The sequence below is a fragment of the Ciceribacter lividus genome (genome assembly GCF_003337715.1).
GTDB classification, from domain to species: Bacteria; Pseudomonadota; Alphaproteobacteria; order Rhizobiales; family Rhizobiaceae; genus Allorhizobium; species Allorhizobium lividum.
In genome coordinates this window covers 113,895-171,565 of the sequence record NZ_QPIX01000004.1, presented here as the reverse complement: position 1 = coordinate 171,565, position 57,671 = coordinate 113,895, and the positions used below count along the sequence as shown (strand labels likewise).

General features: G+C 61.2%; 38 protein-coding genes (2 of these 38 cut by a window edge). 17 read left to right on the top strand and 21 right to left on the bottom strand.

From position 1 onward, the window contains the following. Positions 1–500 carry the 3' portion of a Bax inhibitor-1/YccA family protein gene (locus tag DFR48_RS09115; protein ID WP_114362841.1) on the top strand. Its footprint begins 241 nt before the window's first position, so 500 of the gene's 741 nt are visible here — the last part of the coding sequence; the start codon falls outside the window, past its left edge; its stop codon occupies positions 498–500. 86 nt (positions 501–586) lie between these two features. Here the strand turns inward: DFR48_RS09115 and DFR48_RS09110 are convergent, their stop codons facing one another. Further along, a complete protein-coding gene (locus DFR48_RS09110; RefSeq protein WP_245415561.1) occupies positions 587–1,762 on the bottom strand; it encodes a capsule biosynthesis protein in 1,176 nt (391 codons plus the stop codon). Positions 1,763–1,988: 226 nt separating this feature from the next. Between DFR48_RS09110 and DFR48_RS09105 the strand changes: the two genes are divergently transcribed. Further along, positions 1,989–3,287 carry a capsule biosynthesis protein gene (locus DFR48_RS09105; RefSeq protein WP_114363007.1) on the top strand — a complete coding sequence of 433 codons (1,299 nt, stop codon included), beginning with the start codon at positions 1,989–1,991 and terminating at the stop codon, positions 3,285–3,287. Here the strand turns inward: DFR48_RS09105 and DFR48_RS09100 are convergent. From DFR48_RS09100 to DFR48_RS09070, 7 genes are all read right to left on the bottom strand, one after another. Further along, positions 3,274–4,071 carry an SDR family oxidoreductase gene (locus DFR48_RS09100; RefSeq protein ID WP_114362839.1) on the bottom strand — a complete coding sequence of 266 codons (798 nt, stop codon included), beginning with the start codon at positions 4,069–4,071 and terminating at the stop codon, positions 3,274–3,276. The two genes, DFR48_RS09105 and DFR48_RS09100, sit on opposite strands and share 14 nt — an antisense overlap. A gap of 48 nt (positions 4,072–4,119) precedes the next feature. Beyond that, positions 4,120–5,499, bottom strand: a complete 1,380-nt coding sequence (locus tag DFR48_RS09095) for an aminotransferase class I/II-fold pyridoxal phosphate-dependent enzyme (RefSeq protein WP_114362838.1) — start codon at positions 5,497–5,499, stop codon at positions 4,120–4,122. Positions 5,500–5,540: 41 nt separating this feature from the next. Further along, positions 5,541–13,058: a type I polyketide synthase gene (locus DFR48_RS09090; RefSeq protein ID WP_114362837.1), complete on the bottom strand. Its 7,518-nt coding sequence runs from the start codon at positions 13,056–13,058 to the stop codon at positions 5,541–5,543. Positions 13,059–13,320: 262 nt separating this feature from the next. Beyond that, positions 13,321–13,893 carry a CarD family transcriptional regulator gene (locus tag DFR48_RS09085; RefSeq protein WP_112686364.1) on the bottom strand — a complete coding sequence of 191 codons (573 nt, stop codon included), beginning with the start codon at positions 13,891–13,893 and terminating at the stop codon, positions 13,321–13,323. Between the two features lie 387 nt (positions 13,894–14,280). After that, positions 14,281–14,619, bottom strand: coding sequence for a ferredoxin FdxA (gene fdxA, locus DFR48_RS09080; RefSeq protein ID WP_112686362.1), 339 nt, complete (start codon positions 14,617–14,619; stop codon positions 14,281–14,283). Between the two features lie 198 nt (positions 14,620–14,817). Beyond that, the gene (locus DFR48_RS09075) at positions 14,818–15,234 is read right to left on the bottom strand and encodes an RNA-binding S4 domain-containing protein (protein ID WP_114362836.1); all 417 of its coding nucleotides are present in this window, start codon (positions 15,232–15,234) and stop codon (positions 14,818–14,820) included. 4 nt (positions 15,235–15,238) lie between these two features. After that, positions 15,239–18,190, bottom strand: coding sequence for a helicase-related protein (locus DFR48_RS09070; RefSeq protein WP_114362835.1), 2,952 nt, complete (start codon positions 18,188–18,190; stop codon positions 15,239–15,241). A 312-nt stretch (positions 18,191–18,502) separates the two neighbouring features. Here DFR48_RS09070 and DFR48_RS09065 point away from each other — a divergent pair, with 312 nt between their 5' ends. Together DFR48_RS09065 and DFR48_RS09060 are read left to right on the top strand one after the other, a co-directional pair. Beyond that, positions 18,503–18,658, top strand: coding sequence for a DUF3309 family protein (locus tag DFR48_RS09065; protein ID WP_114362834.1), 156 nt, complete (start codon positions 18,503–18,505; stop codon positions 18,656–18,658). A 34-nt stretch (positions 18,659–18,692) separates the two neighbouring features. After that, the gene (locus DFR48_RS09060) at positions 18,693–18,944 is read left to right on the top strand and encodes a glycine zipper domain-containing protein (protein WP_114362833.1); all 252 of its coding nucleotides are present in this window, start codon (positions 18,693–18,695) and stop codon (positions 18,942–18,944) included. A 291-nt stretch (positions 18,945–19,235) separates the two neighbouring features. On the opposite strand, the gene phbB is transcribed toward DFR48_RS09060, so the two are convergent. Beyond that, positions 19,236–19,961 carry a beta-ketoacyl-ACP reductase gene (phbB, locus tag DFR48_RS09055; RefSeq protein WP_114362832.1) on the bottom strand — a complete coding sequence of 242 codons (726 nt, stop codon included), beginning with the start codon at positions 19,959–19,961 and terminating at the stop codon, positions 19,236–19,238. A gap of 123 nt (positions 19,962–20,084) precedes the next feature. Beyond that, on the bottom strand, positions 20,085–21,266 hold the full coding sequence (locus DFR48_RS09050; RefSeq protein WP_114362831.1) for an acetyl-CoA C-acetyltransferase: 1,182 nt from the start codon (positions 21,264–21,266) through the stop codon (positions 20,085–20,087). A 238-nt stretch (positions 21,267–21,504) separates the two neighbouring features. Here DFR48_RS09050 and phaR point away from each other — a divergent pair, with 238 nt between their 5' ends. Beyond that, a complete protein-coding gene (gene phaR / locus DFR48_RS09045) occupies positions 21,505–22,080 on the top strand; it encodes a polyhydroxyalkanoate synthesis repressor PhaR (protein ID WP_114363006.1) in 576 nt (191 codons plus the stop codon). A gap of 32 nt (positions 22,081–22,112) precedes the next feature. On the opposite strand, the gene DFR48_RS09040 is transcribed toward phaR, so the two are convergent. The 4 genes from DFR48_RS09040 to mtgA all read right to left on the bottom strand — a co-directional run bounded on the left by DFR48_RS09040 (position 22,113) and on the right by mtgA (position 24,438). Next, positions 22,113–22,520, bottom strand: coding sequence for a hypothetical protein (locus tag DFR48_RS09040; protein WP_114363005.1), 408 nt, complete (start codon positions 22,518–22,520; stop codon positions 22,113–22,115). A 141-nt stretch (positions 22,521–22,661) separates the two neighbouring features. Then, entirely contained in the window at positions 22,662–22,847 is a 186-nt protein-coding gene (rpmF, locus tag DFR48_RS09035) for a 50S ribosomal protein L32 (RefSeq protein ID WP_112686348.1), read from the bottom strand. 162 nt (positions 22,848–23,009) lie between these two features. After that, on the bottom strand, positions 23,010–23,657 hold the full coding sequence (locus tag DFR48_RS09030) for a glutathione S-transferase family protein (RefSeq protein ID WP_114362830.1): 648 nt from the start codon (positions 23,655–23,657) through the stop codon (positions 23,010–23,012). 76 nt (positions 23,658–23,733) lie between these two features. Continuing rightward, on the bottom strand, positions 23,734–24,438 hold the full coding sequence (gene mtgA, locus DFR48_RS09025; protein WP_114362829.1) for a monofunctional biosynthetic peptidoglycan transglycosylase: 705 nt from the start codon (positions 24,436–24,438) through the stop codon (positions 23,734–23,736). Positions 24,439–24,607: 169 nt separating this feature from the next. Between mtgA and DFR48_RS09020 the strand changes: the two genes are divergently transcribed. The 3 genes from DFR48_RS09020 to DFR48_RS09010 all read left to right on the top strand — a co-directional run bounded on the left by DFR48_RS09020 (position 24,608) and on the right by DFR48_RS09010 (position 27,308). Continuing rightward, on the top strand, positions 24,608–25,522 hold the full coding sequence (locus DFR48_RS09020) for a polyprenyl synthetase family protein (protein ID WP_114362828.1): 915 nt from the start codon (positions 24,608–24,610) through the stop codon (positions 25,520–25,522). 1 nt (position 25,523) lies between these two features. Further along, positions 25,524–26,579, top strand: a complete 1,056-nt coding sequence (gene hisC, locus DFR48_RS09015; protein ID WP_114362827.1) for a histidinol-phosphate transaminase — start codon at positions 25,524–25,526, stop codon at positions 26,577–26,579. A gap of 87 nt (positions 26,580–26,666) precedes the next feature. Continuing rightward, complete coding sequence (locus tag DFR48_RS09010; protein ID WP_114362826.1) at positions 26,667–27,308, top strand: LysE family translocator; 642 nt, start codon at positions 26,667–26,669, stop codon at positions 27,306–27,308. A 64-nt stretch (positions 27,309–27,372) separates the two neighbouring features. Here DFR48_RS09010 and DFR48_RS09005 read toward each other — a convergent pair whose 3' ends face one another. Then, positions 27,373–28,038, bottom strand: a complete 666-nt coding sequence (locus tag DFR48_RS09005; protein WP_114363004.1) for a YiaD family glycine zipper/OmpA-like lipoprotein — start codon at positions 28,036–28,038, stop codon at positions 27,373–27,375. Positions 28,039–28,119: 81 nt separating this feature from the next. Continuing rightward, complete coding sequence (ispG, locus tag DFR48_RS09000) at positions 28,120–29,370, bottom strand: flavodoxin-dependent (E)-4-hydroxy-3-methylbut-2-enyl-diphosphate synthase (RefSeq protein WP_114362825.1); 1,251 nt, start codon at positions 29,368–29,370, stop codon at positions 28,120–28,122. A 218-nt stretch (positions 29,371–29,588) separates the two neighbouring features. On the opposite strand from ispG, the gene DFR48_RS08995 reads away from it, so the two are divergent. Together DFR48_RS08995 and DFR48_RS08990 are read left to right on the top strand one after the other, a co-directional pair. After that, complete coding sequence (locus tag DFR48_RS08995) at positions 29,589–30,050, top strand: (2Fe-2S)-binding protein (RefSeq protein ID WP_114362824.1); 462 nt, start codon at positions 29,589–29,591, stop codon at positions 30,048–30,050. Next, positions 30,047–32,323, top strand: coding sequence for a xanthine dehydrogenase family protein molybdopterin-binding subunit (locus tag DFR48_RS08990; protein ID WP_114362823.1), 2,277 nt, complete (start codon positions 30,047–30,049; stop codon positions 32,321–32,323). Before DFR48_RS08995 ends, DFR48_RS08990 begins: the two co-directional genes overlap by 4 nt. Positions 32,324–32,333: 10 nt before the next feature. Here DFR48_RS08990 and DFR48_RS08985 read toward each other — a convergent pair whose 3' ends face one another. After that, positions 32,334–33,506: an MFS transporter gene (locus DFR48_RS08985; protein ID WP_114363003.1), complete on the bottom strand. Its 1,173-nt coding sequence runs from the start codon at positions 33,504–33,506 to the stop codon at positions 32,334–32,336. Positions 33,507–33,764: 258 nt separating this feature from the next. On the opposite strand from DFR48_RS08985, the gene DFR48_RS08980 reads away from it, so the two are divergent. From DFR48_RS08980 to DFR48_RS08970, 3 genes are read left to right on the top strand one after another with little or no spacing between them, the layout of a single operon-like run. Next, positions 33,765–33,965 (top strand): YgaP family membrane protein, encoded by a 201-nt coding sequence (locus DFR48_RS08980; RefSeq protein ID WP_114362822.1) that lies wholly within the window; start codon positions 33,765–33,767, stop codon positions 33,963–33,965. Between the two features lie 25 nt (positions 33,966–33,990). Further along, positions 33,991–34,971 carry an efflux RND transporter periplasmic adaptor subunit gene (locus tag DFR48_RS08975; RefSeq protein WP_114362821.1) on the top strand — a complete coding sequence of 327 codons (981 nt, stop codon included), beginning with the start codon at positions 33,991–33,993 and terminating at the stop codon, positions 34,969–34,971. Beyond that, the gene (locus tag DFR48_RS08970) at positions 34,968–38,168 is read left to right on the top strand and encodes an efflux RND transporter permease subunit (protein WP_114362820.1); all 3,201 of its coding nucleotides are present in this window, start codon (positions 34,968–34,970) and stop codon (positions 38,166–38,168) included. The genes DFR48_RS08975 and DFR48_RS08970 overlap by 4 nt, the downstream gene beginning before the upstream one ends. 83 nt (positions 38,169–38,251) lie before the next feature. On the opposite strand, the gene DFR48_RS08965 is transcribed toward DFR48_RS08970, so the two are convergent. Further along, complete coding sequence (locus tag DFR48_RS08965; RefSeq protein ID WP_210205977.1) at positions 38,252–39,415, bottom strand: M20 aminoacylase family protein; 1,164 nt, start codon at positions 39,413–39,415, stop codon at positions 38,252–38,254. 182 nt (positions 39,416–39,597) lie between these two features. On the opposite strand from DFR48_RS08965, the gene DFR48_RS08960 reads away from it, so the two are divergent. Both DFR48_RS08960 and DFR48_RS08955 read left to right on the top strand, forming a co-directional pair. Continuing rightward, the gene (locus DFR48_RS08960; RefSeq protein WP_114362819.1) at positions 39,598–40,299 is read left to right on the top strand and encodes a TetR family transcriptional regulator C-terminal domain-containing protein; all 702 of its coding nucleotides are present in this window, start codon (positions 39,598–39,600) and stop codon (positions 40,297–40,299) included. A 274-nt stretch (positions 40,300–40,573) separates the two neighbouring features. Beyond that, positions 40,574–49,075, top strand: coding sequence for a glycoside hydrolase family 94 protein (locus DFR48_RS08955; protein WP_114362818.1), 8,502 nt, complete (start codon positions 40,574–40,576; stop codon positions 49,073–49,075). Between the two features lie 95 nt (positions 49,076–49,170). Here DFR48_RS08955 and pyc read toward each other — a convergent pair whose 3' ends face one another. Together pyc and DFR48_RS08945 are read right to left on the bottom strand one after the other, a co-directional pair. Beyond that, positions 49,171–52,632, bottom strand: a complete 3,462-nt coding sequence (gene pyc, locus DFR48_RS08950) for a pyruvate carboxylase (RefSeq protein ID WP_114362817.1) — start codon at positions 52,630–52,632, stop codon at positions 49,171–49,173. Positions 52,633–52,743: 111 nt separating this feature from the next. Next, the gene (locus DFR48_RS08945; RefSeq protein WP_114362816.1) at positions 52,744–53,484 is read right to left on the bottom strand and encodes a LuxR family transcriptional regulator; all 741 of its coding nucleotides are present in this window, start codon (positions 53,482–53,484) and stop codon (positions 52,744–52,746) included. A 331-nt stretch (positions 53,485–53,815) separates the two neighbouring features. Between DFR48_RS08945 and DFR48_RS08940 the strand changes: the two genes are divergently transcribed. Both DFR48_RS08940 and DFR48_RS08935 read left to right on the top strand, forming a co-directional pair. Further along, positions 53,816–55,555, top strand: a complete 1,740-nt coding sequence (locus DFR48_RS08940) for a glucan ABC transporter ATP-binding protein/ permease (RefSeq protein WP_114362815.1) — start codon at positions 53,816–53,818, stop codon at positions 55,553–55,555. Between the two features lie 61 nt (positions 55,556–55,616). After that, positions 55,617–56,384, top strand: a complete 768-nt coding sequence (locus tag DFR48_RS08935; protein ID WP_114362814.1) for an SDR family oxidoreductase — start codon at positions 55,617–55,619, stop codon at positions 56,382–56,384. A gap of 36 nt (positions 56,385–56,420) precedes the next feature. Here DFR48_RS08935 and DFR48_RS08930 read toward each other — a convergent pair whose 3' ends face one another. Further along, on the bottom strand, positions 56,421–57,671 hold the 3' portion of the coding sequence (locus tag DFR48_RS08930) for an IlvD/Edd family dehydratase (protein WP_114362813.1). Its footprint extends 534 nt past the window's final position; only the last 1,251 of its 1,785 coding nucleotides appear in the window; its start codon lies beyond the right edge, outside the window; its stop codon occupies positions 56,421–56,423.

The window sequence follows — 57,671 nt, the reverse complement described above, 5'->3', positions numbered from 1 at the left end:
TCGCGCTTGTCTTCTTCATGAGCTTCCGCATTCATGCGATGAGCGTCGCGGCCGCACAGCTTACCTTCTGGATCTACGCCGCCCTTATGGGCCTGTCGCTGTCCTCGATCTTTCTGATCTACACCGGACAGAGCATCGTACAGACCTTCTTCGTGACGGCCGCATCTTTCGGCGCACTGTCGCTCTATGGCTACACGACCAAGCGTAATCTCTCCGCGATGGGTTCGTTCCTGATCATGGGGCTGTTCGGCCTCATCATCGCGAGCCTCGTGAACCTGTTCCTGGCCTCCTCGGCTCTCGACTTCGCGATCTCGGTCATCGGCGTGCTGATTTTTGCAGGCCTCACCGCTTGGGACACGCAGCGGATCAAGGAATCCTATTACGAAGCCGACAGCAGCGATGCCGCAGGCCGCAAGGCGATCATGGGCGCGCTGCAGCTCTACCTCGATTTCGTCAACCTGTTCCTGTTCCTGCTGCGCTTCCTCGGTAACCGCGAGTAACGGCGGGTATAGGCTGTAACAGACAAAACCCGCTGGTTGCGCCAGCGGGTTTTTCATTGTCGAACGATGTCGGCCTCAGGACCACCTTACCGCGGCGGCGATGCTTTTGGTGAGCCAATACGAGGCGCCGGGTCGATCAAGGCGCCCGGCTCGTTGACCCTGGCTTCGGTTATCCGCTGCACGATCTCAGCCGCTCCGATGTGCCGGCCTTCCTTGTTGTAGAAGCTTCCCTTGACCTGAATTGTAGCGGCCAAGGCGGCTATGAAATCGTGAAGAAGCTGCTCGTCGACCGGTTCAGGATTGGTCCAGAACGCATCGAGACTTCCTTGATGTGTCAGTCCCGGGATGTCGTACACGGCACAGCCGAGGGCAATCGTCGGCTTCAGTTTTCTGATGCTGTGAATGCCAACCGTCGAGTTGACGACGACGGTACCCGACGACTGCCGGAGGATCGCATCCAGATTGCCTTGTTCGATGAACATGACCCGTTCGGAGACGCCATACTTCTCGGCGATCCGCGCGATCCTTTTGCCCCACCGCTCCAGCCCGTTGTCGAGCGGATGCTGCTTGAATACGAGAGCATGACCGACAGCGGCGTGCGCCGCGAATGACGCGATGACCTCATCCAGCATCTCCTCCAGATGTCTGTAGGGGGAGTTCGCCCGGATTTGATAGTCGCTCTGCAGCTGAAGGGCGACGATGAAGAACGGCACATGACCGTTCTCGAAGAGCTCGGGTGGGGTCGTGCGGGGTCGATGAACCCACCGCACGAGCCAGGGCAGATAGTCGATCAGCGCCGAGTAGTACTTGTCCGCCGTGTAGAGAGGGAAGAAGACGCGACCGAAGAATGCCGTAAGGTTGTAGAAGACCTCATTGAACGCCTCCTGCCCGAACGTGTGTGGATAGCGGACATGGAGGTCGGGCGCATTGACCTTTTCCGCGATCGCTCTCACCGCGGCTGGATCATTGGGAAAATGGGAGAGATGGCCCATACCGTCGCGTTCGAGCGTGATCCAGTCGGGTCTCAGGTAGCCGAACTCCACCGCGTGACAGCGGACGCCGAGCCTCGCTCCAACTTCGCAGGCGACCTTGTGATAAGGCAGCTGGTCTGCGTAGTAGAGAATGTCGGTGACATTCTCCCGGCGGATCAACGCTTCGAGAAAAGCCGGCCAATGCTTCAACGAGCGGCGGTAGTTGATCGCGCCTCGCTTCAGCCAATAGACTTGGTCACCGAGCGAAAAGTTGACGCGGTGCGTCGGCACGCCCGCCTTCTCGAAGGCCTCGGCCAATTCTCGCCAAAAGACTGAAGGAGGCCCCTGCAGAAATAAGACAACGGGCCCATTAACCGACCGCTGCATCAGACGGCAGGTCCGAGGCTGGAAATATGCGATACCATTACGTCTTATCCGCTAAAACCGAGCTTTTATCGCTCTCGTTAGGTGACTATAAGAGGCCGGTCAAGGACGAACAAGCTTGCAGGTCGGGATCATGCACCGTTTGACACTCCTCATTCTGCAGGGACCCGCCTCGCCGTTCCTCAAGGAGGTCGCGAGAGAAGCCGAGGCTCTCGGCGCGCGTGTCTTCAAGATCAATTTCTGCCTGGGAGACACTGTCTTCTGGTGGCCGCGAAAGGCTGACTGGTTTGCCGGCCCGAGCGAGGATTGGCCCGGCTTTCTTCATGACTATCTTCGTCGTAACGACATCACCGACATACTGATGCTCGGGGATGGCCGCCCGAAGCACGCCGCCGCGGTGGAGGCCGCACGCGAGGCGGGTGCCAGGGTGCACATTCTGGAACACGGCTATCTCCGCCCCGACTGGCTCACCATCGAGCCGGAAGGCATGTCCGGACGTTCCTGGTTTCCGCGTGACGCCTCCGCGCTTCGTGCCCTTGCCGATGGCATGCCAGCCGTGGACCTGCGCAGCCACTTCAGCAGCAGTTTTCTCACCTATGCGCTCTACGACCTTGCCTACCATATCCCCAACGTCCTGCTGGGTTGGCTGCTTCATCCCCATTACCGGACGCACGGGCCTGTCCACCCGGCGGTGGAATACGCCGGTTGGATCAGAAAGGGACTGACCTCCCGCCGTCGGCGCAGGCAGGCACAGGAAGTGCAGCGGGGCTATCTGCCAAAGGAAACGTCGCCACCTCGGTATTTCCTGTTTCCGCTACAACTGCCCGGGGACTACCAGATCCGAATCCATGCCCCGTTCGGCGACCATTTCGAGATCGTAGCCGCAACGATCGCATCTTTCGCGCGTGAGGCGCCACTTGAAGCACGGCTGCTGTTCAAGATCCATCCGATCGACAACGGACTGAGCGGATGGACCGGGTTCATCGCCGGAGAAGCCAAGCGTTATGGCGTCGACAATCGCGTTGACGTCATCGATGGCGGTGACCTCGAAAAGCTGATTACCAGCGCGGCCGGAATTGTGACGGTGAATTCGACCGTCGGCCTTTCGGCTGTCATGGCAGGCAAGCCAGTGATCACTCTCGGTGCCGCGATCTACGACATTGCCGGCGTCACCCATCAGGACAGCCTCGCAAGCTTCTGGAGAGCACCGCAAGCGCCGCAAGCCGGAATGCCTCAGGTGCTTGCAAAAGCACTCGTTGCGACAACCCAGGTTCGCGGCGGTTTTCTCGGCGCGGAAGCAATCGCTATCGGAGCGCGCAATGTCGTGGAGCGCATTCTTGAGCCCTCCCCCGCCCTCGAGCGGCCATCTGCAATCGCAAACGCCTACCGTTACCAGCCGGAACTGGAACGGGCGCCGGTCACCGCACCCTGACTCGCTTGCGCTCGAACCACCAGTAAACGAACGGTCGCACGACAGAGCCGAAACGGCCGAGCAGGAAGATGGTCGTGGTGAAATAGACCGTACGCTCATTTCGGTCCAGCGCCCGGACGATCCTCGCGGCGACGGCCTCCGCACTCCAGGCACCGCCGGCCTTCATCATCGCTTCTGCCTCAGCGGGACGCACCAGGCGCTCGGCGGCAAGTTGGGGCGTATCGGTGTCTGGCGGAAAGCAGATCGAGACGTCGATCCCGTGAGCCGCAGCCTCAAGGCGCAACGCCTCGACGAAGCCGAGGAGGGCCGCCTTTGAAGCACAATAGGCGGCATAGCCGAAGATGCCGATGAGCGCGGCTCCAGAGGACACCAGAAGGATCTTGCCCTGCCCGCGCGCCTTCATCCCGGCATAGACCGCCCTGACGGCGTTGACGGCCCCGACCAGATTCGTGTCGATCTGCCGTCGGAAATCCTGCGCCTCCTGCAGGTGGAATTCCGATGGCGCCACGACACCCGCCGACGCAACCAGGATGTCGCACGCACCGTGTGTTGCCTCTGCCGTCGCGATGACGTTCTCAAGCTGGATTTCGTCGGCAACATCCGCCTGCCCCAGATGAATGCGCTCGTGCGGGCAACCGGTTTCGGCGCATAGACGCTCCCGCGCTGCGGTCAGTCTGGCGGCATCTCGACCGACAAGGGTGACGGCACTCCCCCGCTGCAGATAGCAGCGCGCGACGGCAAGCCCTATGCCACTCGATCCACCTGTTATGATGACGTGAACCATCGGCCTTTCGATCCTCAAGCCTGCCAAACGCGGCCCCGAGATGCAGCGTCAGGCTTTGCCGAGCTTCGCCATCAACTGGCCGACATCCACCGACGCTAGCCCGAAATTCTGCTGCTTCAGTCTCTCGAGGATGGTCGCCGTCAGATCAACTGCACGGGCGATCTGATCTTCTGTGTGTGCGCTTGTGATGAAGAAGCGCAGCCGAGCCAATCCTTCGGGCACCGCCGGATGAATGATGGGCAGGACATTGACGCCGGCTTCATACAGCTCGTTCGACAGCTGTACGGCACGAAGCGAATCCGCAACCAGCACAGGAACCACCGAATAGCCCTGGCTCAACCCCGTATCGAGTCCGCGCTTCCGGGCCAGTTCGAGGAACAGCTGGCTGTTCCGCCGAAGATCCTGCGTTCGTTGCGGTTCGGCCCTAAGAACCCCGAGGCTGGCGATGGCCGCACCGGCAAGAACCGGAGCGAGGCCGACACTGTAGACGAAGCCACCGGCCTGGGCCTTGAGCAGGGTGACCAAAGCCTCGCTGCCTGCGATGTAACCACCGCAGCTGCATGTCGTCTTCGAGAGCGTTCCCATCCAGATGTCGACGGAAGTCGGGTCGACGCCATAATGCTCGAACACACCTCGACCACTGTCCCCGAGCACACCGAGCGAATGGGCCTCGTCGAGCATCAGCCAGAAACCGTATTGTTCCTTGAGGCGCAAGAGACCGGGAAGGTCCGCGACGTCGCCATCCATCGAGTAGATGCCTTCGGCGATCACCAGTATCCGTTCATACTGGTCGGCGAGCGACTTCAGGACACGCTCCAGGTCGGCAACGTCGTTGTGCTTGAAGAAGCGACGAGTCGCCCCCGACAGCTTCACGCCTGCGAGCCCACTGTTGTGCATGAACTCGTCATGGATCACCAGATCGCGCGGCCCCATGAGGCAGCTGATGGCCGCCACGTTGGTGAGATAACCACTCACGAAGCAAATTGCGGCTTCCGTGCCGTAATTCTCCGCAATAGCCGTCTCCAGCTCATGGTGGATCGTGCGCTCTCCGGCCACCAGCCGGCTTGCCGACGCGGAAATGCCGAATTGCCGGATCGAACGTTCGGCCGCACCGAGGACATCCGCATGCCGGTTAAGACCGAGATAATCATAGGAGGCAAAATTATCGAACGTACGCCCGCCGATGCTCGCCGTCGCACCGCTCGCGCCCTCGTGGGCCCGATAGAACGGGTTCTCCATCCCGAGATATTCGCTGGCACGCTGCTGCATGACGACCTGCTTGTACTCCGGCAAGTCGACGAACCCAGGTTGCTTGCGGCGAGGCAGCGAACTGAGGGCTTGTTCCGTTCGGGAAACGCGCCCCTGGTCAACGTTCTTCTGCAGGCTTTTCATCCTGTTGAGGATATTCTGCCGCTTGCTTTCGTCCATCAGTCCATAACTCCAGGCACTCGACCGGCGCCGGCTCGCCGCTATTCCGCTCCGGCGTGCCGGCGGCTCAGTTCATCGACAATACGTGTCTCCGCCGAGACGTCCACATCGGCCTCTTCCGTTCCGTTTCGTGCCTTCACCTTCTCGTAAAGGCGGCGCGTGATGTCGCCAACAGTGGCATTGTCGGCTAGGCTGCTGAGCGGCATGTCGAAGCCGGTATTCTGTTCGAAGTTCAAACCGAGTTCAACGGCCATCAGGCTATCGAGGCCGATATCCTTGAGGACGCTCTCCTTGAGGACGCTCTCGCGCGAGACTCTGAGAATCGTGGCGATCTCAGAAGCGAGAATATCGAACAGTAGATCCTGTGCTTCAGCAGGCGATTTGCCTTCGATCATCGCGACGAGATCGATATCACCACCCTCGGTCCCGCTCGCGTGATGAGCGGCCTTGCGCATGACCACGTCGAAGAGGGCTTCATTGACCACCGCGAGATTATGCGCGGCGGCCCAGTCGAATTCGGAGATCATGACCACGGCAGCGTCGACCGTATCGGGAGCACTGGCAATGTACTCCTCGACCGCGTTCAGGGCGTCACGCGCGTTGATCGCCGTCTTGCCGAGCCGCCGGTCCAGCCGCTGGCCGACATCGGTATTGCGTGCCAAGTAACCAGCGTCCGCAATTGCGCCGAAACCGACGGCGAGTGCCGGCAGCCCTTCCGCGCGACGCGCCCGCGCAAGCCCCTCTAGGAAGCCGTTGGCCGCAACGTAGTTCGCTTGGCCGGGATTTCCGACAAGGGTCGTCACGGACGAGAACAGGATGAAGTTGTCAAGCGTGTCCGATCGGGTCTCGACATCAAGAATCGCCGCACCCTTTGCCTTCACGTCGATGACAGGACGGTTCCGCTCTTCGTTGAGATTGCCGATGAGAGCATCGTCCAGCACCATTGCGGCATGGATGACCGTCTTCAGCGGGGCAGTCTGGCGCAAATCGGTGAGCATCGCCCGCACATCGGCCTCACGGGTAACGTCGCAGGCGAAAAGCCTGACGTCGACACCGTTCCGTTCCCAACGGGAGATGGCGGCCGCTGTAGCGTCGTCGGCCGCCCCCCTGCGTGAGCAGAGCGCGATTGTCCGCGCACCCTTTTCCACCAGCCATTCGGCTGCGACGAGGCCGAAACCACCAATGCCGCCGACGACGAGGTGAACGCCTTGCGGATCGACCTTCATCGTCCTCGGTGGCTTCGCGGCGACCTGGTCAACACCTGCTTTCGGCGGAAGCACAACAATCTTGCCGATATGTCCGGCGTTCTGCATCAGGCGGAACGCGTCGCCGATCTCATCGTGATCAAAGGCGCGATACGGAAGCGGTGAGAAGACGCCCTCTTCGAAGAGCGCACCGATCTCTGTCAACATACGGCGCGAAAGCTCCGGATGAAGGACCAGCAACTGGTCCGCATCGATGCCGAAATAGCTGACGTTGCGCCGGAAGGGGCGAAGACCGATCTTGCTGTCGGAATAGTAGTCACGCTTGCCGAGCTCGAGGAACCGCCCGAATGGCTTGACGAGCGACAGGCTCTTTTCCATCGCCTCGCCGAAGAGCGAGTTCAGAACGAGATCCACCCCCTCCCCGCCGGTCACATCGAGAACTTCGCCGACAAAGCTCAGGGTGCGTGAATCAAAGACGTGGTCCGCGCCGAGCATCTCGACGAACCGACGCTTCTCCTCGGTTCCCGCGGTTGCGATCACCTTGAGGCCGGCATGCTTGGCAACCTGCAAGGCTGCAAGGCCAACGCCGCCGGCGGCGCCATGGATCAGGATCGTTTCACCAGGCCGTGCGCGGCCGAGCTCGATAATCGCGTAATAGGCGGTAAGGAAGACCACCGGAATGGATGCCGCAGCAACCGGGTCGATACCCGCCGGCAGTTTTGCAACACCAGCCCGCTTAACCGGAACGTGAGTAGAGAATGCCGACGCGGCAATCGCCATCACCGGGTCGCCGATCGCAAGATCGTCCACCGCGCTGCCGACCCCGACCACCCGGCCGGAGAACTCCATCCCGATTGAAGCGCCGGCAAAGCCGTCTTCCAGCGCCTCTTCCGGCAACAGGCCCATCGCCCACATGACATCGCGGAAATTGAGTCCCGTCGCGGCAACTTCGACAAGCACCTCGTCCGGCCGGACTTCCGGCCGCTCACAGCTTTCCCACCGTATGCTCGCAACCTGTGAAGGTACTTGCTGACGGATCATCGCTGCACGGAAATCACTTGTAACGCCGAAGACATGGGGTGCGGCGCCCGGCACGGCACGAATCTCCGAGAACCTGCCGTCGACTTCGATTCTCCATTCCCTGTTGCGTCCGCCGCTCTCGGATACCCGGTGCGCAGCCTCGAGCATCGCCCCCAGCTCATCACTTCCGGCGATCGTGTCGACGCACTCCACGTCAAGGAAGTCGAATTCGTTACGCAGGACACGCAGGAACACCCACAGGCCGGCATTGACCGGATCGGCCGGCCGATCGCCGGACGACGACCCAACCGCCGGCGAGCCGCCCGGCGCAGCGACGACCAGACGGAACCTTTGGCCTTGCGGCGCGGTATTCCGGTATTCCGCCTGCGCCAGCGCGAGTGCGCTCAACACCAGCACGCGGCGCTGCAACTCGCGAGAAGCATCCTCGGCTGGCAGATGCCGCGGGCTCAGGAACACGATCTTTTCGGTAGCCCCGCCGTCGCGGACGAATATGTCCAGGAAGGCTGCCTTGTCGATTGCCAGATCCCCGGTCGCACCAAATGGCTGCGTGCGCGAGAAGCCCGCCGCCTTGGCGGCATCGGTGAGCATGCTGCCGTCTACGTCACCGCCATGAACCAGCACGATCGGCCGGAAGGGCTCGACCACTGCCGAAGCCTCGATGACGGGTTCCGCGAACGCCCCCTGGCCGGCGCGCGCCTCGATCAGGATGAGGCTGCCCCCGGTCAGGTCACATTGGCGAACGTTGGCGTTGGCATAGCCATGCTGCTCGAGGAGCTCCGACCACTCGGGCGTCGAAGGAAGGGAGCTGACGGGGAATTCTTCCGACTTGCTTCGGGAGAACCAGCCTTCGCTCAGGCCGTAGACGAAATCCTGAAAAACGCCCGGCGCGCTGACGGCCGCCAGGAGGATGCCGGAACTCGCCAGCCACGTCGACGGAAGTTTGCTCACATCGTTTTCAATGAGCTCGCGCAGCCGATCGCTCGCACTCACGACAATGTCGGCCGCAAGCTCTGTTTCCAGCCTATCAAGGACCGTCACACGGGGATCATTTTCGAAGGCGAGCTCAAGGCGGTGCCGCAGACCATTGTCCGGCTCGCAAACGACGAGCATCGCATTCTTCGCTTCCGCAATCTCGGCGAGTCTGCGCGTCAGATGCGGCGAGGTGCTTCCAAGCTCCAGAATGCGCGCGGCGCTGCCGTCGCCTGCCAGGGCATTTTGCAGGGCATCAACGAGCATAGCGGTGCGGTTTCGCGCCGCAACCGAATGGATCGCCAAATGCTCAAGCGTCGCTTCGCTGATGAAGCGGTCAGCTTTTCCGGCTTCGTCGCCGGAGACTTCCCGCGCCGCGCCGAGGCGATCGAGAACTTCGCGATAGCAGTCGTTGATCAGCACGGCCTCGACAGCACGGTCCGGCGCGCTCGCATAGAGCTCACCCAGAATTTCACTGACCGGCGGCAAGGAGCACTCGTTGGCAAGCTGCCATCCGTCTTCTCTCTGTTCCGCAAAGCCGGCATCAGTAAGCAGATGCAGGCCATTGAACAGGAACGGACGAAGAGACGAGTCCTCCGGCAAATCGGACGCGACGATCCTTTGCTTTCCCTTGCCAACAATCGACAGAATGTCGTGCATGGCGCGGAAGACGGACGCGTTGAAAAGGAATGTCTCGTTATCGAGAGCACTGTCGGCTGCGTCAGCAAAGAAGGCCTTGCCGGTCATTGTCTCCGCAAAGGCCGGCAGACCCTGTCGCCCTTCCGCGGGGAGGGTTTCGTAATGGAAGGACAGCGCGTTCAGCGTCTTGCGCTGCTTCAGATAGGTGCGCCGGAAACGGCAATCCTCGAAAGTCGCGATGCGCCCGCCGTCCTCATCGAACAAGTGGAACTTCGCCTTGATCGACGTCGGGCTCAACCGCTCGATTTCGATGACGGCCCGGCGAAGCGGCTTTTCGGTTGCCGTCACGCGGATCGCTCCGAAACGGACCGGAATGTATGGCGCGCCACCGTGATCTCCGCTGAACCGGTCGAAGAGTGCGACCAGACCGTGGAAGACTGCATCGACCGATACCGGATTCAAGTTGTAGCGCAAACACGGGTGCGCCGGCTTTGCGGCCTCCTTGAGGGTAACCTCGATCAGGCGCTCGCCGTGGCAGACGGCCTGTGCCATGAGCTGGAAAGTCGGACCGTAGTCGAGCCCGAAGTTGGAGGCGATGCGATAAGCCTTGGCCGGTTCGATCTCGACAGTCGCCGCGCCGATTTCAAACCCCGGCGCTGGCGTCAGTTCGGCTGCTGTAAGTTTACGACTGCGCGCCACGGCGTGCACCGACCAGTCGTCCTCGCTCAGCCGCTCCCGTGAGCGAATTTCGAGATCGCCGGTTTCCGGCGATATGATCGTCGACAATTCGAGCAGACGGTGCCGGCTGAGTTCGAGCGGACGCACGATCTCCAGGTTGGAGATCTCCACTTGATCGTGATGGTAGAATTGCCGTGCGGCAGAAAGCGCAATTTCTATGAAACCGCTTCCGGGCATGATTGCGCGGCCGTCTACGACATGCTCCGCAAGGTCGGGGAAGAGATGAGCGTCAACGTGGTTCTTCCAGGAACCTCCGTTGAGATCGATGCGCCAGCCGGCGAGCGTATAGCCATATTCGCTATCACGACCGTAGATATCCGCACGGTCGCTGGTCCGGTCGGGACGAAGCTCAATCTTTTCGAAGGGAAGAGCCGGGAGAGAGACAAATGCATTTCGGCGTCCGAAAACGCGTTCTTCGTCGAAAGCGGCTCCACTCGCTATCGCACGCGCCATCGACTGGAAGACCGGATCGGCGTCGAGTTCGTGATCATCGCGCGAAAGTGTCGGGACGATGCTCACCGAGGCTGATCGGTTCTTGGCAATGTCACCTACATAGCCGCCGAGAATAGCGCGCGGCGAAACCTCGACGAACACGGTACAGCCCTGCGCTATCGCCTCCTCGACGGCATGCATGAACTTCACCGGCTGGCGAACGTTGCGCCACCAGTATTCCGGCGTGAGCGAGGCACCGTCGAGAACCGTTCCCGTAACCGTGGAGATAAACGCGATTGCCGAGGACCGGGGAGAGATCGCCGGCATGTCTGCGAGAAATGCATCGCGTGCACGGTCGATGAGTGGGTGGTGGAAGGGGTAGTTGATATCGAGTGGTTGAACCGCGACCTTGCGCTTGCGCGCCTTTTCTCTCAGGGTCTTCACCTGCTCATAGGTGCCGGATACGGTCACTGAGTTGTGAGCGTTGACAGCAGCCACGGTAATGCCGTCAAGCTCCAGGGATTCAATGAGGTCGAACGTAGCCTGTTCGCCGAGTTTCACGGCCGCCATTGTGCCTTCGCCCGCCAGCACGTCCTGGTGAAGCGAACGCTTCGCGATCACCGTGACGGCGTCCTCGATCGTCAAGGCACCGGCTGCGTAAGCCGCCGCCACCTCGCCGACGGAGTGGCCGAGCACGGCCTTTGCATCCAGGCCAAGAGCGGCCAGCGCATCGAACAGCGCGACCTGAATTGCAAACAGCAATGGCTGGGCGATCTTGGTATCACCCAGCTTGTCTGCAAGCGCCGGATCGGAAAGCACGTCGAGCAGGTCGACCTGCGAATAGGCGTGGAACAATCGTGAGACTGTCGAGAATGTGTTACGGAACACCTCGTTGCGCCGCAACGCCTCAAGACCCATGCCCGCCCACTGGGCACCGTTGCCCGAAAACACCAATGCGACTTTCGGATCGCGCGACGTCGTTTCGCCGATTTCAGCCAGACCGCGACCGGCGCCCGCCAGATAGGAGGAGATCGTCGTCGAAACGCTTTCGGGGGAGCCACGCATGACGAAGCGGTGCCGCATCGCGCTCCTGTTCGCACCCGCGGCAGCGATAATTGCCTTCTTCTCCGCCGCGCTCGGGGCCTCGTCAAGCCGTTCGCGGTAACCTTCAAGGAGACCTCTCAGGCTCTCGACCGTATGGGCTGAGGCCATAAAGACGGGACTCTCGTGCTGATCGCCACTCGCACGCTGTTCCGCGACGGTCTGGGGGTCCGAAATGACGACATGGGCGTTCGCACCGCCGAAGCCGAATGAATTGACGCCGGCGAGACGCGGACGGTCACTCTTCTCGAGCAGAATCGGCTCTTTGGCCACCCGAACGTTCAGTCCCTCAAAGTCGATGTCCTCGTTCGGCTTGTTGAAATGCAACGAGGCCGGAAGATAGTTGTTCTCCAGCGCCAGCATCGCCTTCATCATGCCAAGGAGACCGGAGGCCGGTTCAGTATGACCAATGTTGGACTTGATCGATCCGATCGGGATCGGCTGCCGGCGACGCTTGCCAATGACCTGGCCGAGGGACCAGACTTCTGCAGGGTCGCCGACCTTTGTGCCGGTGCCGTGCCCCTCGATGAAGACGACGTCGTTCGGATCGATGCCATTGTCGTCGTAGACCGCCTTCAGCAGTTCGGCCTGCGCCTCCCGCGACGGAAGAGAGATCCCGTTGGTGCGGCCGGCGGCATTGGTGCCTGTTGCCACGATGGTGGCGTGGCTGCGGTCACCTTCCCTGCGCACCCTGTCGGACCGCCTCAGGACGACGGCGGCGGCCCCCTCGGCACGGACGTAGCCGATTCCGTCGTCGTCATAGGCCTTGCAGAGACCGTCCATCGCCAACATGCGTGCCTGCGCAAAGCCAACGAAGGGCAAAGGATGAACGAGAACATTGACCCCGCCGACGATCGCCGTGTCGACCTCACCCAATTCAAGCGCTTTGACCGCCTGATCGAGAGCCACCAGCGACGACGAACAGGCGGTATCGACCGAGAGGCTCGGTCCGTTCAGGCCGAATACGTGAGAGATACGGTTGGCGACGACCGAAAGCGTATTGCCGGTCATGAAGTAGGGGCCGGGAGCCGCCGGATCCTCGACAGAAAGATTGGCGTGGTCGAGACTGGACGCACCAACGAAGACGGCGACCCTCTCTCCCTGAATCTTGCTCACGGGGATATTGGCATCCTCCAAAGCTCGCCATGTGACCTCAAGCAGCAGCCGCTGCTGCGGATCCATGAAAACCGCTTCGCGCTTGGAGATACCGAACAGTGTCGGGTCGAAGTTGTAGATGTCGTCGAGGACGCCGGCGGCAAACGTGTAGGACTTGCCAGCCATGCCCATTTCAGGATGCCAAAAGCGCGCGATATCCCAGCGGTCGCCCGGTATGCTCGTCACGGAGCATGTCTTGGCGCGCATCAACTCGAATAGTTCCTCAGGCGAATTTGCCCCAGGTGCGGCGCATGCACGCCCGATTACTTCTACCGTCATCTAAACATCGCAGATCTGATAGTTTCAGCACAACTGCCCGTGGCACTTGGCACGGGATTTTCCCTAGCACTTAGACAAGCGAGGAAAGGGCGTCAATCCGCCATTGCCTCTGAAGGTCAATTGACGAAGCAAGTAGTGGCCTAACCAGTCCATCCGGCCGTTTTCCCCGTAAAACCAACCTCGACCTCCATCAGCAACAAAAAACCTCCGGTTGATACCGGAGGTTCTTGTCGACAGAGCATGCTCCGCAAAGCGTTGCGGATCAAGCAGCCTCTTCTTCCTGGGCGTCCTCGTCATCCACGACCTTGCCACGCTTCGGACCCTTGGCCAGGTTGACCTCGACGAGGCGCACCGCCTCAGTCTCCGACATCTTGTTGACTGCAGCGATCTCGCGAGCCATCCGATCGAGCGCAGCCTCGTAAAGCTGCCGCTCGGAGTAGGACTGCTCCGGCTGGTTTTCGGCACGATAAAGATCGCGCACGACCTCCGCGATCGAGATCAGGTCGCCCGAGTTGATCTTGGCATCATACTCCTGCGCGCGGCGCGACCACATGGTACGCTTTACACGAGCCTTGCCCTGCACGACCTTCAACGCACGATCAACGAAATCCGTCTCCGACAGCTTGCGCATGCCGATGCTGACCGCCTTGCCGACAGGCACCTTCAGCCGCATCTTATCCTTCTCGAAATCGATTACAAAAAGCTCGAGCTTCATGCCGGCGACTTCTTGCTCTTCGATTGCGGTGATGGTACCGACGCCATGCGCGGGATAGACGATCGACTCGCCGGTCTTGAAACCCTGGCGCGTTGAAGATTTTTTCTGCTGGATTGTCATTCGAATCAAAAACTCCCTGTTGAGCTCCCGGCAATGCCGGAGCCGGGTCGGTCAGGCCCGGATGAGACGGGGGAAGCCGTCGGGTCATTCCACACCAATCCGGTGGGCCAAGGCGCAAACAAAACCCTCCATCGCGACTGCGACGCGACAAAAGAACTGCCGCTTATGTCACGGAAACCGCGCTTGATTTGGTGTTTGCTTTCGTGATGGCTCAGGGCATAGCAATGCCGCAACGTGGATCAGTGTGCGGAAACTAACACAAAAAGATGAATAAATCAATATTTTGCTGCAGCCGCTCTATAATAGCTGCAGAGGGAAAGTTTTCCTTTCCCTCAAATGCCTTAGCTGAGCGGAAGGAAGCCTTCCGGTAGAGGCCTGCGAAGTGGGTCAGTCACCCTGACCTGGCTTCGGAGAAAAATACTTTTCGAACTTTCCAGGAACGCCGTCCATCTCCTTCGCCTCAGGCAAGGGGTCGCGCTTGCTGGTGATGTTCGGCCAGATCTGCGCGAACTCCGTATTGATCTTCAGCCAGTGATCAAGTCCTGGCTCGGTGTCCGGCTTAATGGCCTCGGCGGGACATTCGGGCTCGCAAACGCCGCAGTCGATGCATTCGTCCGGATGGATGACCAAGAAGTTCTCACCCTCGTAGAAGCAGTCCACAGGGCATACCTCGACGCAATCGGTATATTTGCAGCGGATACAATTGTCGGTGACAATGTATGTCATTGCGGCACTCCAGAAATCTTTCGTTCTCGATGCCGTGGAGGGCTGCGGCCGACCACAGGTACGAACAGGCAAAACACGGGAGACAGACCGAGGGAATGCCCTCATGGTGTCTGCGGGACTGGCAAGTCAGCTAATGGGTAATTTCGGCGAATGCAAGAATAAACCTTCCGACAATATGCCGCATCGGGGATCGATCTTCTAATCGCTCCACCAGTCGCCGTCCGAACGCAACTCGTCGAGCACCCGACGTTCCTTCTTGGTCGGGCGACCCGTTCCTGCCCTGCGGATGGCCTGGCCGAACGAGTTCGAAGGCTGGGACTCCTGCTCGGCAGGTGTGACATCGTCGTAGAGCTGCCGGGCCTCCTCATAGGGTCCACGCCGGACCCCGGCAGCCTTCACCACAAGGATCCGGCTGCGCGCGCCAGCGACCAGAACGACCCGATCACCAGCTCTCACCGTATGGCTCGCCTGAAGTATCTTCTGGTCGTTCACGCGGACGTCTCCGGCCGCGATTCGACGCTGGGCGATCGAGCGAGATTTCGCCATACGAGCGAAAAACAGCCACTTGTCGAGGCGCTGACGCGAATCCGACGGCGGCTGTTTTTCCTCAGTCATCGCCTTATTTCTTCATCTGCTCCTTGAGCGCTGCCAGCTTGGCGAAGGGCGAGTCGGGATCGATCGGCTTCTCCTTGCGAGGAGGCTTCGCCTCAAACCGTGCAGTCTGCGGCTTACCGTCCCGTTCACCCCTTTGCGGACGCTCCTTGCGTTCACCGCGGTCCTGGCGATCCCCGCGTTTCGCTCCGTTGCCGTGGTTCTTGCCCTCGGCCGATGCTCCCGGGCGGCGACCGTCGCGGCGCTCTTCAGACGCGGCGCGACCACCCTTCGGACGGGCATTCTGCTGGTTCTCGTTTCGACCGCCGGGCCGCCACAGCAACACATTCTTTGGTTCGGCCGCATCAGCGCCCTCAATCGTGGTTTCCGAAGAGGCCTCCGTCGTAACGGCGACGGGCTCGACGCCTTCCGGCGTCGGCTCCTCCCCGGAGGCTTCTTCTTCGACCGAGGATTCCGTCGAGGCTGCATCCTCTCCCGCAGCCGGCGTGGCGCTCGCCTCCTGGCCTAAGAGGAAGGCCTTGGCCTCCTCGGCGGGGACACTGTCGGCACGATAGCCGAGACCCTTCAGTATCTCTTCCATGTCGTCCGGCGTCGCGCCGAGAATCGACAACATTGCCGTCGTCGTCGTGAAGCGTCGGCCATCATAGGCGCCTTCCGGACGCTGAGACGAGCCGGGTTTCCACTGGAGGAGAGGACGAATCAGATCCGCAAGTCTTTCCAGAATGTCGATACGTACCGCCCGCTTGCCGAGAAACCGGAAACCGGCGAGCTTGTAGAATGTCCTGTCGAAGCCCGGATCGGTGACCACCGAGGTCCGACCTGCCGCGAGCACGGGAATGAGATCACCGTATCCTGATTTGTCCATCCCGTCGTTCTGCAGCGCCCAGAGGAGCGTGATGAGTTCCGCCGGAGAAGGCTTCAGGAGCGCCGGCATGAAAATATGATAGGCCCCGAAGCGGACACCGTAGCGGCGGATCGATGCGCGCGCATCCTGATCGAGCGACTTTACATCATCAGAGACGTCGCGGCGGAAGAGAACGCCGAGATTCTCGACCAGCTGGAACGCCAGTCCCTTGGCGAGACCCTGCAGATCCTCTGCACGCGACAAGTCGTCCAGCGGCTTCAGCACCGTCGAGATGTGATGGTTGACGAAACGCTCGACGCGAGCCGCAACGTGGTCCCGGGCAATCCCAGTGAGTTGCTCGTCCGCCAGCAGGATGACACGCGGGTGCAACACATGATCACCGGCAGCGAGCCGGGCCACGGGATCGCCGACCCAGCGCACGACGCCATCCGACCCGATCGCCAGATCACTGTTGCCGCACGCGTGCAGTCGCGCAGCCCGTGCCTCGAATTCGAGGGCGAGAGCTTTCTGCGTCGCCGCCTGAACAGCCTTCGCATCGGAGCCCTCCATGCCCGCCAAGGGCGTAAAGCGGAACCCTGCGAGTTGTCCCGTGTGATGCCCCTCAACGAAGACATCGCCATTCACACTGATTTCAGCTTCCAGCATCGCATTCTCTCTCAAGCGCTTCATGAGCACAGATGTCCTGCGATCAACAAAGCGTTTCGTCAACCTTTCATGTAGCGCGTCCGACAGTCGGTCTTCGATTTCGCGCGTCTTTTCTTGCCAGTGTGTCGGATCGGCAAGCCATCCCGGCCGGTTCGACACATAGGTCCATGTTCTGATTTGCGCAATCCGTGCGGAAAGCGTGTCGATCTCGCCGTCGGTATGATCGGCCCGGCGGACCTGTTCCGCCATGAAGTTCTCGTCCACCGTGCCATAGCGGACCAGATCGGAAAAGAGGCTCGCGACAAGATCGGCGTGCTGAGCCGGCGCGATACGCCGGTAGTCGGGAAGAGCGCAAACCTCCCATAGCTGCTCCACCCGCGCAGGAGTGGTCGCGAGATCGTTGATCTCGGGGTACCGTGCAAGATGCTCGAGTGCCTGTTGATCGACCGCCGGAAGAGCCCGCGTAAGTCCCGCTACGCGCGGTGCTGCGTCCAGACTGCGTCGCAGCGCGTCGATTGACGCAAAATCGAAATCCGGCGTACGCCACTGCAGGATCTTGACCGGTTCGAACTCGTGGCTTTCCAGACGTTCCACCAAATCGTCGTCGAGGGGGTCCACACGCCCTGTCACACCGAAGGTGCCGTCTTTCAGATGGCGGCCGGCACGACCGGCGATCTGTCCGAGCTCTCCGGGATTGAGATTGCGAAACTGATATCCGTCGAACTTTCGGTCCTGGGCGAAAGCGACGTGATCGACGTCGAGATTGAGGCCCATGCCGATGGCGTCGGTTGCGACGAGGTATTCGACCTCGCCTTCCTGGTAGAGGGCGACCTGTGCGTTGCGGGTGCGCGGACTGAGCGCTCCGAGAACGACGGCGGCGCCGCCACGCTGGCGACGGATCAGTTCGGCAATGGCGTAAACCTCGTCGGCCGAAAACGCGACAATCGCCGTCCGCTCCGGCAGGCGCGTGATCTTCTTCTGTCCGGCATAGAAGAGCTGTGAAAGCCGCGGCCGTTCCACGACCGTGATGCCGGGAAGAAGCTGCTGCAGGATCGGCTTCATGGTTCCGGACCCGAGGAGGAGCGTCTCGTCCCGACCACGCAGATGCAGTAGCCTGTCAGTGAATATGTGACCGCGCTCGAGATCGCCGGCAAGCTGCACCTCGTCAATCGCGACGAAGGAAGCTCGCGTTTCCCGCGGCATTGCCTCGACGGTACAGACGGAGAAGCGCGCGCCCGGCGGTGCGATCTTTTCTTCTCCAGTGACAAGCGCGACCTGGGCGGCGCCGACACGTTCGACGACCCTGCCATAGACTTCTCGCGCCAACAGCCGGAGCGGCAGGCCGATAATCCCGGAACCATGCGCAAGCATGCGCTCGATTGCGTAATGCGTCTTGCCGGTATTGGTGGGTCCCAACACCGCGGTCACACCGCGGCCGCTGAGGATCATGGGTTGCGAAGTCACTTTCCTGCTCCATAGGGGGAAGACGTCGCCGATGGAGGCGATCAGCCGAAGCGGTCTGGTCCACACATGGCGATGATCTCCGGCAAACGCAAGCCGCTAAATCGCAGGCGGCACAGAGGCCCCTGGAGTCCCCTTGTGCCGTCTCCGCAGCCTTTTCCGTCCCTGTGCGCGCTGCCGTGGTCGGCAGGCCTGCCGGACGGCCGTCCTTGACCGGTGTTTTGGGCAGGTGGAACCAATCCGCAGCGAAGGCGTTGGAAAGCCCGGATGTGACTATGAAGCCGAGACGGAGAGGCCATCATGCTGAGCACAATTCTCATCATTGTCGTCATCTTGCTGCTGATTGGGGCCTTGCCCAATTGGGGTTACAGCCGCAGCTGGGGGTACGGACCCTCGGGCGGCCTCGGTCTGATTGTCATCATCCTCATCATACTGATGCTCATGAACAAGATCTGACTATTCCGGATCGACACAGCAAAGGAACCTGACGATGAAGAAGACATTGCTCGCCCTTGCGCTCATCGCGCCTCTCGCGTCCTGTACGGCGACGGAACGGGGTGCCGGTATCGGAGCTGCCACCGGCGCTGTGATCGGAGGAGTTGCGACCAATTCGGTTGGAGGGGCGGCGGCCGGTGCAGTGATCGGCGGTGTGGCCGGCGTTCTGATCGCCCAAGCGGATCGCCAAGGCTACTGCATCTACCGTGACCGCTACGGTCGTCGTTACGAAGCGCGGTGCCGTTGATCGACCTGAGAGGTTCCCGACGGCCGGCAGACGTCTGCCGGCCTCTTCTTTGCGTTCTTCTGACCCGTCGAATGAATCCGGAACGAATCGGCTACGAATCGCTGACTCACGGAGATTTCCGTTTTGTTCACGGCTACATATTGTAGCTCCGGAGGTGAAACGCACACAGCGGGTTCTGGATACCAGAGCCTTCGGCCGACGAAGGATGCCGGTGGCGGAAGGCTGATCCGACAAGAGCAAGGATCGGTCGCGAAGACCGATCCTTCCGGTTTTGCCAAAGGCAGAAAAGCTCTAGACGAAGAACTGCCCGCCGTTGGCAGAGATCGTGGACCCCGTGATGAAACCTGCCTCGTCGGAGGCGAGGAAGACGACGACTCTGCCAATTTCCTCCGGCTGCCCGAGACGGCCGACAGGAATCTGCGGGATAATCCTCTCGTTCAACACCTTCTCCGGGACGGCCAGTACCATTTCGGTCGCGATATAACCGGGGCAAATCGCATTCACCGTGATGCCTTTTGCTGCGCCTTCCTGCGCAAGAGCCTTGGTGAAACCGAGGTCGCCAGCCTTGGCCGCCGAGTAATTGGCCTGGCCCATTTGTCCCTTCTGGCCGTTGATGGAGGAGATCGTGATGACACGCCCGAAGTTCCGGTCGCGCATGCCGGACCACACCGGATGGGTCATGTTGAAGACGCCCGTGAGATTGGTGCTGATCACCTCGTTCCACTGCTGCGGCGTCATCTTGTGGAACATCGCGTCGCGGGTGATCCCGGCGTTGTTCACAAGTATCTCAATCGGACCGATCTTCGCCTCGACGTCCGCGATCCCGTCCACACAAGCCTGGTAGTTGGAGACGTCCCAACGAAACACCGGTATTCCCGTTTCGTCAGCGAACGCCTTGGCTTTCTCTTCGTTGCCCGCGTAGTTCGCCGCAACGCGATACCCCGCCCCCTTGAGGGCGACCGAGATCGCCGCACCAATTCCCCTCGTACCACCGGTGACCAACGCAACTCTGCTCATGCTCTCTCTCCTCTGAGGTCATTTGATCGTACACCGGTCCTTCTGTCGGGACCGTTGTGGCATGTGACTATTGCTGGACGTGTACGTGATCGCCGCTATCGGTCTCCTCTCGAATCGCTCGCCTCAGAAGGCTTCCAGGCACATGGCAATGCCCATGCCGCCGCCAATGCAGAGCGTGGCAAGCCCCTTCTTCGCGCCACGCCGCTTCATCTCGAAGACAAGCGTATTCAGGATGCGGGCGCCGGAGGCGCCGATCGGATGGCCGATCGCAATCGCACCGCCATTGACGTTGACGATCGAAGTATCCCAGCCGAGATCCTTGTTGACCGCACAAGCCTGGGCTGCAAAGGCTTCATTCGCCTCGACCAGATCCAGATCGGAAACGCTCCAACCGGCCTTCTGCAGGGCCTTGCGTGAGGCAGGGATCGGTCCGGTGCCCATGACCTGCGGATCGACGCCCGCCGTTGCCCAGGACGCAATGCGCACAAGTGGCGTGATTCCGCGGCGGGTCGCTTCCGCCTCCGTCATCAGAAGCGCAGCAGCAGCACCGTCATTGATGCCGGAAGCATTGCCCGCCGTCACCGAACCTTCCTTGTCGAAGGCCGGCTTCAGCTTGGCCATACCGTCGAGGGTCGCCCCCATACGGATGTACTCGTCGGCATCGACGACGACATCGCCCTTGCGTGACGACACCGTCACCGGAACGATTTCGTCGGCGAAGCGTCCGGCCTTCTGCGCGGCTTCCGCCTTGTTCTGCGATGCAACCGCAAAGTGGTCCTGTTCATCACGCGAGAGCTGCCACTGACGGGCGATATTCTCGGCGGTGTTACCCATGTGATAGCCGTAGAAGGCATCAGTGAGGCCGTCCTTGATCATCGTGTCGATCATCTTCATGTCGCCCATCTTCACGCCCCCTCTAAGATGGGCGCAGTGGGGTGCCATGGACATAGACTCCTGGCCGCCGGCAACGATGATGGTCGCGTCGCCGGTGACGATCTGCTGCATGCCGACGGCAACCGCACGCAAGCCAGAGCCGCAAAGCTGATTGAGTCCCCAAGCCGTTGCTTCCTGAGGAATTCCCGCCTTCATCGCTGCCTGGCGCGCCGGATTCTGGCCCTGGCCTGCCGATAGAACCTGACCGAGGATGACTTCGTCGACCTCCTTGGGGTCTACGCCGGCGCGTTCAAGAGCACCTTTGATCGCGACGGCACCGAGCTCGTGCGCCGGCACGTTCGCGAATGCACCGTTGAAGGAACCAACGGCGGTCCGAGCTGCACTGGCAATGACGACTGACGAACTGCTCATGGATGTGTCCTCGCTTATGTTCCGGTTTGTGACCAAACTGGCAAAGCTATCGACCGGAGTCAAACGGCAAGCATGCCTTCCTCGATCTTCCATTGAAGACACGCATAAAGTGAAACTCCGCCTGGGACGCGGGGTGTCGCTTCTGCAACGCACAAAGAGATTGTCACCGCCCTTCTTTTGGGCTTAGATTTGCTTCGGGAAGAGAAATCTGCGCATGTTCAATGGGGTGGAGAACGAAATGGCTAAAGCCGACGGCGAAGTCACCATCAAGAAATACGCCAATCGACGTCTCTACAACACCGGAACCAGCACCTATGTGACGCTGGACGATCTGGCGAAGATGGTGAAGCGAGGCGAGGAATTCGTCGTCCAGGACGCCAAGACAGGAGAGGACATCACCCACTCCGTCCTGACCCAGATAATCTTCGAACAGGAGTCAAAAACCGGCAATACCCTGCTGCCGATTTCGTTCCTGCGCCAACTGATCTCCTACTACGGCGATCAGATGCAAATGGTGGTTCCAAGCTTTCTGGAACATTCGATGAAGGCTTTCAGCGAACAGCAGACTCAGATGCGCGAGCAGATGACGCGCGCTTTCGGGGAGAGTCCGCTGTCGAAGAACCTGCAGGCTCCGATGCAACTGATGGAGGAACAGGTGAAGCGCAACACCGAAATGTTCCACCAGGCCATGCAGATGTTCTCGCCGTTCCTGTCACCGCAGCCGCCGAAGGAAACGAAAAAAGCCGAATCGAAGGACATCGACGAGCTGAAGGAACAGCTCCGTAATCTCCAGAACAAGCTGGACAGCCTCTGACGGCTTGAGCAGCGACGGAATTCGTCTGCGGCTTACAGCCCGATGGACACGTCGCGACCGGCAGACCGGACCGAAATCACAAATCCTCCGACGACGTCGATGAAGGCGATCGTCAGGAGAACGAAAAAAACCTGCGTGGCGGCATCGCGCACCAGCAGAAATTCCACCAGGAAGGCCACGAAGACCAGCATCGACAGGATGTGGTTGAGGAGCGCGCCCGACCCATTGCGTGTCGACTTGAGGATTTCCGCGAATAGAAGCACCAGTGCCACCAGGATGAGAATATCCGCCGCCGACATAATCCATGTCGCGCCGGAGAGCATGGGTAACGCCAGCACCACCTGCGAAAGGCCCGCTACCCCTCCGCCGCCGAAGGTTCCGATCAGTGCGAGATTATAGAGTGCGAGAGGCACGATCATCAGCGGAATGGCAGTCAGCATCTCGGCACCTCGAAAATAAAGCCGCATCGGCATCGTTCAACGATGTCATAGACGATCAGAGGTTCTGACAAAATACGCCCCTTCACAAAAGCAAAAGGCCGGCTTTCGCCGGCCTTCGTCAAAACACATAAATACTATGGCTTATGCGTTTTCCTTCGGCGTCAGAACCTGACGACCGCGATACATACCGGTCTTCAGATCGATATGGTGCGGACGGCGCAGTTCGCCGGAGTTCTTGTCTTCGACATAGGTCGGGGCCTTGATCGCGTCGGCAGAACGGCGCATACCGCGCTTCGACGGGCTTGTTTTTCTTTTCGGTACAGCCATTTCAACTACTCCACTTGACGGGCAAGACATGCAGGTCGGCTGGAACCGGAGCCGAAGATCACACGTCTCAGTATCGGAATTTGGGCGGCTTATACATGTCAAGCGCGCCCTTGACCAGTCCCCGAATTCATTTTTTCCTGCGGTAGCCGGGGGAACCGTCTTTCAGACCTCGTCTTCGGCGACCACCCACGGCTCCGAGACGGCAGCCGTTTGCCACTCTACCCATGCCGGATGGGATTTGACGGTCGCCATGTAGGCAAGCGTATCCTTGTCGTGCACCAGATCATAAATGTCGAAGCGATTGACGACCGGCGCAAACATCGCGTCTGCCGCCGAGAAGGCCCCGAAGAGGAACGGCCCACCGGAGGCCGTACGCAATTCGCGCCAGATCGTTTCGATCCGTTCGACATCGGCGCGAACGTCGTCGGAAACGTGCAACGCCGCCTGCTTGCGCCGCATGTTCATCGGACAGGCATTTCGCAAGGCACGAAAACCGGACAGCATCTCCATGGAAACCGAGCGCGCGACCGCCCGGTCCCGGCGAGCCGTTGGCCAAATTCCGGCATCCGGGAAGATTTCGGCGGCGTATTCGATGATCGCCAGCGATTCCCAAACACAGATGTCGCCGTGATAGAGAACGGGAACCCGGCCGGTCGGGGAAATCTCGCGGATTCTGGGGTTGCCGGCGTCGAAATCGAACGGGATGAGCCGCTCCTCGAAATCGATGCCGCATCCAGTCAGGGCCATCCACGGACGGAAGGACCAGGACGAGTAATTCTTGTTGCCGATGTAGAGAATGAACCTGTCCATACGCTAACTCCGCCAGATTGTGACCGACGGGACCTTAAAGACCATCACGGACACGCACCAACGAATCTTTGGAAAGTCAGTCATAAAGACAAGTGATATATGCACCCGAACGCTTGGCGCGACGATCGACCACCGCCGCAAGGCGTTTCATGCTACCGCTCGGGCGGCTGGCGACGCGATCGATGGGATTTGGCAGGGAGACGGCCAGCAGCGCCGATTGGCGGGCCGAAAGCTTCGATGCCGGCACCTTGAAGTGATGCCGTGCGGCGGCACCGATCCCGTAGATCCCTGGACCCCACTCGGCGATGTTCAGATAAATCTCCATAACCCGCTTCTTCGACCAGAGATAATCCGCCGTGATCGCAAGCGGCACCTCGAGTCCTTTGCGCACGAAGGAGCGGCTGTTCCACAGGAACAGGTTCTTGACGGTCTGCATCGGGATTGTGCTGGCGCCACGGGTCGCTTCGCCGGAGAGTGCGTCGTCCACGACTGCCTTCATCTGCCCCCAGTCGACGCCGTAATGCGAGCAGAACTGCCCGTCTTCGGACATCATGACGGCCCGCACCAGGTTCGGTGAGATGTCTTCGAAAGCCACCCATTCACGGTCATAGCCGCGCAGGAGAAAAAGGTCCGCAAGCATAAGCGTGGAAACAGGATGCACGACGCTTGGGCGATAGAGCAGGATGAGAAGATACGGCAGCAGCAAAAGCCCGACGAGAACCACGGCGATCTTCTTTACAACAGGCAAGCCGGAGCGAGCGCGGTCGGGCGCATCCGCCATAATTTCTCCGATGTCGCTCTGTTCCACCAAAAGTGACTGTGTCCAAGACTGCAAGAGCCTTTTCTCTTAGCTTCCCTCTTGGAAATTGGCCAGTCCGCGCACGCCATTCGCCCGCATTTTCCGCGTAAAAGCCGTTGCCACCTACGGGCTTGCGTGCCAAAGAACCGCCATGGCTCTCTCGACCTCTACGTTCGAAACACATCTGCGCGAAATCGCCGTCGAAACGGAACGTCTGCTGTCCTCACTGCTAGAGGAGCAACCGCTTGCCGGCGAGGTCGCACGCCCCCTTCACCTGCTTGAGGCGATGCGTCACGCGGTGCTGAACGGTGGAAAGCGCCTCCGACCCTTCCTGGTGACCGCGAGTGCCGCGCTCTTCGGAGGTCAGAGCGAGGCAGCGCTACGCGTCGGCGCGGCCCTCGAATGCTTGCACTGCTACTCGCTGGTTCACGACGATCTGCCGGCGATGGACGACGACGACATGCGGCGCGGTCTGCCGACCGTGCACATCGCCTTCGATGAAGCGACGGCCATCCTGGCGGGCGACAGTCTCCTCACCTACGCCTTTGACATCATCGCGGCACCGGAGACAGCGCTGCCTGATCGCGCAAAAACCGAGCTGGTCCTGGCGCTTGCCCGCGCTGCCGGGTTGGGCGGCATGGCCGGCGGTCAGGCTCTCGATCTCGCCGCGGAAAGGCAAAGACCAGACGAGGACGGCATCGTCACTCTGCAGGCAATGAAGACGGGCGCACTCCTGCGCTTCGCGTGTGAGGCCGGTGCTATCCTTTCCGGTGCATCCCAGACCGATCGCCGGCAAATCCGTCGCTTCGGCGAAGTGATCGGCCGCGCATTCCAGATCGCCGACGACCTGCTCGATCTCACCGCCGATGCCGCAACCATGGGCAAGGCGACCGGCAAGGATGCAGCGCGAGGCAAGGCGACGCTTGCGAGCCTCAAGGGGCAAGCCTGGGCGGAGGCAGAGCTTGAACGACTGGTGAGTGAAGCCGAAGCCCTGCTTGCACCCTATGGAGCCCGCGCCGCCATGCTGATCGAAGCAGCACGCTTCGTGGCCAACAGGAAGAGCTGAAATGAGCAAGTACTGGTCGCCGATCGTCTCGCTACTCGAGCCTTATGTCGCCGGCGAACAGCCGGCCATTCCTAACCTCGTCAAGCTGAACACCAACGAGAACCCCTACGGTCCCTCGCCGAAAGCTCTGGAGGCGATCAGACACGCGGCGACCGCGGATCTGCGTCGCTATCCCGATCCGACCGCCCGTCGGCTTCGTGAGAGCATCGCCCGTCATAACGGCGTGGCCGCAGACGAGGTTTTCGTCGGCAACGGTTCGGACGAGGTCCTCGCGTTCGTTTTCGCTAGTCTGCTGAAACACGATGCGCCGCTGCTTTTCCCGGACATCACCTACAGCTTCTATCCGACCTATGCGAAGCTTTACGACATCGAGACCCGCATCATTCCCGTGCGCGAGAAATTCGACGTCGTCATCGAGGATTACGATGTCCCCTGCGGGGCAATCATCCTTCCCAATCCGAATGCCCCGACGGGTATCGGCCTTCCGCTCCCGGAGATTGAACGCCTCCTCGCAGCGCATCCGGACCAGGTGGTGGTGATCGATGAGGCCTATATCGACTTCGGCGGTGAAAGCGCCGTATCGCTCGTGCCGCACTTCGAGAACCTCCTGGTCGTTCAGACGTTTTCAAAATCGTGGGCGCTTGCCGGGCTCCGCATCGGCTTTGCGATCGGGCAGCGCCCCCTGATCGAAGCGCTCGAACGAATGAAAGACAGTTTCAACTCCTATCCGCTGGACACGCTCGCCCAGGCTGCCGCCTGTGCCGCGATCGATGATGAGGCATGGTTCGAGGAAAGCCGCGGCAAGGTGATGGCAAACCGTGCCACGCTGACAAGGCAGCTGCAGGAACGCGGTTTCGAGGTATTGTCGTCGCAGGCGAATTTTGTATTCGCCCGCCTGCCCGGACGCAGAGGCGCCGAGCTTGCCGCAGGGCTCCGGGAAAGAGCAGTCCTCGTCCGGCACTTCGCCAAGCCGCGCATCGCCGATTTCCTGCGGATATCGATCGGCACGGAGGAGGAATGCCGACGCCTGATCGAAGCGATCGACGGCCTCCTCTGATCTTCAGATCAACCATCCCCGGATTGCTTTGCAAGCGTTTTCTGTAATGATCGCCAACCGGTGCGCTATAGCATACAGGGAGGCGTCATGGATCTCGTCTTGCAGCATTGGTCGCAGGTTGCGGCCGCCTACACCATCTATCTCGTTGCGGTGATCAGCCCCGGCCCCGCGGTCATGGCCATCATCGCCGCCTCGATCAGCGGCGGCAGAAAGACGGGCCTCACGCTCGCCGCCGGAGTCTTCGCGGGTTCATTCACGTGGGCTGTCGCTGCCGCGCTAGGACTGGCGGCCGTCCTTCAGACCTACGCTGAACTTCTCTACGCCTTGAAGATCGCCGGCGGCTTCTATCTTCTCTATCTTGGCTACAAGGCTTTGCGCTCCGCCCTCCGAAAAGAGGAAACGCCGAGCACCCGGGCGATGAACAAGCAGCAGAACTCGAGACAGGTATTCCTGCGGGGCTACGCCATACACCTCACGAACCCCAAGGCAATCTTTGCCTGGGTCGCGATCATCTCGCTTGGGCTGCCGGCAAATGCTCCTGCAAGCGCCGTTGCGATCATTGTCGGCGGCTGCCTTCTGACCGGCCTGACGGTGTTCACCGGCTACGCCCTGCTCTTCTCGACCGAAGGCGCTCTCAATGCCTACCGGGCCGCACGTCGCTGGATCGACGGCGCGATGGCGGCACTCTTCTGTGCCGCCGGCGTGAAACTGCTGACTGCACGTTTGTGACTGAAAACGAAAAAGGCGCCGTCCGGTCCGGAAGCGGCGCCTTAAACGACAAAATGCCCGCCAATCAACCCGCTGTGATCGGCGCGATCTGGATCTCAACACGACGGTTTTGGGCACGGCCATCCGGCGTCGCGTTCGAGGCGATCGGCTGGCTCGGGCCAAAACCCAACGATGAGACGCGGCGGGGATCGATCCCCTGCGAGTTCAGGTAACTCGCGACCGACATGGCGCGACGTTCGGACAGCGCCTGATTGTGGGCGAGGCTACCGGTCGAGTCGGTATGGCCGTTGACGTCGATCAACGTGCGATCGAACTTGCGCAACACGATCGCGACCGAATTGAGCGTCGGGTAGAACTGCGGCATCACCGCGTCCTGGTCTGTCGCAAACGTGATGTTCGACGGCATATTGAGGATGATCCGGTCGCCCATGCGGGTCACCGAAATGCCGGTACCCTGAAGCTGCGCCCGAAGCTCGGCTTCCTGGCGATCCATATAGTTGCCGATCGCGCCACCTGCGAGAGCACCGATGCCCGCACCGATCAGCGCGGCGTTCCGGCCTTCGCGACCACCGCCACCGATGGCAAGGCCGCCGAGGGCGCCTGCAGCGGCACCCAGCATCGCACCGCCTGCGGTGTTCGACATCTTCTGTTCGCCGGTGTACGGATCGGTGGTGGTGCAAGCGGAAAGATAGGTCGTCGCGAGGGCCAGGACGGCAATTTTCTTGAGCATCGTCGGAATCACTCCAAAGGTTTCCTAAAAGGCCTCAACAGATCAATTGCGGCAATATGAAGTTGCAACCCTGCGCGGGGCTCACTCTGCCGCGTTTTTGTGCCCGTAGCGCTTCTCGATATAGTCGATCACCAAGGCTTCGAAGTCGGACGCGATGTTGGGGCCGCGAAGCGTCATCGCCTTCTGCCCGTCGATGAAGATGGGAGCGGCCGGGCTTTCGCCGGTGCCGGGCAGCGAAATGCCGATGTCGGCGTGCTTGCTCTCCCCCGGCCCGTTGACGATGCAGCCCATGACGGCGACGTTCAGGCCCTCGACTCCCGGATATTTCTCCCGCCAGACGGGCATGTTCTTGCGGATGTCGTCCTGGATACGCTGCGCGAGCTCCTGGAAGACGGTGGAGGTCGTCCGCCCGCAACCGGGGCAGGCGGCAACGACCGGAACGAATTGCCGGAACCCCATCACCTGCAGAAGCTCCTGTGCCACCTGAACCTCGCGGGTGCGGTCGCCGTTCGGCTCCGGCGTCAACGAGACACGAATCGTGTCGCCGATCCCCTGCTGCAGCACATAGCCCATGGCGGCCGACGAGGCGACGATGCCCTTCGAACCCATGCCCGCCTCGGTAAGGCCGAGATGAAGCGCATGATCCGAGCGCGCGGCGAGCATCGAATAGACGGCAATCAGATCCTGCACCTGGCTGACCTTCGCCGAGAGAATGATGCGGTTGCGCGGCAGGCCGATCTCTTCGGCAAGTTCGGCCGAAAGCAGCGCCGACTGTACGATCGCCTCGCGCGTCACCTGCCGGGCGGAAAGCGGAAATCCATTCGCCTGGTTCTCGTCCATCAGCCGGGTCAGCAGTTCCTGGTCGAGCGATCCCCAATTGACACCGATGCGGACCGGCTTGTCATAGCGGATCGCGATCTCGACGATCTCGGAAAACTGCCTGTCCTTCTTGTCCTTGAACCCGACATTGCCCGGATTGATGCGATACTTGGCGAGCGCCTCCGCACAGGCCGGATGATCGGCAAGCAGCTTGTGCCCGATGTAGTGGAAGTCACCGACCAGCGGCACGTCCAGGCCGATCCGCAACAGCCGCTCCCGGATTCTCGGCACGGCTGCCGCACTTTCGTCGCGGTCGACAGTGATGCGGACGATTTCGGATCCTGCACGAAAGAGAGCCGCCACCTGGGCGACCGTCGCATCGACATCGGCCGTGTCCGTGTTGGTCATGGATTGAACGACAACCGGCGCACCACCACCGACAATCACTCCGCCGACATCCACGGCGACGGAGGCGCGACGCGGTTTGGGATCAAATTCTTCTGCCGAGGCCATTACCTGCTCGCAATCTGCGGGAAACCCTGTGTTTCAGGTGGATCAAACATGGCTTCTTGTCAACTCTGCGGCCGTTCCCACACCATGGCGAGCGGTCCGACCACCGGTCGGGACGCGAGAGCCACATGTCCTGCGCTATGTCATCCGTCGTTGACGCTTTGGCATTTGCCGATAGTTTGTCAAAGCCCCTTTTTCTTCCGGCCTCGAGGAGGACCGACGTGAAGCTGACTGTGAATGGAACAGACCATACACTCGAGGCAGAGGCAGACATGCCGCTCCTCTGGGCACTCCGCGACATCCTTGACATCAAGGGCCCGAAATTCGGCTGCGGCGCGGGTCTGTGTGGCGCTTGCACGGTGATAGTCGGCGGGGAGGCGGTCCGCTCCTGTCAGATTGCCACAGGCGACGTCGATAAACCGGTCTTGACTATCGAGGGACTTGCCGGCGACGAGCTTCATCCAGTTCAGCAGGCCTGGATCGAGGAACAGGTCGCGCAATGCGGCTACTGCCAATCCGGTCAGATCATGAATGCGGTGGCGCTGCTCCAGTCCAATCCTGCGCCCAGCGATGACGAGATCGACGCGGCGATGGCCGGCAATCTCTGCCGCTGCGGCACCTACCCGCGCATCAGGGCGGCCATTCACAAGGCCGCGGCAAAGCTGGCGGGAGCACGGCCATGAGCAGAATCGGCAAGATCACTCGCCGCACATTGCTCGTCGGCGCTGCCGCCGTCGCCGGTGGCGTGGCATTCGGCTACTATCAGTACAGGAAACCCTATCCGAATCCGCTCCGCGATGGGCTTGAGAAGGGTGAGGTCGCCTTCAATCCTTATGTCAAGATTGGCACGGACAATCGCATTTCGATCATCGCGCCACGTGCCGAGATGGGCCAGGGGGTGTATACGACGCTGGCAGCACTCGTCGCGGAGGAGTTGGACGTCACTCTGGAGCAGGTCGCGATCGAGCACGGGCCGGTGTCTCCGGCTTATTTCAACGAAGCGGCATTTCGCGACGGCGCGCCATTCCCGCAATTCGACGACGGCTTTCTCGCGGAAAGTCTTCGCGATGTCATGGGGGTCATCGCCAAATTCGCCGGCCTGCAGTTCACCGGAGCGTCGACCTCCATGGCCGACGGCTTCGAGAAGATGCGCCTCGCAGGGGCGACTGCGCGTGAAATGCTGAAGACAGCGGCTGCGGCGAAACTGGGTGTGCCGCGCGACAGCTTGACGACTGCCGAGGGCTTCGTCTCCGATCCCCAATCCGGCAAGCGTGTTGCCTACGGCGCCCTCGCCGTCGATGCCGCAAAGCTCGATCCGCCCTCCGAGGTCACGCTTCGTGACCGGTCGCAGTGGAAGATCCTCGGCAAGTCGCAGCCGCGCCAGGACATGGTGCGCAAGGTCACCGGTGCCCCGATCTTCGGGATCGATGTGAGCCTGCCCGGCATGCTTTACGGGACCGTGCGCATGAACCCAAAACCGGGCGGACGACTGAAGCGGTTCGACGCCAAAGCCGCGATGGCCATGCCGGGCGTGCAGAAAATCATTGAGATCGACAGTCCCTATGGCCATGGGATCGGGGTGATCGCGGACAATACGTGGCGGGCGTTCAAGGCCGCCGAAGCTGTCGAGATCGAATGGGCGAGCGGACCCGGCCCTGAGAGTTCCGCGGACGTCGACACGGCGCTGGAGGCTGCACTGAACGGCACTGGCTCGTTCTCTCTGAGGACGATCGGGGACCCCGACGTCGTTTTTGCCGATGCCCCGCGCGAAAGAGTATTGGAGGCCGCCTACAAGGTCCCGTTCCTCTCCCACGTCGCCATGGAGCCGATGAACGCGACCGCCTACATCCGGGACGGACTTGTCGACATATGGGCGCCGAACCAGAGTCCCTCCCTGGTGAAGATCGCCGCGAGCCGGGTGACCGGAGCCCCAGAAGACCACATAGCGGTTCACACGACGTTTCTCGGCGGCGGCTTCGGCCGGCGCATCGAACCGGATTTCTCAGACTATGCGCTCCGTCTGGCTAAAGAAGCGGATGGCCGGCCGGTCAAGGTCACCTGGACTCGCGAAGAAGACATAAGCCACGGGCCCTATAGGCCGGCGGCCATGGGGCGCTACAAGGCCGCTCTTGATGACGACGGCGTCCCGAAGGCACTGGCCGGGTCGATTGCCGCTCCATCGGTTGTCGCCAGCGCGCTCGGACGCTATTTCCCGGTTCTCCCCACCGGTGGACCGGACAGTACTCTCGTCGACGGAGCTTACAACCAGCCCTATGGCATCGCGAACTACCGCGTGGATGGCAGGAAGGTCGACATTGCCGTCCCGGTCGGCTTCTGGCGATCGGTCGGGTTTTCCTACAACACCTTCATGCATGAGAGCTTCATCGACGAGATCGCCCATGCCGGCGGCACCGATCCGCTCGAATTGCGGCGCAAACTCATGCGGGAATATCCAGTGGCCCTGGCTGTCCTCGAAAAAGTGGCGTCGATGTCTGGCTGGGGCACAACACCGGAACCCGGCAAGGCGCGCGGCCTTGCCTTCGCCCTCTCGTTCGGGACATGGGTCGCTCAGGTGGTCGAGGTTGCCGAGACCGCCGGCAACATCCGGATCGAACGGGTGTTGTGCGCTGCGGATCCCGGGATCCTACTCGATCCCTTGAACTTCAAGGCGCAGATGATGTCGGGCATCATCTTCGGTTTGTCGGCGGCAGTCGGACAGCAGATCACCTTCGCAGACGGAACGGTCGAGCAGTCGAACTTTCACGACTACGATTCCTTGCGCATCAATCAATGTCCGGTGATCGAGGTGGAGTTGCTCGAGAATGCACCGCGGCTCGGTGGCGCCGGCGAGCCAGGTACGCCGCCGGCGATGCCGGCGCTCGGCAACGCGATTTTCGCACTGACTGGCAAGCGCCTCCGACGCCTGCCGTTTTCCGAAGACGTGACGTTTGCCTGAACAGCGCTGCTTAGCCGCCGCTCGCGCGGTCGGCGTAACGGGCCAGACTTGAAAGCGCGAAGACGACGACGTTCAGGAACGAGACGGCGATGAATACCGCCGAGAGCGAGGTGTGCTCCGCGACAAAGCCGATTATTGACGGCGCAAAGAGGATCCCCGAGTAGCCGAGAGTGGTCACCACCGACAGGCCGATCCCCGGAGCAAGCCCGGGAATATTGCCGCCTGCGGAAAAGGCAATCGGCACCATATTGGAGATACCAATGCCGGCAACGGCGAAACCGACCAGCGCGATCGTCAAGTTGGGTGCGAGGCCCGCAGTCACCAATCCGATGAACGATGCCGCGGTGCAAAGGCGCAAGGTTCGGACGGCACCAAGGCGATCGCGTACTAGGTCTCCGGCAAACCGCATCCCGGCCATCGCGAGCGAGAAGGCCGCGAATGCGAAGCCGGAGAAGGAGACCGACGCACCGAGCTCCGTGCGCAGGTAGAGAGCGCCCCAGTCGAGCGTCGTGCCTTCCGGTATCATCGAAAAGAGCGCGACGAGCCCGACCAGCCACGGCAGTGGCGTCAAGGGCAACCGCGCCTTCGCCCGCTGCTCCGAGGCGTGAGGCCGGTCCGCGAGAATACTCGGCCGGGCGATCAGGAACAACGCCAGCGCCACAGTCGCCGCGAGAACGGAGTGCGCGAGATCGCCAACCAAGGCGATCAGGTATCCTCCGAGCGCCGAGCCGACCAGGCCGCCGAGGCTCCAGAATGCATGACAAGACGACATGATCGAACGCCGCATCGTCCGCTCGACCTCCACCGCGTTTGCATTCATCGCAACGTCCATCGCGCCGGTCAGACCGCCGAACAGAAAGATCGCAGCGACACCGGTCCAAATGTCACCGACGAGAGATATGCCCACGATGGTCGGAAGGAACAGAATGGTTGCGACCTGGACCACCTGCCGCGACCCGAAGCGGGCAATCTGAAACCCGGCGATCGGCATCATCAGCAGAGAACCCGCGCCGAAGACGAAGAGCATCACACCGAGGCCTCCCTCGGAAAGACCGAGAGCGCCCGCGAAGAGCGGGATCTTGGGTGCCCAAGACCCCATCATCATTCCGTTGAGAAAAAAGAGCAGGGACACGGCCCAGCGCGTGGCCGGGAAAAAGGAGGGTGCTGCGGCTCCAATTACCATCTCACATCGGGTTTCGGTCATGATCTCCTCCACTGCAAGCGCTTGCAATCTATTTAAATCGATTGAATTCGCAAGCGATGTGCCCCACATCGACGCTCACATTTTGTTTCCTGCGGAAACGTCGATGGACGGCAAGTGCCCGCACGGTGGGCGTAGGCGCTCGTCGCGATGCGTACGACTCACGCAAATCTCTGTTGCATGCGGATCAACCATCGTATATACGAATATTTGTAGATAACATCTCATGGAGGTTTCCCAATGTCTCTCGATCGTGCCGTGCTCGCCTTCGCCGGCGTGATGGTTCTCCTGTCCGTCGTCCTGACGGTTTACGTCCATCCGCTTTTCCTCTGGTTTACCGTCTTCATCGGCGTCAATATGTTCCAATCCGCATTCACCGGCTTCTGTCCCGCCGCCATGATCTTCAAAAAGCTCGGCTTCCGTCCGGGAACGGCTTTCTGACGCAGTCCTGAAAAGGAAAAGCAAAATGTATCGTCCGCCGCTCGCACGCCTGGTAGCGCTCGCTCTGATCTTCTCCGCCTCCGCCGCGGCCGCAGAAACCCTGCGGGTCCAACCAGTGACCATTCCCGAATGGAAGGCCGTCTACGGGCGCGTCGAAGCTCGCGACAGCGTGCCGGCACGCGCGCGGATCGGCGGCACTGTCGTCGACCTCAAGGTCACGGAAGGCGACAGCGTCTCGACCGGCGATGTCATCGCGACCGTTCGAGACGACAAGATCGAATTTCAGATCGCGGCGATCGACGCGCAGCTTCTCGGTCTCAAGGCATCGCTCGACAACGCCCAAGCCGAGCTGGCGCGCGGTGAAGAACTGATCAAGCGCGGCGTGACTACCGCCCAGCGGCTCGACGCGCTGCGCACGCAGGTAGACGTCGTCCGCAACCAGATCGCGGCGGCCGAAGCGCAGCGTTCGGTGATCGTCCAGCAGGGCAAGGAAGGCTCGGTGCTCGCACCGACCACCGGGACGGTCCTGACGGTTCCCGTGACCCGCGACACCGTCATCATGGCCGGCGAGACGGTCGCGACCATCGGCGGCGGCGGGTTTTTCCTGCGACTTGCCGTACCTGAACGCCACGCCGACCTCCTCAAGGAAGGCGCCACGATCGAGATCGACGGAACGACCGCCGATCATCGGACGGGCCGGCTCGCAAAGATCTATCCCGAAATAGACAATGGCCGCGTCATCGCAGACGTGGAAGTCGATGCGCTGCCGACCAACTTCGTCAACAAGCGCCTGCTGATCCGTCTGCCCGTCGGAGAGCGGCAGGCTCTGCTCGTGCCGCAAGCCGCAATCACCAGCCGCTACGGCGTCGACTACGTCACCGTAAAGAACGGAGAGGCGACTGCGGAACGCACTGTTGTCACAGCCAAGCCGATCACCTACGACGGCGCGCCGATGACGGAAATCCTGACCGGCATCCGGGCCGGTGACGAGGTTGTACTGCCATGAAAATCCAGAATCTGGGTATCGCGGGCGGGTTGACGAAGACCTTCATCACGTCACCACTCACTCCTCTCTTTCTGCTTGCCGCCTTTGCGCTCGGCGTCGTCGCCCTCTTGACCTTGCCGCGCGAAGAGGAGCCGCAGATTTCGGTCCCCATGGTGGACATCATGGTCCGCGCCGACGGCCTGAAGGCGGAGGATGCGGTCAAGCTCGTCACGGAGCCCTTGGAGACGATCGTCAAGGGGATCAACGACGTCGAGCATGTCTATTCGCAAACCGCCGATGATCAGGTGATGGTCACGGCGCGGTTCGTGGTTGGCACGTCGGGCGATTCGGCCGTCTTGCGCGTCCATGACAAGATCCGCGCGAATATGGGCTCCATCCCCGTCGGCATTCCGGAGCCGCTCGTCGTCGGTCGAACGATCGATGACGTCGCAATCGTATCACTCACCCTGACACCGTCCCTCGAAAAAGGCGCGAACGTTACGGCCAACGACCTGACGCGCATCGCCCGCGAGCTTCGGGTCGAGCTGGCGAAGATCGAGAACGTCGGCCTGAGCTATCTCGTCGGTGAGACCGGCGAGGCGATCCGCGTCGCGCCGGATCCGGAAAAGCTTGCACTCTATGGCATGACGCTCCAGCAGCTTTCCGGCAAGGTGACGGCGGCCAACCGGTCGTTCTCGACCGGCCGCGTTCGCGACGGCGGGCAGCAGATCGAGGTCGTGGCGGGAGAGACGCTCTCTACGCCCGCCGATATCGGTAACCTGCTACTGACCACCCGCGACAACCGTCCGGTTTATGTCCGCGACGTCGCGGACGTATCTTTCGTCACCGACACCGCCGAGGCGCGCGCTTCCACCGTGACCCGTGGAGAGAACGGGGAACTGAAGCGGGTTCCGGCCGTGACGCTGGCGATCGCCAAGCGCGCCGGAGCAAACGCCGTCCTTGTATCGGAAGAGATCCTTCATCGCGTCGAGGAACTGAAAGGAACTCTTATCCCGAATTCCATGGATGTCGAGGTAACCCGAGACTACGGCGACACGGCGAACGAGAAGGCGAACGAACTGCTTTTCCACCTCGGCCTCGCCACGCTCTCGATCATCGCGTTGGTTTGGGTCGCGATCGGCCGCCGCGAAGCCTTCGTCGTCGCAATCGTCATCCCGGTCACGATCCTGCTGACGCTGTTTGCCGCCAATCTCATGGGCTACACGCTGAACCGCGTCTCGCTCTTCGCACTCATCTTCTCGATCGGCATTCTCGTCGACGACGCCATCGTCGTGATCGAGAACATCGCCCGCCATTGGGGTATGTCCGATGGAACAGACCGGCGAGAGGCTGCGATCGAAGCCGTCGCCGAAGTCGGCAATCCGACGATCGTCGCGACTCTCACGGTCGTGGTTGCCCTGCTTCCCATGATGTTCGTTTCAGGCATGATGGGCCCTTACATGAGCCCTATTCCGGCCAACGCCTCGGCTGCGATGATTTTCTCCTTCTTCGTCGCGGTGGTAGTGACGCCCTGGCTGATGCTGAAGATCGCTGGCAAGGCGAAGCTGCATCACGATGCGGACCATGGATCGGGAGGCACGCTCGGACGAGCATATGCGGCTGTCGCGAGACCCATCCTCGCGACCAAGAAGAAGAGTTGGATCTTCCTGCTTCTCGTCGGCGTGGCGACGCTCGGCTCACTGGCGCTCTTCTACACGAAGGACGTCACGGTGAAGCTGCTCCCCTTCGACAACAAATCGGAACTACAGGTCATGATAGACCTGCCGGAAGGTTCCTCCGTCGAAACGACGGATGCAGTCGCGCAGGCCGTCGCCAAGGTCGTGCTGGACACGCCGGAGGTGATCTCGGTGCAGACCCATGCCGCGACCGCAGCACCATTCAACTTCAACGGTCTCGTCCGGCACGCCTATCTGCGATCCAGCCCCGAAATGGGCGACGTCCAGATCAACCTGCTGCCTAAGGGGGAACGGGATCGCTCCAGCCACGAGATCGCTCTCGATCTGCGGCAGCGCCTCATCTCACAAGTGAACGTCCCCGAGGGCAGCTCACTCAAGGTCGTCGAGCCACCGCCCGGTCCGCCGGTTATGGCAACGCTGCTTGCTGAAATCTACGGCCCTGATGCCGACACCCGCCGCGCGACTGCGGAGAAGGTAAAGACAGCGTTCCGTTCGGTTCCCTTCATCGTCGACGTCGACGACAGTTACGGCCAACCCGCGAGACGCCTGCGTGCGACGATCTCGACCGACGATCTCGATTTCTACGGCGTCTCGGAGAGCGATGTGTTCGATACGTTGTCGATCCTCAACGGCACGACGACGATCGGTTACAGCCACCGCGGCGATGGACGCGCGCCGATCCCGATCGAGATCACCCGACCAAAGGGCACGAAGGTTCTCGACGAGACCTTCCTCGCAACGCCAATCCCGGCGAACCTCCTGCCTGGCTCCCGATCGGTGGTCGAACTCGGCGACGTCATCCGCGTCAAGGAGGAACAGGCTTCCTTCCCGATCTTCCGCCACAACGGCCGTTACGCCGAGATGGTGACGGCAGAGCTTGCCGGGGACTTCGAGGCGCCGCTTTACGGCATGCTGGCCGTTCAGGACGCGCTGGATGCCCAGGACTGGACCGGATTGCAGAAACCCGAGATCGCCCTGCACGGCCAGCCGACCGACCAGAGCAAGCCTGTCTTGCTGTGGGACGGCGAGTGGGAAGTGACGTGGGTCACGTTCCGCGACATGGGTGCCGCCTTCATGGTCGCGCTCCTCGGGATCTATATCCTGGTTGTCGCGCAGTTCGGCTCGTTCAAGGTGCCGCTGGTGATCCTCACCCCGATTCCGCTGACTTTCATCGGCATTCTCGGCGGTCACTGGCTGTTCGGTGCTCCGTTCACTGCGACATCGATGATCGGCTTTATCGCGCTTGCCGGCATCATCGTGCGCAACTCGATCCTGCTCGTGGACTTCATCCGCCACGCCCGCACACCGGAGCGTCCGCTGACGGACGTCCTGATCGAGGCCGGCTCGATCCGCTTCAAGCCGATCCTGCTGACCGCGCTTGCGGCGATGATCGGCGCCGCCGTGATCCTCACCGACCCGATCTTCCAGGGGCTGGCGATTTCGCTGCTCTTCGGGCTCGCGTCATCGACGCTGCTGACGGTCCTCGTCATTCCGGCGATCTACCGCGTCCTCCGCACCTGAGACGCCCGGACGATAAAAGCAAACGCCCGCAAAACGACTGTTTTGCGGGCGTTTTCTTATTCAAGGGCTCGATCAGACGCAGGTCATTTTGCCGGAAGCCAAGCCTCCGCAAGCTCGACCCAGAAGCTCGTGCCGATCGGCAAAATGTCGTCGTTGAAGTCATAACGGGGATGATGCAGCGGAGGATCATCGGGGGTCCGCTGAGTACCCACGAAGAAATAAGTGCCCGGCCTCGCCTGCAGCATGTAGGCGAAGTCTTCGCTGCCCATGGTCGGTCGCTCCATCTCGATGATCTTCTCAGCTCCCGCAAAGCGTGTCGCGAGCGCCCGGACGAAATCGGTTTCGGCCTTGTGGTTTATGGTGGCGTTGTAACCGCGCTCGTAGACAACGGTCGCCGTCATGCCGTAGCTGGCCGCCTGACCCTCCGCGATCCCGCGAATCCGCTGTTCGAGCTGGTCCCGCACCTTGGCGTCGAAGGATCGGATGCTAAGCAGCATTTCGGCACGCTGCGGGATGACGTTGCTGGCACCGCCGGCGTGGAATGCGCCGACCGTCACAACAGTCGGATCAAGCGGATGGACATTGCGGGAGACGATCGTCTGCAGCGCCATGATGATACTGGCGCCGGCGACGATGGGATCGGCCGTGTCTTGCGGTTCGGCGCCGTGGCCGCCGCGACCGTTGACCGTGATCTTGCACTCGTCGACAGCCGCCATGATCGGCCCGTCACGAAAAGCGAAGTGGCCGAAAGGGATCGTGGGGTCATTGTGGAGCGCGAAGACCGCATCGCACGGAAACCTATCGAAGAGACCATCTTCGATCATCAGCCTGGCTCCGCCGAAATTTTCCTCGGCTGGCTGGAAGATCAGATGCACCACACCGTCGAAATTCTTCCGCTCCGCGAGAATCTTCGCGGCACCGAGCAGCATGGCCGTATGGCCGTCATGTCCGCAGGCGTGCATTACACCCGGATTCCTGCTCTGGTATTCGGCACCGGTTTCTTCGAGGATCGGCAGTGCATCGAAATCGGCGCGTATGCCAATGCTCCTGCCACTGCTTCCGTTGCAAAGCGTCGCGACGACGCCGGTCTTCGCGAGACCACGCGTAACCTCATAGCCCATGGCAACAAGCTGAGCCGCGACATAATTGGACGTCTCGAACTCGGAAAGGCCGATTTCGGGATGCTGGTGCAGATAGCGTCGCGTTGCCACGATCTCGGGCATGTAGTTCGAAAAGCGTATCGTCATCGTTTCACCGGCTGTTGATCGAAGGGGGAAATCCGGACGCATGCGGCGTTTCCGGTCGACGAGGTGGTGGTTTCCGGGCGCAAAAAACCACCGGAGAGGAGTGGCAAGTTTTGCACTTGTTCTGTCATTCTTCAAGCGTATAACCGGCTTCCGAAGCCAGTCGGCGCCCGAGGATTCTTCAAATGGCGGAGAAAGAACCTACCCATCCGGAGCAGGAAACGCCCGCTCGACGGAGCTTCCATCGTGCTGGGGAAGCAGAGCGGCGAAAGGCCCTGATTCAGGCAACCCTCGACTGCATCAGCGAATATGGCTTGGACGGCGCTACGGTTCGGCAGATTGCCGCGAGAGCTGGCGTGACCGGCGGCCTCATCCGTCACTATTTCTCCGGCAAGGACCAAATGCTAGAGGCGGCCTACCGCGAAATCATGGACACGATGAGTTCAGCGGCCTTCCATGCGCTGGAACACGCTGGCGACAGCGCACGGGTACGCCTGCACGATTTCATTGTCGCAAACCTGACGCCCCCCGTCACGGATCCCCGCACGATGTCGCTCTGGGCGGCCTTCATCAGTCACGTCCGGGTCGATCCGGGTTTTGCAGAGATCCAGCGCGAAAACTATCTGGCCTATCTTGCCGTCCTTCAGCAACTGGTGGAGAAATTCCTCGCGGAAGCCGGGCGCCCGGCCACCGCAGAAACCTGTCGAAAGCTTGCGATCGCGATCAACGGGATGATCGACGGCCTTTGGCTCGAAGGTTCCTTGGCAGACGACCTCTTCGAGGACGACCCTCTGCCCGGCATCGCCCTTGCAGCGGTGGAATTGCTTCTTGGAGGCCTGAGCCTTTCGGAAAAGCATGGCGCCGACTCTGAAACGTCCGGGCGCTGAAGCAACGGGACAAGGAGAGTGATCAATGAATCGCGTCACCCGCACGTCAACGCAATAGCTCTTGGCTACCGCTTTGAAATAAGGCATAAAAAAGCCCATTTTCCCGTAGAGGGCACTCTATCTCCGTCTAGGTCCAGTTTTCTTTCACCAGCGTCATTCGCCAGCGGCTTGAAGTTCGGCATCGGAACATGAGCAAGGCCGTCGTGTTGACACGCCGGGGATAGAGGCAGGTCAGGACAGTCCGGCAATCATCTTTCTGACAGAACTCGAGAATATGTCCCTACCCATGACGTCGCTCACCTCGTCGCGCGAATTCGAGACAAAACAGATCGATCACAACGATTCGATCCGCGCTGCCTACTTCTCGAACGAAGAACTTTGCGAAAGCGCAGCAGCACTGGCTCGCGACGGTGCCAACGAGCTGCCGGCACTCTTCGCCTTCGACTTCTTCGCGCGCCACAAGGAGAACGAACGAGAGATCCTGCGGGTCTACCGGGCAACCGCCGCCGACGTCGAAAACGGCGCGACGATCACGCCTGCGCCCGAATGGTTGCTCGACAACCACTATATCATCGAAGAGGCTATCCAGGAGGTCCGCCGGGACTTCCCGCGTCGGTTCTATCGACAGCTACCGACAATGAAGATCGGGGAACACAAAATCCCCCGTACCATGGCGCTCGCCTGGCTCTATGTCGCCCACACCCATAGCACCGTGTCCCAGGAAAGCATGACCGCGTTGGTCGAGGGCTTTCAGTCGTCGCAGACGCTTGAGATCGGCGAACTGTGGGCTCTGCCGTCGATCGTCCGGTTCGTCCTGATCGAAAACCTGCGACGGATTTCGACCCGCGTCGACCGCTCGCGCCGGATGCGGCGAAAGGCAAACGAAATCGCGGACGAAGTAATCCGCCTCAACGACCCCGCCGCCTGCAAGGAGCTCTTCAGCCGCATCGAACCGCTGGCAGAGGACAATACCTTCGCGACCCAGTTCCTCTACCGCATGCGGAACGGCTCGCAGGACACGAGCTTCGCAGTCAATTGGCTGGAGGAACGTCTGGAACGCTCCGGCCGCACCGCCGACGAGGCGATGACGGCAGAGCATAACCGCCTATCGTCCGGCAACGTCACCACCGGCAATATCGTCAAGAGCCTTCGTGAAATCGACGACAAGGAGTGGTCCGTCTGGGTCGAGCAGGTTTCGCAGGTCGACAAGATCCTCGGCCAGCACACCGACTACCACGAACTTGATTTCGGCTCGCGCAACGCCTACCGCAACACCATCGAGCGCCTCGCCCGCCGTTCCGAAAAGACCGAGATCGAGATCGCGCAACTCGCAATCGACATGGCGGCCGAAGCCGCCCGCGATCCCGCAAGCGTCGATGCACAATCCAATGTCGGCGGCTTACTGGTGGGATCGCAGCGCAAGCGCCTCGAACAGGCTATCGGCTATCGTCCGCCGCTGCACCTGCGCGTCGCCAATCTCGTGCGCCGCATGAACTGGATGGCGATCGCTATTCCCGTGATCGCGATCACCATCGCGGTGCTGGCAGCGGTTGGCTGGTTCCTCGCCGACGCCGGGCTTTCGTCGCCGCTGATCCTCGTTTTGCTTCTGATGCTGTCATTGCCGGCCTCCGAAGGCGCGACCGGCCTTTTCAACACGCTGGTCACCTTTGTCGTCAAGCCGGCCCGCCTTACCGGCTACGAATTCAAGGAAGGCATCCCGGAGGATGCGCGCACGCTGGTCGTGGTGCCGTGCCTCATCGCGAAGCGTGACGATGTCGATGAGCTCATTCGCAATCTTGAGGTGCACTACCTCACGAACCCGCGTGGCGAGATATCCTTCGCCCTGCTTAGCGACTGGCGCGACAGCCCAGTCGAAGAGACGCCCGCAGATCTCGAAATCCTCGAATATGCAAAGCGCGAAGTTGCGACTCTCAGCGCCCGCTACGCTCACGACGGCAAGACGCGTTTCTATCTCCTTCACCGGCGCCGGCTCTTCAACCCGGCCGAGGGCGTCTGGATGGGCTGGGAACGAAAGCGCGGCAAGCTGCACGAGCTCAATCTCCTGCTGCGCGGCGACCGCGACACGACCTACCTGCCCGGCGCCAACATCGTGCCGGAAGGCGTCCAGTATGTCATGACGCTCGATGCGGATACCCGTCTCATGCGCGACGCAGTGACCAAGCTCGTCGGCAAGATGCACCATCCGATCAATCGGCCGGTCCACGATCCGGAAACGGGCCGGGTCGTCAGCGGCTACGGCGTGCTGCAACCCCGCGTGACGCCGTCGCTGACCACCGGCGAAGACGCTTCGGTCTTCCAGCGCGTTTTCTCGATCAATCGTGGCGTCGACCCTTACGTCTTCACAGTATCTGACGTCTATCAGGACATCACTGGCGAGGGCACTTTCACGGGCAAGGGTCTCTATCATGTCGACGCCTTCGAGCGGGCCTTGAAGGGCCGAATCGACGAGAATACGGTTCTCAGCCACGATCTGCTCGAAGGGTCGATGGCACGGTGTGCTCTGGTTACGGACGTCGAATTCGTCGAGGACTTCCCGACCCGATACGAAGTCGAGATTTCCCGCCAGCACCGTTGGGCGCGCGGCGACTGGCAACTCCTCCCCTATATCTTCGATCCGTCACGCGGCATCACCGCTCTCGGGCGCTGGAAGATGATCGACAACCTTCGCCGCTCTCTGACCCCGATGGCCTGGTTCCTGGCATCGGCGATCGGCTGGTACGCCATGACCCCGGTCGGGGCGGCGATCTGGCAGCTCCTGCTGATCTTCTGCATCTTCGTCGCGCCGACACTTTCGCTGCTTTCCGGCCTTGTTCCGCGCCAGACCGATATCGTGCCCAAGGCCCACTTCCAGTCGCTATGGTCGGAGGTCCGGTCCGCCAATGCGCAAGTTGCCCTCCGCATTGTCTTCATCACCGATGCGGCATGGATGATGGGTGATGCGATCGTCCGCTCTCTCTATCGCCTCTTCGTCAGCCGCAAGCTCCTGCTCGAATGGCGCACCGCCGGCAGCATCCAGTCGGTCGCTCAGGGCAATATACTAACCTACTACCGTTCGATGCGTCACGCGCCGGCGCTCGCGCTCGCGGCAATCGGCCTTGCCTCGTTGTCCGGCAATTACGGCTTCCTGATCGGCCTGCCGTTTGCCACCTTCTGGCTCCTGTCGCCGGTTGTCGCCTGGTATGTCAGTCAATCGGCTGAGACCGAGGATCGCCTGTTCGTGCCTGAAGAGGTGACGGTCGAGCTACGCAAGATCGCTCGCCGGACCTGGCGCTACTACGAAGCGTTCGTAACGGCCGATGACAACTATCTGCCACCCGACAACTTCCAGGAAACGCCGGAGCCGGTCCTCGCCCGCCGCACCTCGCCGACGAATATCGGCGTCTATCTGCTCTCGGTCGTCTCGGCTCGCAATTTCGGCTGGATCAGTTTCGAACAGACGATCGAGCGGCTGGAGCAGACGATCGCGACCGTCGAGAAAATGGAGAAATTCCGCGGCCACCTCTACAACTGGTACTACACCGACACGCTGAAGACACTCGGTCCGCGTTATATTTCGGCCGTCGACAGCGGCAATCTGGCCGGCCATCTCATCGCCGTTTCGTCCGCCTGCCGGGAATGGGCCGAGGCACCATCGGCCCACCTGCAAGGCAATCTCGACGGCATTGGCGATGTCGGCGGCATCCTTCTGGAAGCGCTTGCCGAACTGCCGGATGATCGCAAGACCGTGCGCCCGCTGCGCCGCCGGCTCGAAGAGCGTATCAACGGCTTCAACAACGCACTTGCCGCCGTCAAGCGCGAGCACGAATTCGCATCCATCCGGGTCATCAATCTGGCGGTACTCGCGCGCGACATCCAGAAGCTAGCCTCGAACCTCCACCACGAGGTGCGTTCCGAACAGAGCAGCGAGGTTACCCGCTGGACGGAAGCACTGGTCAGGGTCTGCGAGGCGCACATCTCCGACAGCACGTTCGACCTTTCCAATATCGAACCGCTCCGTCGGCGGCTTGCGACCTTGCGCGACCGCGCCCGTGACATCGCCTTCTCGATGGACTTCGGCTTCCTGTTCCGTCCCGAACGTCGCCTTCTATCAATCGGTTATCGGGTCGACAGCCGTGAGCTGGACGAAGCCTGCTATGATCTGCTGGCCTCGGAGGCCCGCCTGACAAGTCTTTTTGCCATAGCCAAGGGAGATCTCCCGACTGAGCACTGGTACCGTCTCGGCCGCCAGGTCGTGCCGATCGGCGCCCGTGCCGCCCTGATTTCCTGGTCGGGCTCGATGTTCGAGTACCTGATGCCGCCGCTCGTGATGCAGGAGCGGCAAGGTGGTATCCTCAACCAGACGAACAATCTCGTCGTCCGGGAGCAGATGAACCACGGGAAGCGTCTCAACATTCCTTGGGGTATTTCGGAAGCCGCCTTCAATGCCCGCGACCACGAATTGACTTATCAATATACCAATTTCGGGGTCCCGACCCTCGGGCTGAAGCGCGGCCTCGGCCAGAACGCGGTCATTGCGCCCTACGCGTCGATCCTGGCCAGCCAGTACTTCCCGAAAGCTGCTCTGGAGAACCTCGAGCGGTTGCGCAAGCTCGGTGCACTGGGTGCCTACGGCTTCCACGATGCGGTGGACTTCACGCCGACCCGCGTGCCCGAAGGAAAGACCTGCGCGGTCATCTACAACTACTATGCCCACCATCACGGCATGTCGATCGCGGCCATCGCCAATGTGGCCTTCAACGGGCACCTGCGCGAGCTCTTCCATTCCGACCCGGTGATCGAAGCGGCGGAACTCCTGCTGCAGGAGAAGGCCCCTCGCGAAATCCCTGTCATGAGTGCGAAATACGAACCCCAGACACCCGGAAAGGGTCAGGCCGATCTCCTGCGGCCGGAGATTCGCACGATCGTGGATCCCGCGACGAAGGATCGCGAACTGGCCTTCCTGTCGAACGGACACTACTCGGTCATGCTCACGGCGACCGGCTCCGGTTTCTCGCGCTGGAACGGTCAGGCCGTTTCGCGCTGGAAGGCAGATCCGACCGAGGATCGCTGGGGCACCTTCATCTTCTTGCGCGACATGGGAAGCGGCGAGTGGTGGTCGACCACGGCGACGCCCCGGCGCGCCGAAGACGAGAAGACCAAGACGATCTTCGGGGACGACAAGGCGGAGTTCTTCAAGACCGTCGGAGACATCTCGAGTTCCGTCGAATGCATCGTGGCGACCGAACACGACGCCGAAGGTCGTCGTGTCACGCTCCTCAACACCGGACCCGAGGACAGGTTCATCGAGGTGACCTCCTACCTCGAACCCGTCCTTGCCTATGAAGACGCGGACAATGCCCACACGGCATTCTCGCGGATGTTCATCAAGACCGAGTTCGGCCGACGCCGTGATGTCATCCGTGCAGAGCGCAACAAGCGCAGCCCCTCCGATCCGGACATCTGCGTCGCTCACCTCGTGGTCGACAATGCTGGCCCCGGCCGCCCGACAGAATTCGAGACGGACCGGCGCAAGTTCCTTGGTCGTGGCCGCAGCCTTGCCAATGCCGCAGCCTTCGATCCGGGGGCGACGCTCTCGGGAACGGAAGGCTACACCCTCGATCCGGTTCTCAGCTTGCGCCGGGTCGTGCGCGTGCCGTCCGGCAAGAAGGTCAGCGTGATCTTCTGGACCATCGCGGCACCGAGCCGACCAGAGGTGGACCGGGCGATCGAGCGCTACCGTCACCCCGACGCTTTCAGCCACGAGTTGGTGCACGCCTGGACGCGTGCCCAGATCGAGTTGCGCCACATAGGCATCACCTCGCAACAAGCCGCCGCGTTCCAGCATCTCGGTCGCTATCTGGTCTACCCGGACAATCACCTGCGCGCAGACCCAGAAACCGTCAGAACTGGGCTCGCGTCGCAGCCCGCGCTGTGGCCTTTGGCGATTTCGGGAGACTTCCCGATCTTCGCGCTGCGGATCAACGACGACATGGACATGGAGATCGCACGCGAAGCGCTCAGCGCGCTCGAATTCCTGCGTCGCCGTGGCGTCGTCGCCGATCTGGCGGTCATCAACGAACGGGCAACCTCCTATGCGCAGGACATGCAACACGCATTGGAACGGCTTGCCGAAAACTTGCGCTACCGCCAGGCGGATGGCGGTCGGCAGCACGTGTTCACGGTGCGCAACGACCTGATGGAGGAAGGGACCACCCAGGCCCTGCTGGCGGCGGCCCGGGTCGTCCTCCATGCCCGAAACGGCAAGATCGTCGACCAGGTGAATCGTGCGGTTTCGCTGTTCGCGACGCCGCGACTGCCCGAAGGCGCTGAGCCCGACTGGGTCGGGTTGCCGCCGGCGCAGCCGCGCAAGGATCATGGACTTCTGCCGAATGAGCAGAGCGGTCTACAGTTCTGGAACGGTTTCGGCGGCTTCGACAAGGACGGCGCCGAGTACGTGGTGCGTCTCGGCTCCAACGGAACAACGCCTCACCCGTGGATCAACGTGATCGCCAACGAACAGTTCGGCTTCCATGTGTCGGCCGAGGGCGCCGGTTTCACCTGGAGCCAGAACTCCCGCGACTACCAGTTGACACCGTGGCGCAACGATCCAGTTACTAACAGGCCGGGCGAGGCTTTCTACGTCTGCGACCTGACGAGCGGCAGGATGTTCTCGCCGACCAGTACGCTCAACCTCGACGAGACGAGCCGTTACGAAACCCGGCACGGCCTCGGCTACAGCGTCTTCAAGAGCCGGCATGACGGACTGGAGCTCGAACTGACCCAGACCGTCGATCGCACCCGACCAATAAAGCTGTCGCGGATGGTGATCCGCAATACCGGTAAGGTTGCCCGCACATTCAGGGTCTATGGCTATGCCGAATGGGTTCTGGGCAACAACGCTCAGAAGACGGCGCCGTTCATATTGGCCTCGTTCGATGAGGACACGGGCGCTCTCTTCGCGACAAACCGTTACGACATCAACTATCCCGGCCGTACGGCGTTTCTGGCGGCAAGCGACCCGGCCGGAAGCTACACGGCCAGCCGCCGCGAATTCATTGGCCGGAACGGCTCGATCGAACTGCCGCAAGCCGTTGCACGGCAATCAAAACTGCTGAACTCGATCGAAACCGAAGGCGATCCGTGTGCCGCACTCGCCCTCGATATCGAAGTGCCCGCCGGCGCAACAAAGGAACTCTGCTTCTTCCTCGGCGACTGTGCCACCGCGGCGGAGGCAAGCAAGGTGATCGCGGAGGTCCGCAAAGAGAGCGTCGTACGCATCCTGGATACGCAGCAGGCATTCTGGCATGACTTTACCGGCAGACTGCAGGTGAATACGGGCGACAAGTCGTTCGACTATCTGGTCAACGCCTGGCTGCCCTACCAGGCCCTGAGCTGCCGTCTGCTGGCCCGAGCCGGTTTCTACCAGGCGAGTGGTGCCTATGGCTTCCGTGATCAGTTGCAGGATACGCTGGCGTTCCTCACCGTCGATCCGAGACTGGCACGCCGGCAGATTCTGTACGCGGCCTCCCGACAGTTCGTCGAAGGCGACGTGCAGCATTGGTGGCTGCCTCAGACCGGTGCCGGGGTTCGTACCCGCATCTCCGACGATGTCGTCTGGCTGGCACATGCCGTCGACAACTACGTCACCGCAACCGGTGAAAAGGCGATTTTGGATGAGCCGATTTCGTTCCTCGAAGGACCCGCGTTGCCGGAAGGCGAAGCTGATTCGTTCTTCTTGCCGCAATCGACTGAAGACCGCTTTAGCCTTTATGAACATGCCGCCCGTGCTCTCGACCTCGCGATCGCACGCACAGGCGTTCACGGCTTGCCGCTGATTCTCGACGGCGACTGGAACGACGGTATGAACCGCGTCGGACACAAGGGACAGGGCGAAAGCGTCTGGCTCGGGTGGTTCCTTGCAGGAACGCTGAAATCATTCCTTGCCTACGCAGAGGAGCGCGCCGACAGCGCCCGCATCGCCCGGTGGACGGCGCATCTCACAGAACTCGGCTCCGCTCTTGAGAGCGCCGGTTGGGATGGCGAATACTACCGTCGTGGCTATTTCGATGACGGCACCCCTCTGGGGTCGGCCCAATCGGAAGAATGCCGCATAGACTCGATCGCCCAGTCTTGGAGTGTTCTTTCGCGCCAGGCTGCGCCGGAGCGTGCGACCACCGCGATCGAAGCTGCAGTTTCCAAGCTGGTCGATGAGGAGGCAGGCATCGTCAGGCTCTTTACCCCTCCCTTCGAGAAGAGCGCAGCGGACCCGGGCTATATCAAGGCCTATCCGCCCGGCGTCCGTGAGAACGGTGGCCAATACACCCATGCCGCCATCTGGCTCGGCATGGCGCTGGCGAAACTCGGCCGCGATGCCGATGCCTGGCGTTGCTTCAACATGCTCAATCCGTTGAAGCACGCGCTCGACATGGACGCGGCGGAACGCTACCGCGTCGAACCGTACGTCGTCGCGGCGGACATCTACGGCGACAACGCCTATCTCGGACGAGGCGGCTGGACCTGGTATACGGGCTCGGCAGGCTGGCTCTATCGCTTCGCGGTCGAGAGCATCCTCGGCGTTACGAAAAGGGGCGACACACTCTTCGTCCGTCCTTGCCTGCCGCCCGAGTGGAAGGGTTTCGAGGCCACGCTCACTATCTCCGACCGTGTATACGGCGTCGCAGTGAAGCAATCTGACGGAGGAAACTACGAAGTGACCGTCAACGGCAAGAAGCTCACGGACCTCGAACGCGGCTTCGCACTCGCAAAGTCCAAATAGCCGTTCGGCGCCGCACCGCCGTCGAGACGCGCAGACGAAAGAGCCCCGGAGAGCAATTGCTTTCCGGGGCTCTTTACTTTCGGTCTAAGGCGTCCTCAACCTTCGAAGACGACCAACAAGTCCTTGGCGTCGATCTGGTCGCCGGTCTTCACCAGCACTTCCGCGATGACACCATCGCGATCGGCATGGATTGCAGTCTCCATCTTCATGGCTTCGATCGAGAGCAGAACGTCGCCTGCCTTGACCGTTTGGCCAGACGAAACGGCAACCGTTGAGACAACCCCCGGCATCGGCGCTCCGATATGTGCCGGATTACCCGCCTCCGCCTTGCGGCGAACAGCGCCGGCTGCGGCTCCGTGAGCACGGTCCGGCACCTTGATGCGGCGCGGCTGCCCGTTCAACTCGAAGAAGACGGTGACCATCCCCTTGTCGTTCACCGCCCCCATCGCCTGGTTGACGATGACCAGTGTCTTTCCCTTCTCCAGATCGACAAAGAGTTCCTCGCCGGCTGGCAGGCCATAGAAGTAGTTCGGTGTCGGGATGACGGAAACCGGACCATACGTCTCGGCGGCGAACGCGTAGTCCGTAAAGACCTTCGGATACATCAGGTAGGATGCGAGTTCGAAGTCGGAGACCTTGCGTTCGAGCTTTTCCTCGATCGCGGCACGTTCGGCTTCGATGTCCGTTTCCGCGAGCAGCGAACCCGGCCGCACAGTGTAGGGTTTGTCTCCTTTGAGAACCTTCTTCTGTAGACCTTCAGGCCAGCCGAGCGGCGGCTGCCCGAGATCCCCCCTCAGCATCGATACGACCGACTCGGGGAAAGAAACATCCTTCTCCGGATTGACGACGTCTTCAACCGTGAGGTCCTGGCTGACCATCATCAGCGCCATGTCGCCGACCACCTTGGAGGATGGTGTCACCTTGACGATATCGCCGAACATCTGGTTGGCGTCGGCATAGGCCTGAGCAACCTCATGCCACCGTGTCTCGAGGCCGAGCGAGCGGGCTTGTTCTTTGAGGTTGGTGAACTGCCCGCCCGGCATTTCGTGTAGATAGACTTCCGAGGCTGGCCCCTTGAGATCGCTCTCGAAGGCGGCGTACTGATTGCGGACGGCCTCCCAGTAGAACGATATGCGGCGGATCCAGTAGGGATCGAGTTCGGGATCTCTCTCCGATCCGCGCAGGGCCTCGACGATCGAACCGAGGCAAGGCTGCGAGGTGTTGCCGGAAAGCGCATCCATCGCCGCGTCCACGGCGTCGACCCCCGCGTCCACGGCCGCAAGAACCGTCGCGGCCGAAATCCCCGATGTGTCGTGGGTATGGAAATGGATGGGCAGACTCGTCGCCTCGCGCAAAGCCTTGAAGAGGATCTTTGCGGCAGCCGGCTTCAGGAGGCCCGCCATATCCTTGACGGCGATAATGTGAGCGCCTGCCTTTTCGAGCTCTGCTGCAAGCGCCGTATAGTACTTCAGGTCGTACTTCGCGCGCGCCTCGTTCAGGATATCGCCGGTGTAGCAGATCGCGGCCTCGCAGAGCTTGTTCTCCTCGGCGACGGCATCCATCGCCACCCGCATGTTGTCCACCCAGTTCAGGCAGTCAAAGACGCGGAAAAGATCGATGCCACCGGCAGCGGCCTGGCGGACGAAGTACTTGACGACGTTGTCGGAGTAATTCTTGTAGCCGACGCCGTTGGCGCCACGCAGCAGCATCTGCAGCAGCAGGTTCGGGGCGCCTTCACGGATGAGCGCCAGACGCTCCCACGGGTCTTCGGTAAGAAAACGCATCGAGACGTCGAAGGTCGCGCCGCCCCAGCATTCCAGCGAAAGGAGGTTCGGCAACGCACGAGCGTACGTACCGGCCACACGAGCGATGTCGAAAGTACGGATGCGGGTCGCCAGCAGCGACTGGTGGCCGTCGCGCATCGTCGTGTCCGTCACGAGGACACGCTTCTGGTCGCGCATCCATGCGGCAAATTTCGCCGGGCCCAGTCTGTCGAGCAACTGCTTCGTGCCGGCCGGAACCTCCCCTTCAATGAACGGAACGACCGGATCCGCGGCATCCTCGGGGGGGCGCGGACGTCCTTTCACTTCCGGATGACCATTTACCGTAACGTCAGCGAGATAGGTAAGCAGCTTGGTTGCGCGGTCCTGGCGCTTCACCTGTGCGAAAAGCTCAGGCGTCGAGTCGATGAAGCGCGTCGTATAGCTGTTGTCGCGGAATTTCGGATGGCCGATGATCGCTTCGAGAAAGGTGAGGTTCGTCGCCACGCCGCGAATGCGGAGTTCGCGTAGCGCCCGGTCCATCCGCCGGATAGCCTCTTCCGGCGTCGGCGCCCAGGCGGTCACCTTTTCCAGAAGCGGGTCGTAGTAGCGTGTGATGACAGCCCCGGAATAAGCGGTGCCGCCATCCAGACGGATACCGAAGCCGGTTGCGCCGCGATAGGCGGTGATACGGCCGTAATCCGGGATGAAATTCTGCTCCGGATCTTCGGTGGTGATACGGCACTGCAGCGCATGGCCGTTGAGGCGGATATCTTCCTGTTTCGGAACGCCGGATTCGGGCGTGCCGATCGCATGCCCTTCGAGGATATGGATCTGCGCCTTGACGATGTCGATGCCGGTCACCGCCTCCGTCACCGTGTGCTCGACCTGGATGCGCGGATTGACCTCGATGAAGTAGAATTTGCCGGTATCGGCGTCCATCAGGTACTCGACGGTGCCGGCACCGATGTAGTTGGTCGCACGGGCGATCTTCAGCGAATATTCGGCGAGCTCCTGGCGTTGCGCTGCGGTCAGATAAGGTGCCGGAGCGCGCTCGACGACCTTCTGGTTGCGGCGCTGGATGGAGCAATCACGCTCGTAAAGGTGTACGGCATTGCCGTGCGTATCGCCGAGAATCTGGCTTTCGACGTGGCGCGCATGTTCGACCAGCTTCTCGAGGTAAACCTCGTCCTTGCCGAAGGCTGCCTTCGCCTCGCGCTTCGCTTCGATGACTTCCCGCGCCAGGTCCTTGGGATCACGGATTGCCCGCATCCCGCGTCCGCCGCCGCCCCAGGACGCCTTCAACATCACCGGATAGCCGATCTCCTCGGCCATGCGCGCGACCTCTGTCATGTCGTCGGGCAGCGGCTCAGTTGCCGGCACCACCGGCACGCCGACGCTGATTGCAAGATTGCGCGCGGCAACCTTGTTGCCGAGCTGGCGCATGGTCTCGGCCTTTGGCCCGATGAACGTAATGCCGGCAGCGTTACAGGCGTCGACGAATTCCGGGCTTTCCGAAAGCAGGCCATAGCCCGGATGGATCGCGTCGGCCCCAGAAAGCTTGGCGACCCGGATGATTTCGTCGATGGAGAGGTAACTCTCGATGGGACCGAGATCACGGGCAAGATGCGGACCGCGCCCGACCTGGTAACTCTCGTCCGCCTTGAAACGGTGCAGGGAAAGCTTGTCTTCCTCGGCCCAGATCGCGACTGTTTTCAGTCCCAGTTCGTTCGCCGCACGGAAAACGCGGATGGCGATCTCGGATCGGTTGGCAACAAGAATCTTGGAAATGGTCAAATCGGTCTCCTCAGTCGATCGGCCACGGGCATGCTGCACCGCGAAATCTCCTTATCCTGTTGTCACAGGAAGTTCAATTTGTCCGACCGACTGGGAGAAAAATATGGCGCCTCAGGTTATCAGCCCGAGGCGGAACGCGAGCGCCACGACGTGCTGACGGTTCTTCGCATTCAACTTGTCCTGGATCCCATTCATATACCAATCCACCGTATGGTTCGAAATCTTGAGAATCCGGCTGATGTCGTTCGACGTAAGACCATCGGCCAGATAGTTCAGGACCTCCATTTCGCGACGCGTCATGCGCGTTTCGACCTTGCTGACGGACTCGAGTTCGCCCGACTGGCGCCGCAACTCCATCAGCCGCCAGAAGGCCTTCCTTGCAACGGCTTCGAAGAGCGTCATCTCGACCGGCGAAAGCTCTACGGGTTTCCCGCCGACGGTCATGTTGCCGAGAAGGCCGTTGCGACCATGGATCGGAAAGATATAGCCGTCTTCCAGACCGAAACGCAGGGAGTCGGCCATCATCCGCTCCATGCGCTTGCGATGGGGGTCACCGCGAAAGACCGATATCGTGTCGCGCCACCGAAAGCCGCGTTGCGCCTGGCCGAGGTAGCGAACGGTCGGATCGATGAGGACGTACTTCTTTGCGATGTAAGTCTCCGGCCACCGCTCGGGCCAGCGGCCTGCCAGCACCAGTTTCATCGGGTTCTCGTTTGGTTTCGGCTGGCGGACGATACCGTAATAGTCGAACTGATAGTGATTCAGCAGCTTTTCCAGCTCCGCCGTCAGATCCTCGGCATTCTTGCATTCGTCAGCCACGACCAGGAACTGAACGATCCGGTTTATGCTCATCTTTATCCCCTCTGACGCGCCGCGGCACCCATCGTGGGGAATGCCTTCGGATATTTCCACGAGCTCTTGTATCGTGCGGTGAAGCTAGACTACCAGAATCGGTTAGGACACCCTTAATTACGACATGCAAAATCTTGCCATGCAATCGAAAACTAGCTAGCGGAAAACCGCTGACTTATAGTCGCTATTGCCGAAATTACGCCCGACAGGTCCGGTTAAGCTGGAACACACGGACGCTCCCCCGTTCGACGAAGGGCTGCAACGATTTGTCCCTCGTCGGAAGGCGCGAACTAACGGCATACGGCTACGCGCACGAACTGAGAGAACACCATTGTCCTTGCTTCAAGTCTATATAAAAGCGCTGCGATATCTCGCAACCTATCGGATGAAGGTCGCGCTGGTCGTCGTCGCCAACATCATCTTGGCCGTCATAACGATCGTGGAGCCGGTGCTTTTCGGACGAATCGTGGACGCGATCTCGGAAAAGCGAAATGCCAGCAGTATTCTCATACTGTGGGGATGTTTCGGCGTATTCAACACCATCGCGTATGTGTTGGTTGCCCGTGAGGCTGACCGTCTGGCGCATGGTCGCCGCGCCGACCTTCTCACGGAAGCCTTTGGGCGTATCATCTCGATGCCGCTCAACTGGCACCATCAGCGCGGAACCTCCAACGTGCTCCACACCCTGCTCCGCGCGAGCGAGACCCTGTTCGGGCTCTGGCTCGAGTTCATGCGCACACACCTCGCAACGGCCGTTGCGCTGGCGCTTCTGCTTCCGACGGCGCTCTCGATGGACTTCCGCCTCACGATCGTGCTGGTGGTGCTCGGGGTGCTTTACATGATCATCGGCAAGACGGTGATGAACCGCACGAAAGAGGGCCAAGCCTCGGTCGAGAGGCACTATCACACCGTCTTCTCACATGTGAGCGACTCGATCAGCAATGTCTCGGTGGTACACAGCTACAACCGTATCGAAGCTGAAACACGGGCGCTGAAGCAATACGCCGAACAACTGCTGGCCGCCCAATACCCGGTCCTCGATTGGTGGGCAATTGCCAGCGCCCTGAACCGCATTGCATCGACGATCTCCATGCTGCTCATCCTGGTCGTCGGGACGATTCTCGTTCAAGCGGGCGAACTGAAGGTCGGCGATATCATCGCCTTCACCGGTTTCGCGGGTCTTCTGATCGGACGCCTGGATCAGATGCGCGCCTTCGCGACGCAAATCTTTGAAGCCCGAGCGAAGCTGGAAGATTTTTACCAGCTCGAAGACTCGGTCCAGGAGCGCGAAGAACCCGCGGGTGCCGGCGAACTTGCCGATGTTCGGGGCGACGTCGAGTTCCGCAACGTGTCTTTCGACTTCGCCAACACCACACAGGGCGTCCATGACGTTTCCTTCAAGGTGAAGGCCGGCCAGACGATCGCGATCGTCGGGCCGACGGGCGCCGGAAAGACGACTCTGATCAACCTTCTTCAGCGCGTGCACGAGCCACAGGCCGGGAAGATCTTTATCGACGGAGTTGATATTTCTACCGTCACCCGCAAGTCTCTGCGCCATACGATTGCGACTGTCTTTCAGGACGCGGGCCTGCTCAATCGCTCGATCAGCGAGAACATTCGAATCGGGCGTGAGGATGCCACCGACGAGGACGTCATGAAGGCGGCGGAGGCCGCAGCGGCGGCCGAATTTATCGACAGCCGCCTGGCGGGCTACACCACACAAGTCGGCGAGCGCGGCAACCGCCTGTCGGGCGGTGAGCGTCAGCGCATCGCGATCGCGCGGGCGATCCTCAAGAATGCACCGATTCTCGTGCTTGATGAAGCAACGAGTGCACTCGACGTCGAGACCGAAGCACGCGTCAAGGCGGCCATTGACCGGTTGCGCAAGGACAGGACGACCTTCATCATCGCGCACAGGCTTTCAACGGTTCGCGAAGCCGACATCGTGCTCTTCCTCGACCACGGCCGGATCGTCGAAAAGGGCGGCTACGACGAGTTGAGCGCCGGCGGCGGCCGCTTTGCCGCACTGCTGAAAACCAGTGGCCTGCTGACTGAAGAGAAGAACGTCTGAAATACGCCGGAAAGCGGTGGCTGCCGCCTCGCCGGAACAGCAAGTTTCCAGGGAGAACGACTTGCAGAGTTATTCTTTTGATCTCACCGGCCGGACGGCACTTGTCACCGGCTCCTCGCGCGGCCTTGGTTATGCCATCGCCCGGGCGCTCGGCCATGCCGGCGCAACCCTCGTGATCAATGGGACCAACACGGCACGCCTGGAGGAAAGCGCCGCCAGCCTGAGAGCCGACGGCCTTTCCGTCAGAACTGCCGCCTTCGACGTGACAAACGAGGAATCGGTGGTCGGGGCCTTCGCCACGCTGGACGCCGAGGGGCTGGAGGTCGACATCCTTGTGAACAATGCCGGCATCCAGCTTCGCAAGCCGATGGTCGAGCTGTCGCTCGACGAGTGGCGCTCCGTCATCGACACCAATCTCACAAGTGCCTTCATCGTCGGGCGCGAGGCAGCCAAACGCATGATTCCACGCGGGCGCGGCAAGGTCATCAACATCGGCTCGCTGATGAGCGGTCTCGCACGGCCGACCATAGCGCCCTATACAGCCGCGAAGGGCGGCATCAAGATGCTGACCCAGGCGATGACCGCCGAATGGGCGGAGCACGGCATCCAGGCCAACGCAATCGGCCCCGGCTACATGCTGACCGACATGAACCGGGCCCTGACCTCCAATCCGCAATTCGACGCATGGGTGAAGGCGCGGACTCCGTCGCGACGCTGGGGCAAGCCTGAGGAACTCGTCGGCACGGCGATCTTTCTCGCCTCCTCCGCGTCCGATTACGTCAACGGCCAGATCATCTACGTGGACGGTGGCATGAGCGCCGTCATCTGACGCCGGCTAAGGATACTGTGCCCCGCCGACGAACGGTTAGTGGTTATGCCGTGGCAGCTTTTCGGCCAGTTTGCGGAACTCCGGCGCCCCTTCGATCACCGCACCGTCAGACAGCTGGGTCACTGTCTTGCGATAAATCATCTGCCAGGGCGTCGCGTCCGGAGGCACAGCGGGCAGACCTTCCGTTTTGCGTCTTGCGATCTCGGCATCCTCCACAAGTGCATCACAACGGCCATTGTTGAAATCGATGCGGATGACGTCGCCATTCCTGAGCCAGGACAGCCCGCCACCCGCCGCACTTTCGGGGGACGCGTTCAGGATCGACGGACTGTCGGCCGTTCCAGACTGACGGCCGTCGCCGATCGTCGGCAGGCTCATGATGCCGCGCTTGAGGAGAGCGTCCGGCGGCTGCATGTTGACGACCTCGGCCGAACCCGGCCATCCACGCGGTCCCGCACCACGGATGACGAGAATGGTGTTCTCGTCGATTCCGAGCTCCGGATTGTTGATATTGCGGTGGTAGTCCTCGGATCCGTCGAATACCACCGCCTTTCCTTCGAATACGCCTTCGCGTCCCGGATCACGAAGATAGCGGGCGCGGAATTCTTCCGAGACGACGCTCATCTTCATGATGGCGAAATCGAAGAGATTGCCCTTGAGGACGAGGAAGCCGGCGCGCTCCTTGAGCGGCGCGTCGAACGAACGGATCACCTCGCGGTCACATGCCTCCCTTCCTTCAAGATTTTCCGCCATCGTCTTGCCGGTCACCGTCGGACAGCCGCCGTCCAGCTTGCCGGCTTTCAGGAGTTCCCACATGACAGCAGGGACGCCCCCCGCACGATGGAAACGTTCGCCGAGATAGGCGCCGGCCGGCTGTACATTGGCAAGAAGCGGGATGTCGTAGCCGTGGACCTGCCAGTCCTCCGGATAGAGCTCGACTCCTGCGTGCTTCGCCATCGCTGCGAGATGCGGCTGTGCATTCGTCGAGCCGCCGATTGCCGAATTGACGCAGATCGCGTTGAGAAAAGCTTCACGGGTAAGGATATCGGAAGGCTTCACGTCTTCGAGCACGAGTTCGACGGCGCGGCGCCCGGTCCGGTATGCCATCTGCCCACGTTCGCGGTAAGCCGCCGGAATGGCGGCACAACCAGTCAACGACATGCCGAGCGCCTCGGCCATGGCGTTCATGGTCGAGGCGGTTCCCATCGTGTTGCAATGGCCGACCGAGGGCGCGGAATCGAGCGCGGCCTCCAGAAACTCCTCGCGCGAGATCTCGCCCGCCGCATA

Bases quoted from the DNA above. Each gene is read 5' to 3' on its own strand.
- mtgA (WP_114362829.1), bottom strand. From the start codon at position 24,438: ATGGCGGATGCGCCCGACCGCGCTCGCTCCGGCTTGCCTGTTGTAAAG.
- DFR48_RS08965 (WP_210205977.1), bottom strand. From the start codon at position 39,415: ATGACGATACGCTTTTCGAACTACATGCCCGAGATCGTGGCAACGCGA.
- DFR48_RS09050 (WP_114362831.1), bottom strand. From the start codon at position 21,266: ATGAGCAGTTCGTCAGTCGTCATTGCCAGTGCAGCTCGGACCGCCGTT.
- DFR48_RS08945 (WP_114362816.1), bottom strand. From the start codon at position 53,484: ATGAGCATAAACCGGATCGTTCAGTTCCTGGTCGTGGCTGACGAATGC.
- DFR48_RS09075 (WP_114362836.1), bottom strand. From the start codon at position 15,234: ATGACTGAGGAAAAACAGCCGCCGTCGGATTCGCGTCAGCGCCTCGAC.
- DFR48_RS08980 (WP_114362822.1), top strand. From the start codon at position 33,765: ATGTCTCTCGATCGTGCCGTGCTCGCCTTCGCCGGCGTGATGGTTCTC.
- phbB (WP_114362832.1), bottom strand. From the start codon at position 19,961: ATGAGCAGAGTTGCGTTGGTCACCGGTGGTACGAGGGGAATTGGTGCG.
- DFR48_RS09065 (WP_114362834.1), top strand. From the start codon at position 18,503: ATGCTGAGCACAATTCTCATCATTGTCGTCATCTTGCTGCTGATTGGG.
- phaR (WP_114363006.1), top strand. From the start codon at position 21,505: ATGGCTAAAGCCGACGGCGAAGTCACCATCAAGAAATACGCCAATCGA.
- DFR48_RS09070 (WP_114362835.1), bottom strand. From the start codon at position 18,190: ATGATCCTCAGCGGCCGCGGTGTGACCGCGGTGTTGGGACCCACCAAT.
- DFR48_RS09030 (WP_114362830.1), bottom strand. From the start codon at position 23,657: ATGGACAGGTTCATTCTCTACATCGGCAACAAGAATTACTCGTCCTGG.
- DFR48_RS09105 (WP_114363007.1), top strand. From the start codon at position 1,989: ATGCACCGTTTGACACTCCTCATTCTGCAGGGACCCGCCTCGCCGTTC.
- DFR48_RS08955 (WP_114362818.1), top strand. From the start codon at position 40,574: ATGTCCCTACCCATGACGTCGCTCACCTCGTCGCGCGAATTCGAGACA.
- DFR48_RS08975 (WP_114362821.1), top strand. From the start codon at position 33,991: ATGTATCGTCCGCCGCTCGCACGCCTGGTAGCGCTCGCTCTGATCTTC.
- DFR48_RS08960 (WP_114362819.1), top strand. From the start codon at position 39,598: ATGGCGGAGAAAGAACCTACCCATCCGGAGCAGGAAACGCCCGCTCGA.
- DFR48_RS09010 (WP_114362826.1), top strand. From the start codon at position 26,667: ATGGATCTCGTCTTGCAGCATTGGTCGCAGGTTGCGGCCGCCTACACC.
- DFR48_RS09085 (WP_112686364.1), bottom strand. From the start codon at position 13,893: ATGACAATCCAGCAGAAAAAATCTTCAACGCGCCAGGGTTTCAAGACC.
- DFR48_RS08985 (WP_114363003.1), bottom strand. From the start codon at position 33,506: ATGGTAATTGGAGCCGCAGCACCCTCCTTTTTCCCGGCCACGCGCTGG.
- DFR48_RS09060 (WP_114362833.1), top strand. From the start codon at position 18,693: ATGAAGAAGACATTGCTCGCCCTTGCGCTCATCGCGCCTCTCGCGTCC.
- DFR48_RS09020 (WP_114362828.1), top strand. From the start codon at position 24,608: ATGGCTCTCTCGACCTCTACGTTCGAAACACATCTGCGCGAAATCGCC.
- DFR48_RS09095 (WP_114362838.1), bottom strand. From the start codon at position 5,499: ATGGACGAAAGCAAGCGGCAGAATATCCTCAACAGGATGAAAAGCCTG.
- DFR48_RS09040 (WP_114363005.1), bottom strand. From the start codon at position 22,520: ATGCTGACTGCCATTCCGCTGATGATCGTGCCTCTCGCACTCTATAAT.
- DFR48_RS08990 (WP_114362823.1), top strand. From the start codon at position 30,047: ATGAGCAGAATCGGCAAGATCACTCGCCGCACATTGCTCGTCGGCGCT.
- fdxA (WP_112686362.1), bottom strand. From the start codon at position 14,619: ATGACATACATTGTCACCGACAATTGTATCCGCTGCAAATATACCGAT.
- DFR48_RS09005 (WP_114363004.1), bottom strand. From the start codon at position 28,038: ATGCTCAAGAAAATTGCCGTCCTGGCCCTCGCGACGACCTATCTTTCC.
- ispG (WP_114362825.1), bottom strand. From the start codon at position 29,370: ATGGCCTCGGCAGAAGAATTTGATCCCAAACCGCGTCGCGCCTCCGTC.
- DFR48_RS08970 (WP_114362820.1), top strand. From the start codon at position 34,968: ATGAAAATCCAGAATCTGGGTATCGCGGGCGGGTTGACGAAGACCTTC.
- rpmF (WP_112686348.1), bottom strand. From the start codon at position 22,847: ATGGCTGTACCGAAAAGAAAAACAAGCCCGTCGAAGCGCGGTATGCGC.
- DFR48_RS09090 (WP_114362837.1), bottom strand. From the start codon at position 13,058: ATGACGGTAGAAGTAATCGGGCGTGCATGCGCCGCACCTGGGGCAAAT.
- DFR48_RS09100 (WP_114362839.1), bottom strand. From the start codon at position 4,071: ATGGTTCACGTCATCATAACAGGTGGATCGAGTGGCATAGGGCTTGCC.
- hisC (WP_114362827.1), top strand. From the start codon at position 25,524: ATGAGCAAGTACTGGTCGCCGATCGTCTCGCTACTCGAGCCTTATGTC.